Source organism: Chryseobacterium sp., from assembly GCF_041914225.1.
GTDB lineage: Bacteria > Bacteroidota > Bacteroidia > Flavobacteriales > Weeksellaceae > Chryseobacterium.
Genome location: NZ_JAYSDT010000026.1, coordinates 1 through 57015 on the forward strand (window position 1 = coordinate 1; position 57015 = coordinate 57015).

The 57015-nt window shown below is 37.4% G+C and carries 49 protein-coding genes and 1 pseudogene; 21 read left to right on the forward strand and 29 right to left on the reverse strand.

Going from position 1 to position 57015, the window contains the following annotated elements:
- The 7 genes and pseudogenes from ACE3RB_RS12630 to ileS form a co-directional block, all read right to left on the reverse strand.
- Window positions 1-225, reverse strand: a pseudogene (locus ACE3RB_RS12630) (tryptophan--tRNA ligase); the annotation flags it as partial.
- 258 nt (window positions 226-483) lie between these two features.
- Window positions 484-1128 (reverse strand): vancomycin high temperature exclusion protein, encoded by a 645-nt coding sequence (locus tag ACE3RB_RS12635; protein WP_374464534.1) that lies wholly within the window; start codon window positions 1126-1128, stop codon window positions 484-486.
- 16 nt (window positions 1129-1144) lie between these two features.
- Complete coding sequence (locus ACE3RB_RS12640; protein ID WP_002983777.1) at window positions 1145-1783, reverse strand: lipoprotein signal peptidase; 639 nt, start codon at window positions 1781-1783, stop codon at window positions 1145-1147.
- Entirely contained in the window at window positions 1783-1977 is a 195-nt protein-coding gene (locus ACE3RB_RS12645; RefSeq protein WP_002983775.1) for a DUF2683 family protein, read from the reverse strand. The genes ACE3RB_RS12640 and ACE3RB_RS12645 overlap by 1 nt, the downstream gene beginning before the upstream one ends.
- Window positions 1978-1993: 16 nt before the next feature.
- Window positions 1994-2239, reverse strand: a complete 246-nt coding sequence (locus ACE3RB_RS12650) for a DUF6576 domain-containing protein (protein ID WP_374464535.1) — start codon at window positions 2237-2239, stop codon at window positions 1994-1996.
- Between the two features lie 78 nt (window positions 2240-2317).
- Window positions 2318-2698 carry a TraR/DksA C4-type zinc finger protein gene (locus tag ACE3RB_RS12655; RefSeq protein ID WP_002983772.1) on the reverse strand — a complete coding sequence of 127 codons (381 nt, stop codon included), beginning with the start codon at window positions 2696-2698 and terminating at the stop codon, window positions 2318-2320.
- Window positions 2699-2756: 58 nt separating this feature from the next.
- On the reverse strand, window positions 2757-6152 hold the full coding sequence (gene ileS, locus ACE3RB_RS12660; protein WP_374464536.1) for an isoleucine--tRNA ligase: 3396 nt from the start codon (window positions 6150-6152) through the stop codon (window positions 2757-2759).
- Between the two features lie 384 nt (window positions 6153-6536).
- On the opposite strand from ileS, the gene ACE3RB_RS12665 reads away from it, so the two are divergent.
- The 3 genes from ACE3RB_RS12665 (at window position 6537) to ACE3RB_RS12675 (ending at window position 10292) form a co-directional block, all read left to right on the forward strand.
- Window positions 6537-8225 carry a M23 family metallopeptidase gene (locus ACE3RB_RS12665; protein WP_374464537.1) on the forward strand — a complete coding sequence of 563 codons (1689 nt, stop codon included), beginning with the start codon at window positions 6537-6539 and terminating at the stop codon, window positions 8223-8225.
- 92 nt (window positions 8226-8317) lie between these two features.
- Window positions 8318-9610, forward strand: coding sequence for a phenylacetate--CoA ligase family protein (locus ACE3RB_RS12670; protein WP_374464538.1), 1293 nt, complete (start codon window positions 8318-8320; stop codon window positions 9608-9610).
- 73 nt (window positions 9611-9683) lie between these two features.
- Window positions 9684-10292 carry a hypothetical protein gene (locus ACE3RB_RS12675; RefSeq protein WP_374464539.1) on the forward strand — a complete coding sequence of 203 codons (609 nt, stop codon included), beginning with the start codon at window positions 9684-9686 and terminating at the stop codon, window positions 10290-10292.
- 32 nt (window positions 10293-10324) lie between these two features.
- Here ACE3RB_RS12675 and ACE3RB_RS12680 read toward each other — a convergent pair whose 3' ends face one another.
- Complete coding sequence (locus ACE3RB_RS12680) at window positions 10325-11581, reverse strand: NAD(P)/FAD-dependent oxidoreductase (protein WP_374464540.1); 1257 nt, start codon at window positions 11579-11581, stop codon at window positions 10325-10327.
- Window positions 11582-11679: 98 nt separating this feature from the next.
- Here ACE3RB_RS12680 and hutH point away from each other — a divergent pair, with 98 nt between their 5' ends.
- The 9 genes from hutH (at window position 11680) to ACE3RB_RS12725 (ending at window position 21496) form a co-directional block, all read left to right on the forward strand.
- Window positions 11680-13200, forward strand: a complete 1521-nt coding sequence (gene hutH / locus ACE3RB_RS12685; RefSeq protein ID WP_374464541.1) for a histidine ammonia-lyase — start codon at window positions 11680-11682, stop codon at window positions 13198-13200.
- A gap of 83 nt (window positions 13201-13283) precedes the next feature.
- Window positions 13284-14015: a 3-oxoacyl-ACP reductase FabG gene (fabG, locus tag ACE3RB_RS12690; RefSeq protein WP_374464542.1), complete on the forward strand. Its 732-nt coding sequence runs from the start codon at window positions 13284-13286 to the stop codon at window positions 14013-14015.
- 1 nt (window position 14016) lies between these two features.
- On the forward strand, window positions 14017-15237 hold the full coding sequence (locus tag ACE3RB_RS12695) for a beta-ketoacyl synthase (protein ID WP_002983755.1): 1221 nt from the start codon (window positions 14017-14019) through the stop codon (window positions 15235-15237).
- A 4-nt stretch (window positions 15238-15241) separates the two neighbouring features.
- Window positions 15242-15496, forward strand: a complete 255-nt coding sequence (locus ACE3RB_RS12700; RefSeq protein ID WP_034692469.1) for an acyl carrier protein — start codon at window positions 15242-15244, stop codon at window positions 15494-15496.
- A 114-nt stretch (window positions 15497-15610) separates the two neighbouring features.
- Window positions 15611-16495 (forward strand): lipid A biosynthesis acyltransferase, encoded by an 885-nt coding sequence (locus ACE3RB_RS12705; protein ID WP_002983749.1) that lies wholly within the window; start codon window positions 15611-15613, stop codon window positions 16493-16495.
- Window positions 16496-16668: 173 nt separating this feature from the next.
- Window positions 16669-18195, forward strand: a complete 1527-nt coding sequence (locus ACE3RB_RS12710; RefSeq protein WP_374464543.1) for a phytoene desaturase family protein — start codon at window positions 16669-16671, stop codon at window positions 18193-18195.
- A 2-nt stretch (window positions 18196-18197) separates the two neighbouring features.
- Complete coding sequence (locus ACE3RB_RS12715) at window positions 18198-19886, forward strand: C45 family autoproteolytic acyltransferase/hydolase (RefSeq protein ID WP_374464544.1); 1689 nt, start codon at window positions 18198-18200, stop codon at window positions 19884-19886.
- 109 nt (window positions 19887-19995) lie between these two features.
- The gene (locus ACE3RB_RS12720; protein ID WP_374464545.1) at window positions 19996-20235 is read left to right on the forward strand and encodes a hypothetical protein; all 240 of its coding nucleotides are present in this window, start codon (window positions 19996-19998) and stop codon (window positions 20233-20235) included.
- A gap of 103 nt (window positions 20236-20338) precedes the next feature.
- The gene (locus ACE3RB_RS12725; RefSeq protein ID WP_374464572.1) at window positions 20339-21496 is read left to right on the forward strand and encodes a DUF3887 domain-containing protein; all 1158 of its coding nucleotides are present in this window, start codon (window positions 20339-20341) and stop codon (window positions 21494-21496) included.
- A 50-nt stretch (window positions 21497-21546) separates the two neighbouring features.
- On the opposite strand, the gene ACE3RB_RS12730 is transcribed toward ACE3RB_RS12725, so the two are convergent.
- The 21 genes from ACE3RB_RS12730 to ACE3RB_RS12830 all read right to left on the reverse strand — a co-directional run bounded on the left by ACE3RB_RS12730 (window position 21547) and on the right by ACE3RB_RS12830 (window position 41175).
- Complete coding sequence (locus tag ACE3RB_RS12730) at window positions 21547-22719, reverse strand: DUF2062 domain-containing protein (RefSeq protein ID WP_374464546.1); 1173 nt, start codon at window positions 22717-22719, stop codon at window positions 21547-21549.
- Window positions 22720-22723: 4 nt separating this feature from the next.
- Window positions 22724-23200: a hypothetical protein gene (locus ACE3RB_RS12735; RefSeq protein ID WP_374464547.1), complete on the reverse strand. Its 477-nt coding sequence runs from the start codon at window positions 23198-23200 to the stop codon at window positions 22724-22726.
- A complete protein-coding gene (locus tag ACE3RB_RS12740; protein ID WP_374464548.1) occupies window positions 23197-23577 on the reverse strand; it encodes a 3-hydroxyacyl-ACP dehydratase in 381 nt (126 codons plus the stop codon). The genes ACE3RB_RS12735 and ACE3RB_RS12740 overlap by 4 nt, the downstream gene beginning before the upstream one ends.
- Window positions 23578-23658: 81 nt before the next feature.
- Entirely contained in the window at window positions 23659-24294 is a 636-nt protein-coding gene (locus ACE3RB_RS12745) for a hypothetical protein (RefSeq protein WP_374464549.1), read from the reverse strand.
- Window positions 24260-24886 carry an outer membrane lipoprotein carrier protein LolA gene (locus ACE3RB_RS12750; RefSeq protein ID WP_374464550.1) on the reverse strand — a complete coding sequence of 209 codons (627 nt, stop codon included), beginning with the start codon at window positions 24884-24886 and terminating at the stop codon, window positions 24260-24262. Before ACE3RB_RS12750 ends, ACE3RB_RS12745 begins: the two co-directional genes overlap by 35 nt.
- Complete coding sequence (locus ACE3RB_RS12755; protein ID WP_374464551.1) at window positions 24879-25634, reverse strand: polysaccharide deacetylase family protein; 756 nt, start codon at window positions 25632-25634, stop codon at window positions 24879-24881. Before ACE3RB_RS12755 ends, ACE3RB_RS12750 begins: the two co-directional genes overlap by 8 nt.
- Window positions 25635-25796: 162 nt before the next feature.
- Entirely contained in the window at window positions 25797-26858 is a 1062-nt protein-coding gene (locus tag ACE3RB_RS12760; protein ID WP_374464552.1) for a beta-ketoacyl synthase N-terminal-like domain-containing protein, read from the reverse strand.
- Entirely contained in the window at window positions 26855-28054 is a 1200-nt protein-coding gene (locus ACE3RB_RS12765) for a beta-ketoacyl synthase (protein ID WP_374464553.1), read from the reverse strand. Before ACE3RB_RS12765 ends, ACE3RB_RS12760 begins: the two co-directional genes overlap by 4 nt.
- Before the next feature lie 84 nt (window positions 28055-28138).
- The gene (locus ACE3RB_RS12770) at window positions 28139-28396 is read right to left on the reverse strand and encodes a phosphopantetheine-binding protein (protein ID WP_002983724.1); all 258 of its coding nucleotides are present in this window, start codon (window positions 28394-28396) and stop codon (window positions 28139-28141) included.
- Between the two features lie 72 nt (window positions 28397-28468).
- Window positions 28469-29008, reverse strand: a complete 540-nt coding sequence (locus ACE3RB_RS12775; protein WP_374464573.1) for a 3-oxoacyl-ACP synthase — start codon at window positions 29006-29008, stop codon at window positions 28469-28471.
- Window positions 29009-29018: 10 nt separating this feature from the next.
- Window positions 29019-30194, reverse strand: coding sequence for a beta-ketoacyl synthase N-terminal-like domain-containing protein (locus ACE3RB_RS12780; RefSeq protein WP_374464554.1), 1176 nt, complete (start codon window positions 30192-30194; stop codon window positions 29019-29021).
- Complete coding sequence (locus tag ACE3RB_RS12785) at window positions 30191-30619, reverse strand: acyl-CoA thioesterase (RefSeq protein WP_374464555.1); 429 nt, start codon at window positions 30617-30619, stop codon at window positions 30191-30193. The genes ACE3RB_RS12780 and ACE3RB_RS12785 overlap by 4 nt, the downstream gene beginning before the upstream one ends.
- Window positions 30609-31877, reverse strand: a complete 1269-nt coding sequence (locus ACE3RB_RS12790; RefSeq protein WP_374464556.1) for an ABC transporter permease — start codon at window positions 31875-31877, stop codon at window positions 30609-30611. Before ACE3RB_RS12790 ends, ACE3RB_RS12785 begins: the two co-directional genes overlap by 11 nt.
- The gene (locus tag ACE3RB_RS12795; RefSeq protein ID WP_228445866.1) at window positions 31864-32610 is read right to left on the reverse strand and encodes an ABC transporter ATP-binding protein; all 747 of its coding nucleotides are present in this window, start codon (window positions 32608-32610) and stop codon (window positions 31864-31866) included. Before ACE3RB_RS12795 ends, ACE3RB_RS12790 begins: the two co-directional genes overlap by 14 nt.
- A 13-nt stretch (window positions 32611-32623) precedes the next feature.
- Window positions 32624-33619, reverse strand: a complete 996-nt coding sequence (locus ACE3RB_RS12800) for a BtrH N-terminal domain-containing protein (protein ID WP_374464557.1) — start codon at window positions 33617-33619, stop codon at window positions 32624-32626.
- 45 nt (window positions 33620-33664) lie between these two features.
- Complete coding sequence (locus tag ACE3RB_RS12805; RefSeq protein ID WP_374464558.1) at window positions 33665-34069, reverse strand: hypothetical protein; 405 nt, start codon at window positions 34067-34069, stop codon at window positions 33665-33667.
- Between the two features lie 473 nt (window positions 34070-34542).
- Window positions 34543-34986, reverse strand: a complete 444-nt coding sequence (locus ACE3RB_RS12810; protein ID WP_002983710.1) for a hypothetical protein — start codon at window positions 34984-34986, stop codon at window positions 34543-34545.
- Window positions 34987-34992: 6 nt separating this feature from the next.
- Window positions 34993-35424, reverse strand: coding sequence for a hypothetical protein (locus ACE3RB_RS12815; protein ID WP_374464559.1), 432 nt, complete (start codon window positions 35422-35424; stop codon window positions 34993-34995).
- The gene (locus tag ACE3RB_RS12820) at window positions 35424-36563 is read right to left on the reverse strand and encodes a beta-ketoacyl-ACP synthase III (RefSeq protein WP_374464560.1); all 1140 of its coding nucleotides are present in this window, start codon (window positions 36561-36563) and stop codon (window positions 35424-35426) included. The genes ACE3RB_RS12815 and ACE3RB_RS12820 overlap by 1 nt, the downstream gene beginning before the upstream one ends.
- A 1-nt stretch (window position 36564) precedes the next feature.
- Window positions 36565-37479: a dialkylrecorsinol condensing enzyme DarA gene (locus tag ACE3RB_RS12825; protein WP_374464561.1), complete on the reverse strand. Its 915-nt coding sequence runs from the start codon at window positions 37477-37479 to the stop codon at window positions 36565-36567.
- Between the two features lie 42 nt (window positions 37480-37521).
- A complete protein-coding gene (locus tag ACE3RB_RS12830; RefSeq protein WP_374464562.1) occupies window positions 37522-41175 on the reverse strand; it encodes an MMPL family transporter in 3654 nt (1217 codons plus the stop codon).
- Between the two features lie 191 nt (window positions 41176-41366).
- On the opposite strand from ACE3RB_RS12830, the gene ACE3RB_RS12835 reads away from it, so the two are divergent.
- The 9 genes from ACE3RB_RS12835 to ACE3RB_RS12875 all read left to right on the forward strand — a co-directional run bounded on the left by ACE3RB_RS12835 (window position 41367) and on the right by ACE3RB_RS12875 (window position 56876).
- Complete coding sequence (locus tag ACE3RB_RS12835; protein WP_374464563.1) at window positions 41367-42374, forward strand: hypothetical protein; 1008 nt, start codon at window positions 41367-41369, stop codon at window positions 42372-42374.
- 1 nt (window position 42375) lies between these two features.
- Window positions 42376-43515, forward strand: a complete 1140-nt coding sequence (locus tag ACE3RB_RS12840) for an EpsG family protein (RefSeq protein WP_374464564.1) — start codon at window positions 42376-42378, stop codon at window positions 43513-43515.
- 211 nt (window positions 43516-43726) lie between these two features.
- The gene (locus ACE3RB_RS12845) at window positions 43727-47146 is read left to right on the forward strand and encodes a T9SS type A sorting domain-containing protein (protein ID WP_374464565.1); all 3420 of its coding nucleotides are present in this window, start codon (window positions 43727-43729) and stop codon (window positions 47144-47146) included.
- A 274-nt stretch (window positions 47147-47420) separates the two neighbouring features.
- Window positions 47421-49982, forward strand: a complete 2562-nt coding sequence (gene topA, locus ACE3RB_RS12850; protein WP_374464566.1) for a type I DNA topoisomerase — start codon at window positions 47421-47423, stop codon at window positions 49980-49982.
- Between the two features lie 143 nt (window positions 49983-50125).
- On the forward strand, window positions 50126-51196 hold the full coding sequence (locus tag ACE3RB_RS12855; protein ID WP_374464567.1) for a formimidoylglutamase: 1071 nt from the start codon (window positions 50126-50128) through the stop codon (window positions 51194-51196).
- Window positions 51197-51199: 3 nt separating this feature from the next.
- Window positions 51200-52201: a glycosyltransferase family 2 protein gene (locus ACE3RB_RS12860; RefSeq protein ID WP_374464568.1), complete on the forward strand. Its 1002-nt coding sequence runs from the start codon at window positions 51200-51202 to the stop codon at window positions 52199-52201.
- Window positions 52202-52313: 112 nt separating this feature from the next.
- Window positions 52314-53432, forward strand: a complete 1119-nt coding sequence (locus tag ACE3RB_RS12865) for a glycosyltransferase family 4 protein (protein ID WP_374464569.1) — start codon at window positions 52314-52316, stop codon at window positions 53430-53432.
- A 34-nt stretch (window positions 53433-53466) separates the two neighbouring features.
- Window positions 53467-54345 carry a polysaccharide biosynthesis/export family protein gene (locus ACE3RB_RS12870; RefSeq protein WP_374464570.1) on the forward strand — a complete coding sequence of 293 codons (879 nt, stop codon included), beginning with the start codon at window positions 53467-53469 and terminating at the stop codon, window positions 54343-54345.
- Window positions 54346-54347: 2 nt separating this feature from the next.
- On the forward strand, window positions 54348-56876 hold the full coding sequence (locus tag ACE3RB_RS12875) for a polysaccharide biosynthesis tyrosine autokinase (protein WP_374464571.1): 2529 nt from the start codon (window positions 54348-54350) through the stop codon (window positions 56874-56876).
- The last annotated feature ends 139 nt before the right edge of the window (window positions 56877-57015 follow it).

Consider the following 57015-nt stretch of genomic DNA (forward strand, 5'->3'; position numbering starts at 1 on the left):
TTCAGTATCCAGCCCACAAGCAAGCCAAGCCGCAGCAATCTCGTAGGTATTTTGTCTTAAAGTCTGCGCATCCTTAATCTGTGTAAGCGTGTGAAGATTCGCAATAAATAAAAATGATTCATTTCCTTCCTGCTTGGATAGTTCGATCGCAGGAATAATAGCCCCTAATAAATTTCCAAGATGGGGTGTTCCGGTGGCTTGAATGCCGGTAAGAATTCTTGACATTTGTTTACAATTTATATTTAAAAATTAATGAATAGCAAATTTACGAGGTTTGAGGTGAATAACGAAAGATAAAAGATAAAAGATAAAAGATAAAAGATAAAAGATGTTGTTATTAAAATTCAATAGGGGTGGGCTTCAGCCCAGCCAGCTTAAAATTCAACCTCCATCCATTGGCTTTAGCCAAAACCTCTACATAAATAACCTTTATATTTTACGCATCATCCGTGAAAATCTGTGAAATCTATGGGTTCATAAATATCAAGGAATCACAATCTTCTCCCCTCCGAATTTCGGTTCTACTCCGAAAAGAAGATCCCAATAGGCCTTAGCTTTGGCCGCATACTCTCTCATATTGGTCTTTAACCCTGCATATTTATTTACATCAGCTGCATTGTACCCAAAGGCTTCCATCCCATTTTTTCGGGCCAGAAAAACGGCTCTTTCATTATGGAACTTCTGAGAAATGATGATAAGTTTGGTTTGGCTGAAAATATCCTTGGCTCTTACCACGGAATCCAGTGTCCTGAATCCCGCATGGTCCAAAATAATTTTATCCTTTGGAACTCCTTCCTGCATCAATGCAAGCTGCATATCTTCAGGTTCATTATAATCCTTGGTACTGTTATCACCACTGACAATAATGTATTGTATTTTTCCGCTTTTGTATAAATCACCTGCAGCTTTTATTCTGTTGTAGAAATAAGCATTCGGCTGTCCGTTGTTCAGGAGTTTTCCGGTTCCCAGCAATAAACCTGTTTTTGCTTCAGGCAGATCAGCAATATTATAAGAAACGAAGGATTCGCTTTCTTTTTTAATGCTGTAATTTGCCCAGGCAATAAAAATAATTCCTGCAACCAGAAGAAGCAGGAAAATTTTAAAAATATTTTTGATTATTTTTTTCATCCGAAAATATGTCATTTTAAAACTCCAGACCGTTCGGGAAAGCTTTTTTTCTGAATATCAATAAGAATGCTGCTCCCACAGTAATCGCAGAATCGGCAACATTGAAAATATACTTGAAGAACTCAATGTGTTTTCCGCCTATCAAAGGCCAGCTTTCAGGAACATACCAGTCTACCAGCGGGAAGTGCAGCATATCTACCACGCATCCTTTCATAAATGAAGAATACCCATGCCCAAAAGGAACAAGCTTAGAAACTCCACCGTAATCAAGCCATCTGTCAACACTTGCATCATAGATACTTCCGCTGTCGAAGATCATTCCGTAGAACATTCCGTCAATAAGGTTTCCGATAGCCCCCGCAAAAATGATGGCCATTGGAATCAAAAGATAGTTGGATGCTCCTTCCTTTAACCATTTTTTAAACATATACAGCATTCCTCCGATCAGGAAAATTCTTAGGATAACAAGAAAATATTTTCCGATAATACCTCCGAAATGAAACCCGTAAGCCATTCCCGGATTCTCAACAAAAGTAAGCTTGAAACCCGGAAAAACAGAAACACTGTCGCCTAGTCCAAAATGGGTTTTAATATAAATTTTTGAAGCCTGGTCAATTAACAACACTAAAAATGTTATCGCTAAAATCTTTTTCATTACTGTCCTTTAGGTTTTGAAGGCTTTGCTGCCGGCTTTACATTTTTGTTGTCGCTTGCTTTCTTGACCACTTTCTGTCCGTTGAACGAGCTTTTAACGTGAGCTTTTTCAAATTTAATGCCCATTTCCTTCAGAACACTTTTCAGTGCACTCAGCTCCATAGAATTTTTGGGATGTACTATGATAGATTCCATTTCTTTTATTTAATTGTTACATTTTAGACAGCTCATCGAGTCTCTTTCTGTCTTTTTCAGAGAGATCATTCACTCCGTTTTTGCCCATTTTGCTCAGCAGTCTGTCGATTTCTTTCTCCCTTTCACGTTTATCAGCATTGAATTTATCATCAATAGTATAGTTTTTCTGCGGATCAGGAAAAAATCTGTTTTTGATCCATGTCCTGTTGAAAAATAACAACACTGCTGCGATGATAACGCCCAAAATTAATAATTCGCTCATGGGTATACATTAAAAATTAGGTTTATAAAGTATCCGTGAATACGATATAAACCCAATATTATTTTACAAACCTTTCGGCTATTTCTGCATATTTTTCGCTTCGATGCTCAGCGTAGCGTGAGGAACAGCCAGAAGTCTTTCCTTAGGAATCAGTTTTCCTGTCACTCTGCAAACACCGTACGTTTTGTTTTCGATTCTGATCAAAGCATTTTTAAGGTCACGCACGAATTTTTCCTGTCTTCCTGCCAAAATAGAATTCTGCTCTTTGCTTAACGTTTCTGCTCCTTCTTCAAAAGCCTTGAAAGTAGGAGACGTATCATCTGTCCCGTTATTCTGGTCGTTGATGAAACTTTCTCTGATAAGCTGAAGATCTTTTTCTGCTTTTTCTATTTTTTCTTTAATGATCGCTTTAAATTCCTGTAAATCAGCATCGCTGTATCTAACTCTTTCGTCTGACATATTCTTTCTCTTTTTTAATAAAATTATGAAATGGAATTTGAAATACAATAACTACATGTTAATTTTTTTCAATATTTATCTTAAAATTAACCTCATCTATTTCGATTTCGTTAAAATTTGAAAGTGAAGATACAATTTCTATTTTATTTGACAAGACTTCAGAAGAAATATATTCCTCATTTTTCCTAATATCATTCAAGAAAGGAGAGCTTTCTTCCAATGCAATTGAAATTTTGTCTGTCAGTTCAAAGTCTTTGTCTTTTCGCAGGTTTTGAATTCTGTTGATGAACTCTCTTGCGATCCCTTCAGATTTTAACTCATCGGTTAACGTCAAATCTAATGCCACAGTTGTTTTTCCGTCAGAAGTTACTGTCCATCCCGGAATATCTTTTGTAGAAATTTCTACATCATCAAGGGTAATTTCATATCCCTGAACGTCTGTTTTTCCTTCTTTTTCAAGACCGGCAATCTGTTCTGCGGTAAGATTAGCAATCTCTGCGCCTACCACCTTCATGTCTTTTCCTAATTTAGGACCAAGCGCTTTGAAGTTAGGCTTTATCTGCTTTACAATTAAGTGGGATGCCTCTTCAGCATTGATTAACTGTAATTCTTTTACGTTCACTTCCTGCTTGATCAGATCTGCAACAGCAAGAATCTGTTCTTCTGTTTTAGAATCCAATACAGGAACCAATACTTTCTGTAACGGCTGACGAACTTTTACATTCTCTTTCTTTCTCAGAGAGAAGACCATGCTCGTAATGTTCTGAGCCAAATGCGTTTTTTCAACCAGATCCTGATCGATTAAGCTTTCATCAGCAACCGGAAAATCTGTAAGGTGTACAGATTCACAGTTTTCTTTTCCTGTTACTTTATTTAGGTCCTGATACAATTGATCCATAAAGAACGGAGCAATAGGAGCGGAAAGCTTAGCTACTGTTTCAAGACAGGTGTATAAAGTCTGGTAAGCAGAGATCTTGTCATCAGAATATTCTCCTTTCCAGAAACGTCTTCTGCACAGTCTTACGTACCAGTTACTCAGGTTGTCATTCACAAAAGTGCTAATTGCTCTTGCTACTCTTGTCGGTTCATAGTCTTCATAGAATGCTTTTACTTCCTTGATGAGAAGGTTCAGCTCAGAAAGGATCCATCTGTCGATTTCAGGACGGTTTTCCACTTCTTTTTCCGAATAGTTGAAGCCATCCACATTTGCATACAAAGCAAAGAATGAATATGTATTGTAAAGGGTTCCGAAGAACTTTCTTCTTACTTCGTCGATTCCTTCAATATCAAACTTCAGGTTTTCCCAAGGGTTGGCATTGGAGATCATGTACCAACGGGTAGCATCCGGCCCATAAACAGCAAGTGTTTCGAACGGATCTACAGCATTTCCTAAACGTTTTGACATCTTTTGTCCGTTCTTATCCAGAACAAGACCGTTACTCATTACATTTTTGTAAGCAACTGAATCAAACACTGCAGTTCCGATCGCGTGAAGCGTATAAAACCATCCACGGGTCTGGTCAACACCTTCCGCAATGAAATCAGCCGGGAATGCTTTGTTATTGTCGATTAATGCTTTGTTTTCAAAAGGATAATGCAATTGAGCATAAGGCATAGATCCTGAATCAAACCAAACGTCAATCAGGTCGCTCTCACGCTTCATTGCTTTTCCTGTATCAGAAACCAATACCACTTTGTCTACTACGTTTTTGTGAAGATCCACAAGCTCATAGTTAGATTCTGCCATATTTCCGATGATGAATCCTTTGAACGGGTTTTCAGTCATCAGTCCTGCTGCAATTGATTTCTCGATTTCGTTATAAAGTTCTTCTACAGAACCTATGATTTTTTCTTCTTTCAGGTCATCTGTTCTCCAGATCGGTAACGGGATCCCCCAATATCTTGAACGGGATAAGTTCCAGTCGTTTACATTTTCCAGCCAGTTGGCAAAACGTCCTTCTCCGGTAGCTTTTGGCTTCCAGTTGATTTCTTTGTTCAGATTAACCAGTCTGTCTTTTACAGCGGTCATTTTCACAAACCATGAATCCAGCGGATAGTACAACACCGGCTTATCTGTTCTCCAGCAGTGTGGATAAGAGTGAACATATTTCTCTACTTTGAAGGCCTTGTTCTCCGTTTTCAACAGGATCGCAAGTTCCACATCCCAAGATTTCTCAGGAGCTGTTCCTTCATCGTAATATTCGTTTTTGATATATTTTCCGGAAAACACCTCTGGAACGTTTTCTCCTTTGATGAATCTCCCCTGTAAATCTACCAATGGTACAAGGTTGTCATTTTCATCTTTTACCAACATTGGAGGAATCTCAGGCTGAGCCATTTTAGCAACTCTCGCATCATCCGCACCGAAAGTGGGTGCTGTGTGTACGATACCGGTACCGTCCTCTGTTGTTACGAAATCTCCTAAGATTACTCTGAATGCATTCTCAGGGTTGTCATTAGGTGTAAACCAAGGAACTAACTGCTCATATCTCGTGTCAACAAGTTTTTCCCCTGTAAATTCTTTTAATATTCTGAAAGGAATTACTTTAGTTTCCGGAGTATAGTTGGCAAAATCCTCATCTGTACCTTCTGCATATTTTTTACCGAAAACTTTAGGTAAAAGAACGCTTGATAAAACTACAGTTACAGGTTCAAATGTATACTGATTGAAGGTTTTAACCAAAACATATTCAATATCTCTTCCTACGGTAAGCGCTGTATTGGACGGAAGCGTCCACGGAGTTGTCGTCCATGCAAGGATATGAACATCCCCGTCAACATCATTGAATAATGCTGAAGAATCTTTCTTTACTTTAAACTGAGCCACAACCGTTGTGTCCGAAACATCACGATATGTCCCAGGCTGGTTAAGCTCGTGAGAAGAAAGTCCTGTTCCCGCTTTTGGAGAGTAAGGCTGGATCGTGTAACCTTTGTACAATAAGTTTTTATCATACAATTGCTTCAAAAGCCACCAAACCGTTTCCATATATTTTGACTTGTACGTGATGTACGGATCATCAAGGTCTACCCAATATCCGATTTTTTCCGTAAGGTTATTCCAGACATCGGTATAACGCATTACGGCTTCACGACAAGCTTTGTTATAGTCTTCAATAGAGATTTTTTTGCCAATATCTTCTTTCGTGATTCCTAATTCTTTTTCTACACCCAGTTCCACAGGAAGACCATGCGTATCCCAGCCTGCTTTACGGAAAACCTGCTTCCCGTTTTGCGTCTGGTAACGGCAGAAAATATCTTTCAATGCTCTTGCCATTACGTGGTGAATTCCGGGCATACCGTTTGCTGAAGGCGGACCTTCATAAAAAACAAACTCAGGATTTCCCTGACGAATCTCAACACTCTTATTGAAGGTTTTATTTTGTTTCCAAAATTCCGCTACATTCTCTGCTACGTCAATAAGGTTGAGGTTTTTGTATTCTTTAAATTGGCTCATTGTAAATATCTCAATATCGTTGATTAATTAAGTCTGCAAATTTACTAAAATTTGTCGGTTTATAATATATGTTTTATTTTGATATCATCTATTAAAAAGTTCAATTTCAGAAATATAATGAAGAAAGTGGAGGAAAGTGAATGACGAATGGTCAATAAGTGAATTTTTCTGGCTGTTTTTCATGTGAAATTTTATGCAATTTATTAAATAGAAGTGGGCTTTAGCCGAAACTGAAAAACGGTTTTCCGAATCTAAAGCATAAACATCTGCGAAAATCCGTGTAATTTGGGGTTAAAAATAAACCATCTCAAACTTTGAGTAAAAATACAGATATGATTACTGAAAATTCGTATATTTAAATAGACCTATAAACCTAAATGCTGTATGAAAATCTTCTCCAAACTGATGGTTGCTATCTGTTTTATCCATACAATCATCATAAATGCCCAGAATAATTATCCTCAAAACTATTTCCGTAACCCACTGAATATTCCCATGCAGCTGGCAGCTAATTTTGGTGCTATCAGGACAAATCACTTTCATATGGGGCTGGATTTAAGAACGAACAGTCAGGAAAATTTACCGGTTCTAGCTGCGGCAGAAGGCTATGTAAGCAGGATAAAGGTAGAAAGATATGGTTTCGGTAATGCAATATACATTACTCATCCCAACGGTTATACCACAGTATATGCTCACCTGAATAAATACTTTGGCAAGCTCGATGAATTTGTAAAGGAGAAGCAGTACAAAGACGAAAAGTGGGAACAGGATATTACTTTTCAGCCCGGACAGTTTCCAGTGGAAAAAGGACAACAGATTGCATTGAGTGGAAATACAGGAGGTTCGGCGGGTCCGCACCTGCATTTCGAAATAAGGGATACCAAAACAGAAGAATGTCTTAATCCTTTATTGTTTGGATTTAATATTCCGGATTCTGTAGCTCCCATTATCAGTGGATTGTATTGGTATGACCGCAGATTCAGTACATATGAGCCTGGAGCGAACGGAATTGCAGTGAAAAAAGTAGGAAGTATTTACACTGCAGATGTTGTAAAAGCCAGTTCACCGAAGATAAGTTTCGGAATTAAAGCTGTAGATAAAGCCAATCAGGGATTTAATCTTGGGATTTATAATGCAGAACTATTGATGGATGGTAAACTGATGTACAGTTTTAAAATTGATAAAGTACATTATGATGATACCCGATATATCAACGGTTGTATCGATTATACGAAATTCATCAGAGACAAAGTGGGAATTCAGCATTTGTCTGCTTTGCCGGGGATGAAACTGCAAAATTATAGTGTGCCTGATCTTTCAGGAATTATCAATCTTCAGGATGAAGATGTTCACAATATCGAAATTGTTGTAAAGGATGTAAAAGGTAATATCAGCAGGCTAACCACTAAAGTTCAGTTGAGTAATGCGGGAATCGGAATTGCATCTTCAGGTAAAACTGTTTTACCTGATGAAGGAAAAATGCTTACAACCGAAAATGCAGAAATCAGTTTCAGTAAAAATGCAGTCTATGATGCTGTAAATTTCAATGCCTATGAAACAACGTCCGCTAATCCGGATGAGGCTTCAAACAGTATTGTTTTACATAATCCATACGTTCCGGTTCATGGTGAATATACTTTGAAAATAAAACCCAATAGAAAATTATCCAATACAGAAAAAGACAAAGCTGTTATTATTCTTGATTACGGGAGTGATAAAGATTTCGTAAAAGCAAAATGGAATGCTGACCGGGCAGAAGGGCAGTTCAACAGATTGGGTACGGCGCAGTTGGTGATTGATAATGCCCAGCCATCCGTTTCACCAGGTTGGAATGAAGGTGCTTTGATCAGCAGCAGCTCTTTGAGACTAAAAGGAAAAACAAAAGTGGGAGATATTGTTACATTCCGGGCCGAGCTGGACGGAAAGTGGCTAAGGTTTGCCCGTGTAAAAGATGATTTTGTGTATATCTTTGATGAAAAATGTTCAAAAGGATCAGGCTCTCATACTCTAAAAGTAACCACAATCAATACCGCAGGAAATAACAACACCCAAACTTTTACATTCCGGAGATAAAAGCTATGGTAGAAATCATGAATACATTTTACGTGAATACATCTTACAATCATGTAATTTTAAATAAATTTGCTTTTTAAAAATTAAAATCATTGGAATTTCATCCGTCAATTGAGAAAGCAGGGATTCAGGAAATCAAAAAATTTCAGGAAGAAAAACTTCATGAACTTTTGGTCTACCTGGAAAGCCATTCGCCTTTTTATCAGAAGCTCTTTAAAGAAAATAATATTAATACTGCTGACATTCTTACGCTGGAAGATCTTCAGAAGATTCCTACCACCACAAAGAATGATCTTCAGCAGCACAATCATGATTTTTTCTGCATAACACCTGATAAAATTGTTGATTACAGTACCACTTCCGGAACATTGGGAGATCCTGTAACATTCGGATTGTCCGACGGTGATCTTGAAAGACTAGCCTATAATGAAGCAATTTCTTTTGCCTGTGCAGGAATTCAGAAAGGAGATGTTGTGCAGATGATTACAACCATTGACAAACGTTTTATGGCAGGACTTGCTTATTTTTTAGGCTTAAGAAAAATGGGGGCAAGTGTGGTGAGAATGGGACCGGGAATTCCTGAACTGCAATGGGATTCTATTTTCAGATACAAACCAAAATACCTGATTACAGTGCCTTCTTTTCTGCTGAAAATGATTGACTATGCCGAAAAACACGGGTTGGATTATAAAAATTCAAGTGTGTATGGAGCTGTGTGTATTGGAGAAAGCATCAAAAATCAGGACTTTACAGATAATATTCTTTCCCAGAAGATTAAAGAAAAGTGGGATATAAAGCTTTTTTCCACCTATGCTTCTACCGAGATGAGCACCGCCTTTACAGAATGTGAATTTCAGATCGGAGGACATCACCATCCTGAACTGATCATCACAGAAATTCTGGATGATGAAGGCAATCCCGTAAAAGAAGGAGAAAGTGGTGAGCTTACCATTACAACTTTAGGGGTGGAAGCCATTCCTTTATTGAGATTTAAAACAGGCGATATCGTAAAAGCTCACTATGAGCCGTGCCAATGTGGAAGGAATACGATGAGGTTAGGACCTGTTATAGGCAGAAAACAGCAGATGATCAAATATAAAGGAACAACACTTTATCCGCCGGCAATGAATGATATCCTGAATGATTTCAACAATATTTTATGCTATCAGATTGTTATTCAGGCCAACGAAATAGGACTTGATGAAATTATCATCAAATTAAGCACAGAAGAAGAGCATGAGACTTTTGTAAATGAAGTCAGGGATCACTTCCGGGCCAAATTAAGAGTAAGCCCAAAAATTGAAATCATTGATTTTGATATATTATCTAAAACAATTTTTAATCCAAACAGCAGGAAACCAATCACATTTATTGATTTAAGATAAATTTAAAATAAAGAGTCAATAGAAACTTTCTTTTATAATATCTTTGGGCTCTTAAAATAAAAGCTAATACCCTATGAAAAAATTATTATTGCTGGTCTTTTTAGTTATAATGACTACAGCTTTCGGACAGGAGAAAATGAAAATAGTTGCCGGAAGTCTGGGTGTTTTGAAAGATCAGACCGAAGTAAATGTTGAGGTGAAATTTGAAAATGTACTATTTATGAAAGAAAATATTACAGAAGCTCAATACCTCGAAAACAGAAAAAAACAAGTTATTGAAAATCCCAAAAGAGGCGAAGAAGCCTGGAAAAAATGGATTGAAGAATGGGAAAAATATAAAAAGGAATATTATGTGGATTATTTCGCAAAAGGATTGAATAAAACTTACAAAAATATTTCATTTAAAAAAGACGCAGCCGCAAAATATACCCTGTTGGTGGAGACAAATTGGATTTTTCCTGGCTGGCATGCCGGAATTACAGCAATGACTGCCGAAATAACCGGGAAAATAAAACTGGTGGAAACCGATAATCCTTCTACTGTTTTAGCAGAAATAGAGCTTAAAAAGTTTGATAAATTTGTGCAAAATGAAGAATTTGTAATGGAGTATGGAAGAATAGCAGCAGCTTATGAATCTGTCGGAAGATATTTGGGAAGAGAAATCAAAAAATCTTTAAAATAACAAAAAACGGTCTGAAAAATTCAGACCGTTTTTTATGCTTGATTTTGCTGTTCCTGTTTTTCTAGTTTGATCAGATTCGCAAGATTTTTAATCACCGTATCATGTTTCTTCACGAAAGGATTGTCTTTATTCCAGACATAGCCTGCTAAAACTGCACATATCTTTTTCTTTACATCAGGGTTTTCCGGCTGATGGAAAAATAGCTCCTGGAGATTTCCGGTATACCACTCTTTTACATAGGTAGTGAAAACATCCACTCCATATAAAATATAATCTGTGTATTCCTTCTGCCAGTCAATTTTTTCTCCGTTTAGCTGCCTTAAAGCCAGTTTAGCGGCCAGCATTCCTGATTCTGTGGCAAAAGCCATTCCTGAAGAGAATACTGGATCAAGGAATTCTGAAGCATTTCCCGTTAAAGCAAATCCGTCTCCGAATAAACTTTTAACCGAACAAGAATAGTCTTTCAGGTGTTTGGGTTCAAAAAGGAAATCCACATTCCCGAAACGTTTTACATAATAGTCAGAAAGTGAGATTGCCTTTTTTAAAGCTTCAGTGGTATCTCCGTTTTCAGATAATTTGTCGATATATTCAGTAGGGCCTACAATTCCTAAACTTGTGTTTCCGTTGGAAAAAGGAATGACCCAAAGCCATACCTCTGTTTCGATGATGTCAAAAGAAATTAAAGTTCCTTCCTCTCCAGGTTCCCTGTTAATATCATGTACATGAGAGAAAATAGCAGAGTGGGGAGATAGTTTTGAAGGCTTTTCAAGGCCAAGAAGACGAGGTAATACTCTTCCGTAACCGCTGGAATCGATAACAAACTTTGCGTGGACCTCTTTCGTTTCTCCATCTTTACTTCTTACTGTAGTCACAGAATCTGTTCCGTCAAACTTAATATCAATAACTTCAGTTTCGAATTCAAGATCAATTCCTTTATTAATGACTTCCTGAGCAAGTGTATTGTCAAAATCAGCTCTGGGAACCTGCCAGGTCCAGTCCCAGCCTTCCCCAAATTTATTGCTGAAATCAAAAATACAGATTTCGTCGCCGCGAAGAAAACGCGCACCAAGCTTTTTTTCAAAGCCCATTTTATCTAATGCAGGGAAAAGTCCGGCCTCATCAAAGTGGTCCATTACCCTCGGAATTAAGCTTTCTCCCACTACCAGTCTGGGAAATTTTGTTTTTTCGACTACTTTCACGTTGACGTTATTCTTCTTTAAGTACGAAGAAGACACGCATCCGGAAGGTCCGGCTCCGATTACAAGAACGTCAACAAATTCTTTGCTCATCTTTGATTTTTTATTTTAATAATAACTTTTATCTTTGCCGCAAAATTAGTGACAAATAATTAATATTTTACAAAATTATCAACTATTACTTTTAATTGATGAAAATAAATAACTTTTTAGAACTGAAAGACTTTCAAAAAATTATCATTGAGAATGAAAAAATAGAACTGGATGAATCGCTTTTATCAAGAGTGGATAAAAGTTTTCAGTTTTTAAAAGAGTTTTCAAAAAATAAAGTAATATATGGTGTGAACACTGGCTTTGGCCCGATGGCTCAATTCAAAATCAGTGACGAAGATACACACCAGCTTCAGTATAACCTGATCAGAAGCCATTCTTCAGGTATCGGAAATCCTTTACCTGCTGAAGAAGTAAAAGCATGTATGCTAGCGAGACTGAATACCTTATCACTGGGAAATTCAGGAGTACACCAGTCTGTAATTTACCTTCTTCAGGAGCTGATCAACAGAGATATTATTCCTCTGATATTTGAACACGGAGGAGTAGGAGCAAGCGGGGACCTTGTTCAGCTGGCTCACCTGGCCTTGGTACTGATTGGAGAAGGAGAAGTATTTTATAAAGGAGAAAGAAAATCAACCAAAGAGGTTTTTAAAACAGAAGGCTTAGAGCCGATAAAAGTAGAGATCCGTGAAGGTCTTGCTTTGATGAACGGAACTTCCGTAATGTCCGGAATCGGTATTGTAAATGCTTATAAAGCGAATCAGCTTACAGATATTTCTCTTAGACTTTCTTGTGCAATCAATGAGATTGTACAGGCTTATGATGATCACCTGTCAGAAGCGCTGAATGGAACAAAAAGACATTACGGCCAGCAGAAAGTGGCAGAAAAAATGCGTGCCCATCTGGCGGATAGTAAGCTGATCAGAAAAAGAGAAGATCATCTGTATACCCATTTTGAAGAACAGGAAAAAGTATTTAAAGAAAAAGTTCAGGAATATTATTCTTTAAGATGTGTTCCTCAGATCTTAGGTCCGGTATTGGACACGCTGGAATATACAGAAAAAGTTCTTGAAAATGAGATCAATTCAGCGAATGATAACCCGATTATCAATGTTGAAGATCAGCATGTTTACCATGGAGGAAACTTCCATGGAGATTACATCTCTCTGGAAATGGATAAGCTTAAAATTGTAGTTACCAAACTTACCATGCTTGCAGAAAGACAGTTAAACTACCTTCTGAATGCCAAAATCAACGAAATTTTACCTCCTTTTGTCAATTTAGGTAAATTAGGTTTCAATTTCGGGATGCAGGGAGTGCAGTTTACAGCAACTTCCACTACGGCAGAAAGCCAGATGCTGTCAAATTCTATGTACGTTCACAGTATTCCGAACAATAATGATAATCAGGATATCGTTAGTATGGGTACAAATGCTGCCGTAATCTGCAGAAAAGTCATTGAGAATGCTTTTGAAGTATTGGCCATTGAAGCCATTACAATCATTCAGGCTGTTGAATATCTTGGGTTCCAGGATAAAGTTTCATCATCTACAAAAGAACTGTATGATGATATCAGAAAAATTATTCCTGCTTTCTCAGACGATATGGTAATGTATCCGTATCTGGAGGAAGTAAAGAAATATCTGAAAGGAATGTAACTATTAGCTGTTATGGATTGTCTTTAAAATAGATATCCGGCATCAATTTTTAAAAAAACTAAAAACGATATAAACACTAACGCATGAAATGTGCAATTGTAACAGGAGGCTCCAGAGGAATCGGGAGGGCAATCTGTATAAAACTGGCTGAAGAGAAAAACTATCACATCCTTATCAACTACGCTTCAAACGAAACCGCAGCCAAAGAAACTTTGACTAAAGTGGAAGAACTTGGAGCTACGGGAGAAATCCTTAAATTTGATGTAGGAAATACCGAAGAAACAAAGGCTGTTTTAACAGCATGGCAGGAAAGAAATCCTGATGCAGTAGTAGAAGTGATCGTCAATAATGCGGGAATCACGAGAGACGGCCTCTTTATGTGGATGCAGAAAGAAGATTGGAATAATGTGATCAACACCAGTCTGGACGGATTCTTCAATGTGACCAATTTCTTTATCCAAAAGCTGCTTCGCAACAAATACGGAAGAATCATCAATATGGTTTCTGTATCCGGAGTGAAAGGAACAGCAGGCCAGACGAATTACTCTGCAGCAAAAGGGGCTTTGGTGGGTGCTACAAAAGCTCTTGCACAGGAAGTTGCCAAAAGAAATGTTACCGTAAATGCGGTAGCTCCGGGCTTTATCAGAACAGATATGACTCAGGAGTTCAATGAAGAAGAACTGAAAGCAATGATCCCTGCCAACAGATTCGGAGAAGCAGAAGAAGTGGCGGATCTTGTCGCATTTTTAGCATCTAAAAAATCATCCTACATTACAGGAGAAGTGATTAATATTAACGGAGGAATTTATTCATAACATGGAAAATAGGGTTGTAATTACCGGGATGGGAATTTATTCCTGCATCGGGACGTCTTTAGAAGAGGTCAGGGAATCCCTATATCAAGGAAAATCCGGTATTGTTTTAGACCAGCAGAGAAAAGAATTTGGTTTCAGATCAGGTCTTACTGGAGTGGTTCCAAAACCGGATCTTAAGAATCTTCTGAACAGACGTCAGCGTGTCAGCATGGGAGAAGAAAGTGAATATGCTTATCTGGCTACCATTGATGCCTTGAAGCAGGCGAATCTGGACGAAGAATTCCTGGATGCCCATGAAGTGGGAATTTTATACGGTAATGACAGTGTTTCCCAGGCAGTTGTAGAATCTATCGATATTGCAAGGGAAAAGAAAGATACTACATTGATGGGATCGGGAGCGATCTTTAAATCAATGAACTCAACGGTCACGATGAACCTTTCCACGATCTTTAAGCTGAAAGGGATCAATCTTACCATCAGTGCAGCATGTGCAAGCGGTTCACACTCATTGGGGCTGGCGTACATGATGATCAAAAATGGTTTTCAGGACATGATCATCTGTGGAGGAGCCCAGGAAACCAACAAGTATTCCATGGCAAGCTTTGACGGGCTGGGCGTATTCTCCGTCAGAGAAGATGAGCCTGCAAAAGCTTCCAGACCTTTCGATTCAGGAAGAGATGGGTTGATTCCAAGTGGAGGTGCAGCCACGCTGATTGTGGAAAGTTTAGAATCTGCCCAAAGAAGAGGAGTACCCATTATTGCTGAAATTATCGGCTATGGATTTTCTTCAAACGGAGGCCATATCTCAACACCAAATGTGGACGGCCCCGCGCTGGCTATGGACAGAGCATTAAAACAATCAGGATTAAACGCTTCAGATATCGATTATATCAATGCCCATGCAACTTCTACTCCCATTGGTGATGCCAACGAGGCAAAGGCAATTTATGAAATCTTCGGCAGTGAAGTTCCGGTAAGTTCTACCAAATCTATGACCGGACATGAATGCTGGATGGCGGGCGCAAGTGAAGTTATCTACTCAATTCTGATGATGCAGAACGATTTTGTTGCTCCGAATATTAATCTGGAAAACCCTGATAATGAGGCTAAAAAGATAAATTTAGTCACAAAAACAAAAAATCAAAAAATTGATGTATTTTTGTCGAATTCTTTTGGGTTTGGGGGAACCAATTCTGCACTAATAGTTAAAAAATTTGATTAAAAACATGGAAAGGGAAAAAATTGTTGCTATCGTTAATGATTTTCTGGTAAACGAATTTGAGGTAGACGGAGACGAAATCAGTAATGATGCCAACCTTAAAAATACACTGGGCCTGGATAGCCTGGATTATATCGACATGGTAGTCGTGATCGAATCCAATTTCGGGGTGAAATTAGGAGAAGCAGATTTCAAGAAAATGGTAACATTTGACGATTTCTATACAACGATTGAACATAAGATTGCTGAAAAAAACGCTTAGTTATTGAGTAAATCTTTATTCTATAAAATGTGCCAATGTAATAATATCACAGTGCTTCAGTAATGAACACAGCAAGGTATATTACATTGGTTCTCTGTTATATTAAACTGGATTATGAACAAGTGGAAAGGTAAATCTAAAGGAACAGTGCTCGGATACAGGATATTCGTCTGGTGTATTAGAAATATCGGAATCAGAAGTTCATACGGAGTGCTTTATTTTGTGGCCGCTTATTATTCACTGTTTCAGAAAAAAAGCAACCAATATATTCTTTATTACTTCCGGAAAAGACTGAATTACGGGTACTGGAAATCCAAAGCTTCCATCTTTAAAAGCTATTTTACCTTCGGAAAAGTTCTGATTGATAAAACAGCTATTTCTGCCGGACTCAGAGAAAAGTACACCTATGAATTTGACGGTATTGAAAATCTCAGAAGCCTTTTAGCCGCTAAAAAAGGAGGGGTACTGATCAGCGCCCATATCGGTAATTTTGAAATTGCAGAACATTTCTTTGCGGATATCGACTTCGACTGCCAGATCAATCTGGTGACCACAGATCAGGAAGTGACGGTGATTAAAGAATATCTGGAAAGTGTTGCTGTAAAAAAGAGTAACATTAAGTTCATTTATGTTAAAGACGATATGTCGCATATCTTTGAGATCAATAAGGCTTTATCAGAAAATGAACTGATCTGCTTCACCGGAGACCGGTATTTTGAAGGATCCAAATACCTGGAAGCAGAACTGTTGGGGAAAAGCGCAAAATTTCCGGCCGGACCGTTTTTGATTGCCTCAAGATTAGGAGTGCCTGTTGTCTATGTTTATGTGATGAAAGAGAATAATCTTCACTACCATCTTTACGCCAGAGTGGCTCAGAATATCAAAAACCGTGATTCGCAGGGGCTTTTACAATCTTATGTTCAGAATCTTGAAATGATGGTGAAAAAATATCCCCTTCAATGGTTCAATTATTTTGATTTTTGGGATGATGTTGATTAATTTTTCTATTTTTATCCCGTAAAAACTAACGAAAAACTAAAACCATTAAGATGTACCGAGAATTAAGATGATTAAAATAATATTTCCGGATAAATTTTCTTTGCTTACCGCACAAAATAAGCTTTAAATGTCTTAAATTCCCTGTTTCTTAATCATTAAAAGCACATTCTCTTTTGAAGAAAGAATATGACATACTTGTAATCGGCAGCGGATTGGGAGGTCTTGTTTCGGCTCTTATTTTGGCGAAGGAAGGTATGAAAGTATGCGTTCTTGAGAAAAATAACCAATACGGTGGAAATCTGCAGACCTTTTCAAGAGATAAGCTTATTTTTGACACAGGAGTCCATTATCTCGGAGGCTTATCCAAAGGGCAGAATCTGAATCAGTTCTTTTCCTACCTGGAAATTATGGATCATCTTGAGCTTCAGCTGATGGATGAAGACGGGTATGACAGGATCAGTTTCGGTGATGATGAAACAGAATATCCGCACGCACAGGGCTATCAGAATTTTGTGGAGCAGCTTTCCAGATACTTTCCCGAAGAAAAAGAAAACCTTGAGAACTACTGCGAAGAGATTCAATATGTCTGCAGCCAGTTTCCGAGATACCATGTGGTAGGGAAAGACCATTACAACGAAGAAATCCTGCACCTCAATACCAAAAGATTCATTGAATCTGTTACCCATAACAAAAAACTTCAGTCGGTTCTGCTGGGTTCCAATTTTTTATATGCCGGAGACTCCGAAAATGTACCTTTTTATGTACATGCCTTAACGGTAAACTCTTATATCCAAAGTGCTTACAAATGTGTAAAAGGAGGCAGCCAGATTTCTAAGCTTCTGATCAGAAAACTTCGGGAATATGGGGCAGAAGTACACAAACATTCTGAGGTTTCTGAATTTGTCTTTAATGAAAATAATGCATTGACGTCCGTAAAAACAAAGACAGGAAAAGAATATGCCGCAAAACAATTTATTTCCAATATTGAGATCCGTTCCACCATTAAACTGATCGGCGAAGAAAGATTAAAGAAATCCTTTCTGAACAGAGTTTTAAGCTGGAAACCGGTTTCGTCCTGCTTTAGTGTTTACCTGGTTTTAAAGCCTCAGAGCCTCCCGAATTTTAACTATAACAGATATCACTATTCATCAGAAGACCTGGTCTGGAATGCATCCCAATACCAAAAAAAATCATGGCCGGAAACCTATATGCTCTCATCCACGCCTTCAAAGCATCATCCTGAGTTTGCAGAAAGCCTCACCGCTATTTCCTATATGAATTTTGAGGAGGTGAAAGAATGGGAAAATACTTTCAATACCGTAGCAGATGAGCATGAAAGAGGCGAAGCTTATGAAAAATTTAAGCTTGAAAAGACTGAGAAAATGCTGGATGCACTGGAAAAGAAAATTCCTAACATAAGACATGCCATCAAAGCAATATACACTTCTTCTCCGTTATCTTACAGGGACTATATAGGAAACTTTGAAGGAAATATGTACGGATACATGAAAAGTTCTGAGAATCCTCTTAAAACAATGGTTTCCCCCCGTACCAAGATTGATAATCTGTTTCTTACAGGACAGTCTGTTAATATGCACGGGATTTTAGGAGTAACCATCGGAGCTTTTAATACCTGTGCGGAGATTCTTGGAAAAGAAACAATAGATAAGAGGCTGACACAAATGATTAATAAAAACTAAAAGTGAAAAAAACTAATACCATATATTCATTCTGTAAAAGGATTCTTCTTTATCTTACCCTTTGTTTTTCACTTACATCCTGCGGAATTTCAAAGTCTGTTCATCATATTCCTGACGTAAAGCAATACTCATTAGAGGTTCCGGAAGTAAACAGAGTCAACGACAGCACTTTCAGTTACAATCAGAATTATCTTACCAAAAATAAGCAGCAGCTCTGGGAGCTTTACATCAAAGGAAATCCTTTGCAACTTGGCTATAATAATGGTGCACTGACGCAGAGCCTGATGCAGAAGCAGGAAGAAATCTTTTTCTCAAAAGTGGAAGGATTCGTTCCATCAAAATTTAAACAAAGAATCTTAAGAGGCTTTTTAAAATGGTACAACAGAAAAATGTACCTCAATGTAAGAGAAGACTATCAGGCCGAATTATACGGCTTGTCACAATACTCATCTGATAGGTATGATTTTATTGCCCCCAAATACTTAAGAAACCTTTACCTGCACGGAGCTCACGATATCGGGCATGCGATGCAGGATCTGGCCATGGTAGGCTGTACGTCTCTTGCCGTATGGAATGAAAATACGGAAGATGGAGACCTTCTGATCGGAAGAAATTTCGATTTTTATGTAGGAGATGATTTTGCAAAAAATAAACTGGTAGAATTTGTTCAGCCGGAAGAAGGAATTCCTTATATGTCGGTAAGCTGGCCGGGAATGATCGGTGTAGTTTCCGGGATGAATAAAGAAGGCATCACCGTAACGATTAATGCAGGAAAATCAAAAATTCCTTTGACGGCAAAGACTCCTATCTCCCTTGTTACAAGAGAAATTCTTCAGTATGCTAAAAATATAGATGAAGCGATTGATATTGCTGAAAAAAGGAAAGTTTTCGTTTCAGAATCTATTCTTGTTGGAAGTGCTGCGGACAAAAATGCCGTAATTATTGAGGTCTCACCTAAAAATTTCGGAGTATATAAAGTGAAGAATTCCAGCAGGGTTCTCTGCACCAATCATTTTCAGTCTGAAGCCTATAAAGATGACAAAAGAAATCAGAAACATATTGAAGAAAGCCATTCAAAGTACAGGTATGAAAAACTGCAGGAGCTTTTGCAGGAAGAGAAAAAGATCACTCCGGAAAAAATGGCTTCCATTTTAAGGAACAGATCGGGTTTAAAAGATAAATCGATTGGTTATGGTAATGAAAAAGCACTTAACCAGCTTCTGGCACATCATGCTGTTATCTTTTCGCCTCAGAAAAGACTGGTCTGGGTTTCTTCCAATCCCTATCAGCTGGGGGAATTTGTCTGCTATGACCTGAATGAAATTTTTTCAGGAAATCCATTACCGCAAAGTCTCCGGGCTAAAACTGAACTCAATATTAAAAGAGATCCCTTCGCCGATTCTGAAGAATTCCAAAACTATGAGCTGTCTAAAATGTATGGAAAAGAAATCAATGAAGCTGCTGATGATAAAAACACACTGCTGACAGATGATATTATTCCTTCTTATCAGGCCATGAATCCTGACTTTTGGCAGGTTTATTATCAATCCGGAAAATATTACTTTAGCAAAAAAGAATATTCACAGGCAAAAATTGCATTTGAAAAAGCGTTGACGAAAGAAATTACAACGGTTCCGGACAGGAAAAATGTAGAAAAATACCTGAAGAAAACTTTAAACAAACTGAAATGATCCCCAAATACATAAAACTGCTGTTCTGCATTCCTTTTGTTATTCCGTGTATTTGTGTACCGTTTACAGCTCAATATCTGCCATCATTCCAATTCACGGGTATGGAAATATGAAAGACAACTACGGAAGTAAAATATTTCTGGTGTTTCCGGTGTTGATGAACCTGGCTGTCCTTGTTTTTATCTGGTTGATTATCAGAAGGCCAGATAAGATAAAGTTTACTTTTGAAATCAATGAAAATGAAAGAGAAAAAACATATCATATCACACAGCTGGCTCTGGTAATTATTGCGATATTTGTTACCATAATGATGACGCCGCTATCATTTTCTGATGTGGTTTATAAATAAATGATTATGAAAAAACTTTTAACCCTTTTTTTTACCGTATGGTTTCTGTTATCATTTTTCTCAGGACAGAAAAGAGATCGGAAATACTTTTATTAAAGCTTTACTGGGGGATAAAAATATAGAAAAAGCACATTCTTATTTTGATCCTTCGGTAGCAGGCCAGATCCCTGTGGAACAGCTCAAAGCCATTCCGAAGCAGCTTCAGGGCCAGATTGGAGGACTGAAAAATATCCTTGAAGTGAATAACGAAGGAAATATTTATTATTACTACACCGAATTTGAAAAGACAAAACTGGATGTCCAGCTTACCTTTGGAGAGAACAATAAACTGCTGGGCTTCTTCCTGGTTCCTCATAAAACATTTGAAAGACGAGATGAGAAAACAGAACTCAAGATAAAGAGTGATGCTGTTGAACTTAGGGGAACACTTCTGGTTCCCCCTTCCAATAATAAAAAGAGACTGGTGATTTTTGTGCATGGTTCGGGAGCCCATGACAGAGACGAAACTATTGGAGAAAACAAACCTTTTAAAGATATCGCAGAATATCTTTTCAACCACGGAATTGCTTCTTACCGGTATGATAAAAGGATCTATTCCTACCCTGAAACATTCAACGAGAAATCTACGGTAGAAGATGAAACCATTAATGATGCGGTAAATACTGCTCTTTATTTCAAAAATAATCCTGAGTATAAAGGATATGAGATTATTATCCTTGGTCACAGCCAGGGAGCGTATATGATGCCAAAAATTGCAGAAAAGGCTCAGGTTTCGAAATATGTTTTTATGGCCGGGAATGCAAGACCCTTGCAGGATATCTTAGTTGAGCAATACGAATACCTTCACTCTCTGGACAAGGCGAATGTTCCGGCAGAAGCTGTTCAGGAAATAAAAAAGCAGGTTGCGTTTTTAAACTCATCCCAGTTTAATTTAAATTCACCTAAATCAGAACTTCCTTTAGGTCAGTCTGCAGCGTATTGGAAGTATTTGAAGGATTACAATCAGCTTAATGAAGTGAAAAAGATCAAGGCTCCAATGCTTTTTGTACAGGGAGGAAGAGATTATCAGGTAACTGAGAAAGATTTCAATCTTTGGAAACAAACCCTGAAAAATAATAAGGCAGCAGTTTTTAAATTTTATCCTGAATTAAGCCATCTGTTTATTGCAGGCTCCGGAAAACCCTCACCAAAAGATTATGAAACAAAAGGAAAGGTAGATGAGCAGTTTTTGAAAGACCTGACAGATTTTATCCTGAAATAAATAAAATAAGATCATTGATCTCATGAGCCTGGAATTTTGTTTCAGGCTTTTTAATTGCTTTCCGGACTTACTTTATTCAAAAATAAAAAAGAGGCTATTCCTGCAATTGCAGAAAAAGTAGTGCTTAAAATAAAACTGCCGATAACGTATTGCAGCAGATTGTTTTTGATGAGTTCGAAATTTAAATCCTGACTTAAAATATCACTGTCTCCACTCACAAATGGAGCTCCCAGAAACAGAGAGGCAGCAATGATAAAAGGAATAAAAGGAGGAAGGCTCACATTGGAGGCTACAAATGCAAGGACTTTATTAAGTTTAAAAAGTACAGATAAACTAATCACTAAAAGGGTCTGGAATCCCCAGAATGGAGAAAGCCCTATAAATACTCCCAGTGCAATGGAAAATGCTTTTGTACGGTTGCTTCCGTCACTTTCTAAGACATCTTCCTGAATGAATCTTTTAAAGCTTTTTTTTTTGAAGTTATTCACGAAATTTCTCGGAATAATGTAAAATAAAGTAATCGTCACCAGAATTGTATTCAGAATACTGATCCTTGTAAAATCCTTGAAAGGCCTGAAATGGGAAACCCTTTCTGCGGGATCATACAACACCTTAATCGGAACATTTTTAACAGGAATATGCCTCCATGCAGTTCTTACAATGATCTCAATCTCAAATTCAAACTTTGGGGTAAAATATTTCTTAGGAATTTTATGTAAAGGATAAAGCCTGTAACCGGACTGCGTGTCTTCCAGCTTTATACCGGTTTCAAACCAGAACCAGAAATTGGAAAAACGGTTTCCGAAACTGCTTTTCTTAGGAATACCATCCTGAGACATATTTCTGTTTCCGATCAGAAGAACGTCTTCTTTTTTCTGAAGCAGGGCTTCTACAAATACAGGAATATCATCCGGATAATGCTGTCCGTCGGAATCAATAGTGATAGCGTAATCAAACCCTAGTTTCTTTGCAGCTCTGAAGCCTGTTTTAAGCCCGTTTCCTTTTCCTTTGTTCTCCGGTAAAGAGATTACCGTGATCTGCGGATATTGAGCAAGAATGTGTGGCGTAGAATCCGTGGAGCCATCATTGACCACAATAATACTTTCGGTGTAGTTAAGAACACCGTCAATTACCCTCTTCAGGGTTTTCTCATTATTGTAGGTAGGTATTAAAACGCATATTTTCTTTTCAGAAATTGCATTTTGTACTTCAGCAAGGGACATTTTTTTATTTTAAAGTGGCTCTTTCAGCCTCTGTAATGGTTTTAGACTGCATTGCAAACCTTTTGATATAGCTTTTTAATGCTGTGTTCTGTTTGCTGTAATTGTTCAACAGGAATGCCTTATCATCTTTCATACTTCCACGGTATCCCACAATTTTAGGAATGTTTTCCTGAACACTCAGCCTGATCAGGCGCAGCTCTGCATTATTTGGATTATTTTTAATCACATTTTCAAGGTTTGCAGCACCTGTTTTTACCAAAGCCTTTCTGTTATTTTTGACAATTTTTGCCTCCATGATCTTAGCAGCAGCCTTGTATCCAACAGTTGCAGGATCGGATCCGGACTGCTTTTCTGCAATATCAATAAAGTTTTGTGTATTGGTATTGGATTCATTGGCTTTGGCATAGCTGTTTCTCAGCGTTTCAAGATCTGACTGAAAGAAAAAAATAAATGCCGTTATAAATGACAGGATTAGTTTCATGACGTTATTTTTTTATAGCTTACAGACAGTTTCAATGCAATAGTCTCGCCAAAGGAAGTAGTGTTTTTTACTTTAACATCCTCATTGTCTTCATTAATATCAAGCTGAAGCTGTAAATCCGGCGTTTCAAAAGGATTGATAATTGCCATGAATTTTACATTCGATGCTGTTTTTAAGAATAATTTTGAACCGGTAAATTCCTCCGTAAGTTCTTTGATGATCTGCATCATACAAACACCGGGAGTTACGGGATTTCCAGGGAAATGACCTTTGAAAATATCATGGTCTTTATTAAGATGAATATGAGCAGTAAACTTTCCGTCCTCTGCCTTTTCGTATGATGTTAAAGTATAAAAGTCTGTAAGAATGGTTTGCATGATCTTATTGTTAAGATTAAATATATCATCAGTTTCTTTCCGGAAAGCTACATTGATTTAAAGCAGTATTCCTGTAGAAAATTATTCCGTTTCGGTTATTTGAAATAGTTTTATATTGATTTTAAAGTCTTTGTGCTGCAGCTGTAAGCTATCCGCGAAGATAGGTTTTTTTGCATCAAAAGTAAAATTGATTTTTTCGTTGTTATTTTTCGTATAAACAATCTGTTTTAGCAAATTATTTTCTTTGTTGAAGAATAAATAGTAGGTTTTATTATCAATTTTAGAGAGATAAATCTTAGCATTTTCATTCTCAAAGCTTTCGCTTACCGGATATTGTCTTTTCAGCAGCTGCCGGAAATCATTTTTCAGAAAATTGATGACAATTTTTTTATCCAGATCAGGAAGTACATAGTTCAGCTTGAAATCATTGTCTGAAACTTCAAAATCAATCAGCTTATTCCCAAAATCTGACGTTAAAGCAACACGATGCGTCGTTTCATTCAGTTTTTTGATAATCAGAATACCGCTCACATGGTTTTTATAAATATCCATCTGGCATTTGTACACGTAATCTTCACCGGAAGAGAAATATAAGTTTTCCACCATCTTTTCAGAAGATGAAACAGGTTTTGCTTCTGTTAACGTATAGGTTTTACAGGAAACAGCCAGGATCAGAATCAGGCTATAAAGAAAACTCTGACGCAGGAATGGAAGCATTGATCTTGGTATTTTTGAAGACAATATTCGTGGTATCTCCGGAAGCTTCAGTCATATTCACCTGTGAAACTGTAGACTGGCTTTTAGGGAAATACAGCTCGATCTGTTTGATGTATTTCAGCAATTGGGATGTTTTAGGAACAAACTTCGCCACATTGTAATTCCCATTTTTAAAATAGGTTACGGTAAACTCAGGATCATTGAACATCGTCCCGTTGGAACTTCCCACTATCAGCTTATTGATTTTTTCAAATGTTTTGCTCTTCGCATCTACAGACGATTTTTTCCCCTGATCATTGATGTAGATCTTATTGCTTTTAAAAACAATACTGTACTGATAAGGTTTTGTATACTTCCAGCTCAGCATATTGGGTGTCTGCAGCGACATTCGGCCGTAGGTCACAATACTTTTATCCAGAAAATCCATCTTTTTGGTCTGGGTAAAATCACTCTGCAACGTTTTAATCTCTTTGGTGTCTGAAGAAACCTTCGACACAAATGCTTTAGCTTCAGCTCCTGACATTGCCGTATTCTGGGCAGAAAAGAATCCTGAAACCAGTAAGAATGTTCCGAAAGCAATATTTTTAATCATTTCTATTTGAATTTAAAACTGTATCAACAGTAAAAGTTGAATATTTTTTGTCCTCCAAAAATACTAATAAATTGGCCAGCACGCGAAAGGTCTTTTCCGAAGTGTCATGAAGGAGGATAATACTGCCTTTTTTCAGGCCTTTGGTTACTCTGTTGTAAATTTTCTTTTCATCGTCAATGATGGTGTCAAGAGAGCGTACATTCCATCCGATGCTTACTTTATGGGTTCTCCTGATTGCTTTCGCAATATTGGGATTGGTCACTCCGAATGGTGGCCTGTAAAGATCAGTGCTGATATTGCCTGCATTTTTCATGACTTCATCACATTTTTCAATTTCCTCAATCATTTTTGAAGTTGATAAAAATCCTGTAGTATTGGAATGTGACAGGGTATGATTTCCAATGGTATGGCCTTCTGCAATGATTCTCTGAAACGTCTCAGGATATTTTTCAATCTGTTTTCCGATACAGAAGAAGGTAGCTTTTACCTGATGTTCTTTAAGCAGGTCTAAAAACTTAGGAGTAAACTCAGTAGGGCCGTCATCAAAAGTAAGGGCAACTTCCTTGATTCTGGTACGTTTATGGGTGATGCTGTTGACAAAATATCCCAGCTCAATATCAAAAGAACCCCAGACTACTACTGCAGAGAAAGCGAAAAAACAAAACAGATATACCCAAAAACTCCCATGGAATGCATAAATAAAAACGTTACAGAAAAGATAGAACAGGATGAATGGATAGTGTTTCATTGCTGATTGCTTTTTATATGTTGATTAATTGGAAATCTCTACTGTACTTTTGTCACTCCGTAGGAGTCCGGATCAATAGAATTAATTTAACTTATTTTGTTTAGATTCTACGCTTCATCGCTCTGAATGACAAATAGACCGTATAATTTTCAATTTCAACAATTAAGCTTTTTCCAATAATACCAGACTGTGGTCATTACCTGCCAGATGATTATAAAGAAGAACATTCTTTACGTTTTCTTTTTTCTTTGCGTTGATCATCATCACTTCCGGAATCTGCTGTTCTTTAAGGATATGACAGGCCATAAAGATTGAAAAACCACTTGCTGTATTGAATTCTCCACTCAGATGTTTGTAATACAGCTGTACGGAATCCGGAAAGATATCCATCGCTTTTGTATAGTAAGTATCTGAATCTGCATCCCCGCTGAACCCTAAAATTACAGTATCAATATCTCCGGTTGAAAGATTATTCTGAGCTAAGAAATGCTGGATAAAATCCTGTACTTCATGTAGCTCTACTTTATTGCTTATATGGATATTCTTAAGTTGGGCATAAGAATTTTCAGTTTTATCCTTACCTATAACAAAAAAGCTGGCACCTTCACCCCAGATCACTCCGTTGGTAGTGGAATGCAGATAATCAGCGGGGAGATCTACTTCTTTTTTTATGGTATTATTTAAACAGTAAAGCTCCATAGTTCTGGCAGTCTGCTCATCTGTAGAGCCTACAAGAACATTTTCTGCTTCTCCGTCATTAATCTGAAGCTTGGCATCCAGTAATGAAAACTCCAGCGAAGAAGAAGTATTCACATAGGTGAAGTTGTAAGCATGACACTGTAAGCCCAGAGCAATCTGTCCTGCTACCGTGTTATGGGTAGACTGGATGAAAAAAGTAGGGGTAAGAAACTCTTCATGATTGTCAATCACGTTTTTCAGGAACTTTTCGGAATCCTGGGAACATCCCATTCCGGTTCCTACAATGATAGCATCCGGCTGTTCAATTCCGGCTTCTTTCAGTGCATAATGTGAGGCTACAGAACTCATTTTTACGGTTTTGGACATTCTTCTGATCATGGCAGGCGAAATAAACTCCTTGTAATTGGGTTCTATAGCCTTAAGGATGTTTGAAGAATTTTCAGGATGAAGGTTCTGAAGGATATTTTCGTTTAAAGTGTCCTGAACGGAGATACAGGATGCACTGTTGATGTATACTGTACTCATGATTTTGAAAAAATTAGTGTTGAACAGTTTCCTCCGAATCCAAATGAATTGGAAAGTACATGATTGATGTTCTTTTCTTTCAGTTTGGTTACCGGAGTAAGATCAAACTCTTCCATTTTCGTTTTAAAATTCAGGTTAGGGAAGATAACGTTGTTCTGCAGGGCTAAAATTGAAAATACAGCTTCAATTCCTGCGGCAGCAGCTAAGGTATGCCCCGTAAATGCTTTTGTAGAGCTGAATTCAGGAACCTGGTTTTCTCCAAAGATTCTGATCATAGCAATGCCTTCTGATAAATCATTATTAGGAGTTGCTGTTCCGTGAACGTTGATATAGTCTATATTTTCTTTATCCAGTCCTGAGATTTTCAAAGCCTGCTGCATGGCTAAAAATGCACCCTGCCCATTTTCTGAAGACGCTGTCTGATGGTGGGCATCATTGGCATTTCCATATCCTGAAAGATAAGCCAGGACTTTTTTATTTTCTTTTCTGACCACTTCTTCGGACTCAAGCACTAAGAAAGCTGCCGCTTCTCCAAGGTTCAGTCCCTTTCTGTTGTTGTCAAAAGGAGTATTGTAGGAATCTGTAAGAATCATCAGGGTATTGAAACCATTCAACGTAAACTTTGAAAGAGAATCTGTTCCGCCGACAATCACACGGTCCAACACGCCGTTTTTAATCAGTTTTGCGCCCATCATAATAGCATTGGCTGCTGATGAACAGGCTGTACTGATGGTAGAAACCATACCTTTTAATCCTAAGTAACCGGCAATGGCCAAGGAGGAATTTCCGGCATCGTGTGCGTCAATATATTTTTGCTTTTCGGGGAAGTCTTCGTAAGAGTAGAAGTATTTTTCAGTGATATCCATCCCGCCTACACTGGTAGATGAAATCAAGCCGGTTCTGTAACCATTGATATCTGGAATTCCTGCACTTTCTACAGCTTCTTTAGCAGCAATCATTCCCAGTAAAGAAGTTCTTGTGACATTGTTATCTTCATCAAGATGAAGTTTCTGCACAAGTTCTTCATTGGATAATTTTATTTCACCTGTTTTAATCAGTCCGGCGTGGCGCGTTTCAAACATTTCGATATCTGAAATCCCATGTTTTCCGGATTGTAATGAAATAAAATTTTCCTCCACATTGTTTCCGATGGAGGAAATGATGCCCATTCCCGTTATGGCAATTTTTTGACTCATGGTATTAAATCATATAACAATGCAACAATCTGACAATTTACCAATAATTGCTACATTGATATCCTGTCAGATTGTTACATTCATTTATTTTGTTCTGTTGTTCTCGATGAATGCAGCCATCGTATCGATAGATTGGAAAATTTCCTTCCCTTTTTTAGGATCAGCTAATTTTATTCCGTAATCTTTATCAAGAAGAACGATCAGTTCCAAAGCATCAATAGAATCCAGTCCTAATCCTCCTCCGAATAATGGATCAGCATCTTTGATTTCTTCCACAGATACGTCTTCAAGGTTAAGAACTTCGATAATTTTGTGCTTCAATTCCGTTTTTAAGTTTTCCATAATTAAGTTGATTTAGCAGTGTATCAGTATCATTAAGACCATTATATCATTACACTGTTATATTGTTATATTTTATAAGGTTAGCAAATATACAAAAGCTTTGTAATTTTCCTGATACAATTCTATCCAGCCACACAATACTTTGTCAGCCTTTCCGGATCTGAGAATCTGTTCGGAATAATCGTTTAAAAAATTTTCATCAAACTCGTCCAAAACGAAAAAAGCATTTTCCGTCTGCATTTTGTGCTTAATACTGATTTCCCCGACACAGATGTTAGGTAAAGTATATACAAAAACTGCAGGACTTGGATAGTAATTGTCAGAATCGTTGATGCTTTCCTGGTATTTGGAATCGGTGTCCAGACTGGAAGATCTGTTGGCAAAAACAATAGCTGTTGTGCTGTGGTCTTCATCCTTCAGGATCATTTCAGCAGAAAGAAAAGCCAGTTTACTCAGATGATCCATTTTATGAAATTTCGGATAACTGAGGTCCAAATTTTTATAGGCTTCCTTAGCAAATTCCTGGAAGGCTTCGCTTTGGCTTTCAAAAATAATATTTCCGTCAACGGTTATTTTTGAATGTTCTATGGTACAGGTGCTTATTTTCTTCATCATATTCAATTTAACATTTTTCCAGCACAACAGCTGCGTTACAGCCACCGAACCCTGAAGCCGTCTTCAGGATGTATTTTACTTCTGCAGCCTGGTTTTCTCTGATAATATTCAAAGGTTTGGTTATTCCCGTTTCCTCAAAGTTTTTTGATGGAAGCAAGGTGCTGTGAAGGGCACTTTCCATAGAAATAATGCTTTCAAGGAGACCTGATGCACCCAGACAATGTCCGTAATAGCCTTTCATACTGTTGAGAGGAATGTTTTGAAGTTCCATCCTGCTGAAGGCAATGGCTTCCATTTCATCATTATATAAAGTAGCCGTTCCGTGAGCTGAAATAAAATCAATCTGTTCAGCAGAAACATTCGCTTCTGTCATTGCATTTCTGATACTGGCATACAAACCGTCACCCGTTCTTGAAGGTCCGGAGATGTGGTTGGCATCATTGACCGCAGAATCTCCAAGAATTTTAAACCTGGGTTTTTCGTTTCGTGAGATTGCTTCATCACTCTGTTTCTCGCAAAGACATGAAGTGATATACACAGCTGCGGCTGCTTCACCGATATTGATTCCATCCCTGTTTTTATCGTAAGGCTTACATGGTCCGGAACCAATGGCCTGAAACGAATTGAATCCTGAAGTGATAAATTCAGAAAGCTCATCTCCTGCAATCACGAAAGCATCTTTATACTTTCCTGCCTGAATCATATTTTTAGCTACTGCAATGGCCATTACTCCTGAAACACAGGCATTGGAAACCACAACAGGTTTCGTTTTGAATCCAAAGAAATCGGCTATTTTCTGTGCCAGTTTTGATAAGTAAACGCTTTTCGGCAATTTAGACTGATTTTTTAGAAGGCTGATATTTCCTTTTGTTGTGGAAAGGATAAAAGCCGTGTCTTCTGATAAGGTATGTTTTTTAACAAGAGGCTGCAGGCTTAAAAGAAGCATTTTTTCCAGTCTTGTAAAATTATGATGTTTATTCTGAGCATCGCCGAAGATTCTGCTGAACTCTTCATTAAGTTGATCAGAATCTATCATGGAAGTATAAAAAGCATCCTGACTGCCTGTGATTTTATGTAAAGCAACGCCTGATTTTCCTTCCAGAAGTGCCTTCCAGTTAGATTCTGTATTGAAGCCTAAAGGAGTTACACAATTGTAGTCTGTGATATAAATTTCTTTCCTCATGATAGTCCCATTTTATCTTTCCAGTTTTGAAAAAATTCCGGATTATACAGACATAAGTTTCCGTTGCTGTCAAGAAATACCTGGATGGTTTCACCGCTGCATACCAATTGATCTTCCTGATTGAAAATCTCATACCTGTAGATCAGCTTGGCGGAAACAGAATTGATAAAAGTGGTCACAATTCTGAATGTTTCCCCATATTTTAAAGGAAGAAAATGCTCGCAGGTACTTTTTACAATCGGTGTTACATATCCTGCATTCTGAATATCAAGATAGGTAAGTCCATGCTGACGGCCGAAAGCTTCCCTTCCGTCTTCAAAATACACGATATAATGTCCATGCCAGACTATTCCCAGCGGATCTGTCTCATTGAACCGCACTCTTACTTCTTCAGTACAGGTTAATATATTTTCTTTAGACTGCATTTTGTTTCTTTTCGTAAAAAATGGAAACAGCTACTGTGGCAAGGTAAAATAAGAACAGTAAGACCAGTTCTTTGGCAATTCCACCGATGCCGCTGTTTCTTAAAATAATATCATAGTAAGCATTCAGTCCCCAGTTCATTGGAGAGAATTTCGCTATGGTCTGCATGAATTCCGGCATTAAAAACACGGGAACCCAGATTCCTCCTACGGCGGCAAGAACCACTACGGAAGTTGCTCCGAAAGGGGCAGATTGTTCCTGTGTGTCGGCAATCGTTCCCAACAGCACACCGAATCCGATGGCTGCCAGTCCGGCAAACAAAGTCACAATGATAAGCTGAAACATTTTTCCGGATACATCAAAGGCCGGAAGCTCCATGTAAGGAAAAAGATAAATTCCTACCGCCACCATCAGTAAAAACTGAATGATACAGATAATAAGATAAGTAAATGTTTTTCCTAAAATATGCACAAAATATGGAGTAGGGCTTATTCTTGCTCTTACGCTTGTCCCCTGGCTTTTTTCTTTTACCAGATTGATGGATAAAGGAACTACAATAAAGAATATCGCAAAAAGAGTCCATGCAGGAACGTTGTGCTGAACGGAATTCGGCATAACATCCATTTCTCCTTTTTTCGAAGTGATTTCTTTAAAGCTGATCAGGTTTTTATTTTCGTCAAGATTTTCCGTAGTTCCCAGCTGATCCTGAAATGCTTTATAAATCTTTTTATTTTCAATCTCAAAAACCATTTTGTTGACGGAATTCATCACTGAGTTTTTGAATCCTGCATTCGTTGCCGGGTCAAAGTACAAATGAATTTCTTTGGCCTTCGGAGCCGCAGTTTTTACTTTTGCAGAATCTCCTTCCAGTCCGAATGAGCTTACAATGGTCTGAACCTTAGAATCAATATTGGAATTTAAATCTTTCGTTAAATTGTCAGGAATGATGATCGCCATCTGATAGTCTCCGGAAAAAACAGCATCCTGTGCAGATTTTTCATTGAAGTTGGTCAGCAGCTGGAATGTTTTACTGTTTTCCAGTTCTGCTTTAATATTCTTTGAAACCTCAGACTTGTCATTATCAATAAAAATGATCGGGATCTTTGATCCTTCAAGGTTTTTAAAGGTAGAATCCTGAATAAGGGTAATGGTTACAATCAAAAGCAGCGGCATCACAAAAATGATGACGATACCTCCGATATCTCTTTTCAGCAGAAGGATTTCTTTGATAAAGCTTCTCCACAGTTTATACAACAACATCTCTTAATTCTTTTCCGGTTAATGAAATGAAAACATCTTCAAGGTTTTCAGCGCTTGCGACTCTGTTCACCAGCTCTTCAGGTGTTCCTACAGCATGGATTTTTCCATGATCAATGATGGCAATCTTAGTACAGAATTCTTCCGCTTCTGAAAGGTGGTGAGAAGTATAGATGATACACGTTCCCTGTTTATTTAAATCTAAAAGATAATCAATAATTGCTTTTTTAGACTGAACATCAACCCCTACAGTCGGTTCATCCAGAAAGAGAACTTTGGGATTGTGAAGTGTACCGGCGATGAGGTTGCAGCGGCGTTTCATTCCTCCTGAGAATTGCCCTACCTGCTTGTTGGCAAATTTTGAAAGTCCCATAATTTCCAGTGACTCATCAATCGCTTTTTTGAGCTGATTATGCTTTAAACCATAAAGGCTTCCGAAAAACATAAGGTTTTCTTTTGCGGTAAGCGTAGGATATAAGGCATATTCCTGTGGAACAATTCCTATGATCTGTCTGATTTTGAAACCATCCTTCTGAGGAGACAGTCCGTTAATGGTAAACTGACCTGATGTAGGCTTTATCAGTCCGGAAAGCATAGAAATTAATGTTGTTTTCCCGGCACCGTTAGGCCCCAGAATTCCATAGATTTCATTTTTGCTGATATTCAATGTGATATCATTTACAGAAAAATCTTCAGAATTCTTGTATTTCTTATATAAATTTTTGATTTCAATCATATTTTCCGCCATATCAGATCGCTTTTCTCAGTTTTTTATAGAAAGCTTCTTCCAGGTCTGCAATATGCAGCATTGTTTTTGAAAGTTCATTGTAGATATTGCTTTTCGAGTTTCTGTTTTTATAAACACGGGCAATATCCACAGCAAAATCTCTCCAAAGGTCACCAATAGCAGTTATTTCTTTGGATAACTCTTTTAACTTATCATTTTTAAGAATAACAGCAGCTTCCTGAAGGAATGCCCCATAGATAAATCTGAATCCACCGCCTCCGGTTCCGATTTCTTCCTGCATTCTGATCAGTTGTCCCAGATAATGGTTAGTTACTTTTGTCCCTTTCTTTTCTGCCCATTTCGGGATGCTTTTCGCTACCCATCTCATGGCTTTTACCCCGATAAGCGGTACCGGAGCCAGCATATTTTTACAGGTGTCTTTGATTCCCTTTTTAATGGCTTCTTCAAGATTCACATTTTCAGGGATATAAACAGGGTAGTACATGTGCCCTTTTGGAGGAAGTGCTCCTTTTGCATATCTTACTTTTTCCAGTTCTGCTTCGGAAAGGGATGTCGTATAATCCATTACCGGATCGCTGATCAGGAATTTTCCGTCTTCTTTTCCATAAACCACCAGGTTGTGAGCATTGAAGTGGAATTTATATTCTTCAGGAAAGTATGTAAGATTGAAAACACCCACCTGAAGCCCTGTAGGTATATTTTGTTCCAGATTTCTTTCGAGTGCTTTCTGGGCATCCTTAGGGTTTGAGAATTTTTCTCTTTTAATTTTAATTCCTAATCTTTTGGCTGCTTTACTGAAAATGGCACCCGGCATCGGGCGGTAGCTGAAGCCCGGAGCAAAATTTACCTTTAAAAAAGGAAGGTAGACAAAAAACAGTCCGGAACCGATCCCGAAGATCATGGGTTCACTCAGTTTAAGTCCTTTGTTGAGCAGTAGATTAGAAGCAACACCGTTTTCGCAATGCGCAGTCTGATGGTGTTCAAAGTTTAATTTCATTTGCTGATCGTATCTTTTTCATAGGTGAAATGAAGCCTTGCTTCATTATTTCCCGTCGAAGTTTTTTAATTCATCCACTGAAATTCCGAATGCATCGGCATATTTTTTCAGTGCAGTTTCGCTTAGTGTTTTGAATACTTTTGGTTTAAAATGTCTTTTGACCCTCCATTGCCACATTCCTACATATGAAGCAAGAACACCAATATCCATTTTATTCAGTTCCATAAAATAAACGATGGGGCTTACCGTATTATTGGCAACATTTTTCCTTGCTTCCTCAATTCTTTCATGAATAAGTTCCATCGATTCATCCAGAGCAGCTTTCTTGGCATTCCAGCCTGTACTGTTTGCTGTCGTGTAATTGTCATTTTCATCCGTCACATACAGGACTTCAGTCATGTTGGCAGATTTCAGATTACTTTCGTCTTGAGGCAGGTCTTGTTTTTTCATCTAAATAATGTTATTTTTTTAGATTCCAGATGAGAAATGGTTCACCTGTTTTTGATTCTTTTAATCAGGTGGCTAAAATAGTGAAAATACATTATATGTAAATCATATTAAATCTGAAGGGGTTATTACCTCTGATCAGAGTATGTATTAAAATCTTTTAGCAATAAGTGTTCCACGGATTTATAAAATGTTTCACGTGAAATAATTCAATTTCCGATGATGTTTAATAAGTGTTATTTGTTTGATTATCAGTGGGTTGATTGAATTTTTGTTAAAATTGAAATAAATAATAATGAATGTTTTTATTGTAAGGTTTTGTATTTACTTCAATGAAAGTTATTGATTTTTAGAAACTAATGCCACAAATGAATTACACAAATATTCACAAATCAAAAAGTGAAGTTTAAACATAAACCATTCTAAAAAAAGCTGTACGTTTTGTACAGCTTTATAGTATAATATTGGAATAAAATTTACGACTTTACTTCCTGAATAAATAGGTTGATTTCTGCTCTGATCAATAATTCATCATGATTGAAGGTTTCACAGAATATGTGGCAGATATTCTCAAACTGCGATATAAGTGATGCCCTGGAGATAATTTTGTCATTCACCTTTGGAAGAGCAAAAACCTCAATCTTTTTGATATTGGTAATGAACCCGATCACTTTGGTATCTGCTTCAGGATTTTCAAAGAAACTTTGTCCAAGGATCGATGAGCAGGTTTGGGCCAGGTTTTCAATTAATCCGGCTTCCACAAATTCATTATTGTGAACAAATATATTATCTTCTTTGATTTCAAAGGAAGTCACTACTTTTTCTTTGGTCAGCTCCAGGATATAATCTGCCATAAGCATCGGTTCGCGATGCGGTAAAAAGTTGTGTATATTGATGATATTTTCTTCCTTTATTTCCATTACAGTTTATTTTACAGCGGTTTTCATTTGAGATTTTGCAATCACTTCACCGTTCAGTTTGGTCACAATATCTACAAGGGTTACTCCCATTACTTCATTGAGGATCGTTACTTCGGACTTCAGCTGATCACCTGTTTTAGGTAGTTTTTCGGCTTCAAAAGACTTAATGGCTCCTATATATCCGGTAGGAGCGTCTTTTCCAAGAAGGTAATATTTATATCCTGTATGTAAAGCAACGCTCTGTGCCTGATGTTCAATAAGTCCTGATGCCTGAAATAATCCATCCTGGATAAAAAGGTTATCTTCTTTGATTTCAAAACCTGACAGGAGATGATTTTCAGAATACTCCGTCAATTCATGTACCATCACAAAAGGAAACCTTTGCGGAATAAGACTTTCTACAAAATCTTTGTTAGATGTGGGGAGTCTGTTTTCCATTAGCAAACTGTTAATAAGGCACAAGAATAAGCGAATCTTCCGCTTTCAGGAACACAAAGAAGTACTTTTTCTTCTTTTTTCAGTTTCCCGGAGTTCATCAGTTCTTCAAGAGCGATAAAGATAGATCCTGCTCCGATGTTTCCTACTTCTGAGAGATTATAGAACCATTTTTCTGCAGGGAAATCCATTCCTTTTTTAGCAAATTCTTCTTTCAGGCCGTCTTTGAAATATCCTGATGAAATATGAGCCAGTACGTGGTCAATTTTTTCCGGATCCAAATTATGTTTGTCAAAAGAAGATCTTAAACTTTCAGCTCCTTTTACAAGAATATATTTATCCAGAATTTTAGTGTCCTGTTTGATGGCAAAAATGGATTGCTTCAGCCATTCATCAGATGGGTAATCTGCCCATGATTTCAGGCTTCCGTCTTCCAGTTTATCACATCCGGCATACATGCATGCCTCAATTTCATGTGCATATGAATAGAAATCAATGAATTCTATCTTTAAGGAAGTGCTGTTTTCTCTTGGCTTATTTTCCAGCAGGAAAGCTCCCGCTCCATCGGAAAGCATCCATCTCAGGAATTCTCTTTTGAAAGCAATGATAGGTCTTTCTTCGAGCAGTTTTAAATTTTCAGCCTCGTGGTTGAATTTATCAGCAGTCATCCATGCAGACATTCTTTCGGAACCAGCACATACGGCATTTTCCTGTACACCTGCTTTTACAGAAAGGAATCCATAATTCAGAGCATTCATTCCCGAGTTGCAAAGACCTGTTGAAGTATTAATTTCAATAGATTTTCCGATGTTAAGTTCACCATGAACCATAGAAGCGTGTGATGGCTGGATCTGGTCTGGTGAAGTGGTTCCTACCGATAATAACTTCATGTCTTCCTTCTTGAAATTTTCATCAAAAAGGCCTTCGATTGCTTTTGCTGTAAGCTGCGCATTAGAGTGGGTAGGATTTCCTTCCTTATCTAAAGCGTAGTATCTTGTTGTGATTTTATTATTTCTTAGGATAAGTGATTTTGCTTTGGATGGCGCATCATTGATAAGCCCAAGATAAGTCTCCATTTCATCATTCGCTACCGGCTCATTGGGTAAGTATTTTGATGCTTTTGTTATAAATACGTCGTACATTCTATTTTAAATTAATTCCTTGTAAATATCTTTTTTGTTTTTGTCTTTTAAACCAAAATATAGGGGTTGTAAGAAGGTGTAATACCAAAACGACAGGTGAGATAATCCATATCGCTGCCATCAAATATACCTTAAAGAATTTTATCAGCAATGGACGTTTCTCTTTTTTCTTGATAATCAGATTAGACCATACTGTGAAAATTTTGTTTCCTACCTTCTCTACACGCACCAGGAACGCCCGGATTTCAATGGCTCCGTTTTTAACAAGATCCGGCTGCAGATTATTCAGATCATTGTTATTGAAGTGTCTTTCAATAATCTCGCCATACTTTACCGAACCTGCAATTTCTTCATCAGAAACACCGGCTGCCGGAAGCATTCCCGATTTTTCTTTCTGGCCTGTGGTAAGCCATCTGAGAATGGTCAGCACGCTGGTATAATTGTCATGTCTGTCTACCAGTGCTATATTTCCGACAAGTTTTGCCTGCAGATCTCTTAAGTATACTTTTAATTTTTCCTGCGAAAGCATCCACATATTTCTGGTTCCGGAAATGGTAACGACAGGAGTGTCTTTAAGGATACGGCCTGCGTACTCACTTTTTAAGAATGAAATAATAGGAATGGATGGCGTGAGATACCATACCTGATACCCAAACAGGGTAAGATCATACTTTTTATTGAGAATTTCTTCTGAAGGTGGAAGGATCTCTTTTGGAATCTGCAGATAGGATTCGGGAAAAGTGTTGAAAAAAACATCACTTGGCCAGGGAAACGGAAAGTCTTCCTTCAGCTTAATATTATAATAGGTAACATCATATTTTTCCTTTTGAGCTTCAAAAGGCCTGGCAATGTTTTTCACAATATCTTCCAGTTGACCGGTTTGTGAATAATATATGACAAGTATATTTTTTTTCATTAGTTTTCTTTAGGGTTTACAAAAATATGTTTTTCATATTTATTAGGTAGATTTAAATACTTTTATGGATTCGGAACTGAATTTCAGTGTATAATTTTCACTTCCAGACCAGGTGTTTTTGGTATTTACAAAAATGATGGTTTCAGGAAGTTCCGGAAGGTCCTTCATTGTAAAATGTTCATCTGATATAAGAAGGATGTCAATTTTCTTATTAATCTCAGAAAGGTCTTTGATATAATGTATTTTTCTTCTTTTTACCAGATAGCTGTGCGCGGCGGTTTCCCTCTTTTCATCATTCCGGATCATAGAAAAAATTCTTCTGCCTGCCTGATACAATGTTAATAAAGCATCTTTTTGCCCAAAATCATCAGCCATATGAAGGATGCCGGCGTCATTGGAAATATGCTTGTTAAGTTCAAAATATACCGATTTGTTGGTATTGAAGTCCTCTTTCACCTCTTTTACCACTTCACTGTCTTTGTACAGGTAGCTCAGGAATAATTTTTTCTTAAAATAATTTTCATCCTCAATTTCTTTCCGAAGTTTTGCAAACTCTTCTCTAAAGTAAGCATTGATCTTTTTGGTTCTCTCAGAATAGTTTTTACCAAAACTCATATCATCTTTGCTGATTCTGCTGCCTACTTTTACCGTGATGCTGCCATCATAGATAATAAAGTCTCCTTTTGGCAGTACTTCAGAGTTTCCGTGAATGTAGATGGGAAGAATATCCAGGCCGAACTGTTCTGCAAGATAAAATGCTCCTTTATGAAATCTTTTGATGTCATTGGTATAGGAACGTTTTGCTTCGGGGAAAACCACTAATGAATATCCTTGTTCAACTTTTTCCTTCAGCTTTTCCATTCCATTTTCAATTCCCTGTGAAACGGGGTAAAATCCAAGAGCTCTTACCAGCTTTCCAAAAATAGGAGACTGGTATACCCAGTCATTTACCAGATAAATGATTTTATGAGTTGTCATTGCAATGGCCAGTGTATCCAGGAAGGATGTATGGTTGGCAATGATCACGGCCGGTTTACTGAAATTTTCTGACGGATTTTTAATGACCTTCTTCTTTACAAAAGGATTAGAATAAAGAACAGAAGTTAAAAATCTGGCTAAAATAATTTTGATAATATTCAGGGTCTTTCCTTTGGAATTTTTAACAAAGAAGCTTCCGAAAGCGGAAAACAGCAATCCACCAATTCCGTAATACAGGAATGAGAATACAGACCATATGAATAATCTGAAAGTAATCGGCGAAAGTCCTTTTTTGGCTCGGTTGGTAATCAGCAGTCTGAACCAGAACGGATATAGGGTAGAGGTAATAATAATAACTGAGAACATTCCGATTAAAGCAACCAAAGCCAGGGAATGCAGGGCCGGATGTTTGGCGAAAATCAGGGAACCAATGGAAAGGATGGTTGTGAAAACGGCAAGAATGATGGAAATTCTGTATGTTGGCAGTTCATTTTTTCCTGTAGTGTGTTCTTTCTGCATGGCCTGTGTAAGGAAAATACTGAAGTCATCACCAACTCCAAAAACCAGTGTGCACACTACAGTGCTGAAAATATTCAGTTCCAGTCCCAGAAAATAAAGTATTCCGGCTGTTACAACTCCCGTTAAAACAATCGGGAACATGGTAAGCACTGTTAATTCAAAATTTCTGAAAAAAACAATAATGGTTAAAATGATCGCAAGAAGAGAATAATTGATCAACGTATTGAAGTCTCTTTTCAGCAGTCCAAGGAAATTTTCATTCATCTGCTGGCGGTCAATAGCAATAGCATCATGCTTCTTTTCAATATCTTTGATAAAGGCATCTCTTTTATTTTCGTCTACTTTTACAACATTGGAAACGGTATAAAAACCATTTTCGCTGCTCATGAATTCTGAAATCTGAAGCGCTTTCACTTTTTGGTAATCCTTCAGGTTTAATACAGAATAATCTTTATGCAAAACTTCATTGAAATTGTCGAATGCAGAACTGTTGAAACCCAATTTATTTCCGTTACTGATCAGTTCAGAAATGGTTCGGCTTTTCTTTTCCTCATTCCAGAAACGATTCCATTCATCAATCTTTTTCTGCTGGTCTTTTTCTGAAAGGACAACACTTCCGATCGAATTATAGCTTAAAATCTTGCCTTCTTTCTTCTCTTTTTCAAGGAAGCTGCTCAGCTCAGAGTTTCTGCTTAATACATCTTCTTCAGAATTTCCGTAAGAAATCGTATAAATAGATTTTGAAGTGATGTCGGAGAGCTTCTGCAGCTTTGCTTCACTGATTTTTAATTCTTTCGGAATGTAATTCAGATCACCAATGTCTTCATTAAACCCCACATGTCTGAATCCAAACAGGCAGGCCAGAATAATAACAGAGCACCCAATGATCAAAGGCTTGTTTTTCTCGTACGGATAAGAGCCGATCTTGTCAATAAAGTTGGTATTCGGATGTTCTCCCTTTTCTTTTGGTTTATAAAGCTGGGGAACGATAATCAATGCTGTAACTGAAGAAAGAATAACGGTAATGGCTGCAAAAAGTCCCAAGTCCTTCAATGCTTCAGAACGTACAAAAACCAGGCATAAGAATGAAACGGCTGTTGTTGCACTGCTTAATATGATCGGTTGGGTAATCTCTTTATAAAGTTCTTCAATATTATTGTTATGCTTGTAATGGGTAAGAATATGCAGGGCATAATCTATCGTGATCCCGATCAGAATGGCTCCCACGCTTAATGAGATGGCTGAGATTTTGTCCTTAATGAAATAAAGAACCAATAAGGCTAGCAATACAGAAAATACGGTGGGCAGAAATACAATAATGGGAGTAAAGAAATTCCTGAAATAATAGATCAGAAGAATCAAAAGGACGGTCATAGAAATGACAACTGTATTCTGGATGTCTTTTTTGATCTGTTTTGCATTGGCCACTGCAATTACAGGAGAACCGAAATAGCTGATTTCTGTTTTTCCCTTGAACTGCTTATTGATGCCGTCTTTAATAGAATTGAGCTGATCTACAAATGCTTCATTGGCTTTTGTGTCATTGCTTTTGTTTTTAGGATCAATGAAAAGCAGGAGATTTTTGCTGTCTTTGGTTACAATATAGCTGTCTTCAAGTTTAAAATCTTTGCTGATGTTTAAAGAATTCAGTTTTTTTATTCCTAAAAAAGTAAGTCCCAAAGGATCTTTTTTAATAAACTCTTTAGTGACAAGACTTGTGGGAGAAACCAGTGAGATGTAATTATTCTCTATCTGTTTGGCAATGCTGTCTTTTTGTAGTTTCTGATTAATCTCCTTATAGTCATTTTCATTAAGGAAGAGCGGAAGGTTCTGATTGACAAAATCAAAGGTCTCTGAAATCTCATTATCATTCACTTTGCCCTGAACAGAACCGATGTATTTCTGTAAAGGCTCAATTTTTTTCAGAAAAGTATCTGCCGTTTCAGAAAGCTGGAAGCTGTCTTCGCCGGACTGGTTTTCAATAATAACAATAATTTTATCTGAAAAATTGAGTTGCTTGAGAACTTTTGCTGTAAGATCCGATTTTTCATTTTTAGGAATAATCTGATTGATGTCTTCCTCAAAATTGATCTTTGACGCAAAGAAAATGCATAAAACGGCAATTCCTATGGCTGTCAGTACAGATAGAATTTTATTTTTGGAAATCAGATAATATAAAAATATAAAAAAGCGATGCATTGCATTTAAATCAAGTCTGCAAATTTAATTTTTTAAGCATTAGTTCAAAATATTTAGCAATAAGTTTTGACTGAAAATCAATAAAATATTCTAGGAAGATTCAAAAAATATTCTACTTTTGCAAAAGTTCCCTTTTGAAAAATGTATTTTAAACCACAATTATTATTAAAAAATAAGAATCTGTTTTAGATATGTTGAAAAGAAATGATGAAAAAATAAACGGATTTCTGTTTGTAATAGTACTTCCGCTTCTGTTGTTTGCAATGTCTTATTATGGATTTGAATCCTCTTATACAAGACTGAAAACATCAGAAAAAACGCCTGACTTTTTATTTTCCTCGGTATATGCTTACAGAGTGATTCCCAATTATCTGAGTGTCCGGATGACGGATTTTATGTACTATCTCATCAACGGCCCTCTTTCTTTCTTCAAAGATTTTCTGTCAAAGAATGGAACGCCCTTTTATCATGGCCTCTTCCTGATGAACAGTGTTTTCTTTATTTTATGTTCCTTGATTTTGAATGCTGTTTTTCAGTTGAAATCAACAGGGCTTCTTCTGAACCTTAATGCAAGAAGAATCATCCATCTTCTATCTGTTTTTTTTATTGTAATAACACAGTATGCACCCACAAACTGTGATACTATAGCGCTTTTCTGTTATCTTGCGGGCGTTTATCTGACCCTGAAATATTCAGATACCGGAAAAAATATTTTCTTTTTTATTCTTATCGGCTTAATTGCAATCTCTACCCTAGTAAGAGAAACTGCCTGTCTGAATATTGCTTTTTTTGCCGCTGTTTTTTTTCATGTTGATGAGCTGAAAAAAGGAAACTATCAGATTATCTGGAAAATAATACCATTGGTCGTTGCTTTTCTGATTCCTTATCTGGGATTGAGGGCTGTACTTGTGCAGGAGGAGACCACATTTGTGGAAGGTTTTTATATCAACAGAAACTTTTCCAGCCCTTTCAACCTTGCGGGATTGGTGTTTGCATTAATTGTGATTTATTTTATATATAAGCTTTGTACAGCACCGGAGAACAGGAGTGTTTTCGGGAAGTATTTTTTCTTCTCCATTCCTTACCTTCTTATGATTACTTTAGTAGGGCTGTATTGGGAGGTGAGGCTGTTTCTGCCTTTAATTCTGACCGGGATAATCACAGCATATCATCAGTTTAAAAAAACATCAGAGATTTAGCATGAGTTTATTACATCCATATTATTTAGTTGCAATCCTCTATATGCTGTTCTTCAGTGTTCAGGAAGTGTATGGAAAGAAGGTTGATAAAAAATGGTTCTGGTTCCTTGCTGTTTATTTTATCATTATTGTTGGTCTTAGAAAAGATGTGGGCCCGGATTACGGAAGTTATAAAGGGATTTATATTTACTCTGATACCAAAAGCTATTACAGTATCTTTATGAAGATGCTCCATATGGAAGGAACGGAAACCCTGGATGTGGAATGGCTGTATACCTTGATTAATAAAATTCTTCTGAATATCTTTGATGCCCCTTTCTATATGCTTACGTTGGTCATTGCTATTTTTGCGATGATCTTTAAAGTAGAGTATACGGAAGATAATACTTTTTATCCTTTTACCTTTACCCTTTTTATGTTTATTCCCAATTTCTTTATTGGAGAAAGCGGGCAGATCAGACAGAATTTAGGTACTTTCATTGTTTACTTTGCGATACGATATATTAAAGAAAGGAAACTCTGGCATTACTTATTTTTTATATTCATAGGATCAGGTATACACAGTGTATGTTATTTATTCCTCCCCATGTACTGGCTGGCACGTGTTCCGATCAATAAGACGGTGATGCTGATTATGATTGTTGGCTCTGTCTTTTTATCTCCATTTGAGATATACAGAAGTTTTGGTAGTTTCTTAGATGGAATGGCTTCTGACAGTACCCTGGTAGAAGGGTTTAACGGATATATGGATCAGACGGTAGAGCGATTGAACGGAGGTATCGGAATTCCTGAGGTGATGATGGCTATTCTTACTTTCTTCCTTTTCGCTTTTGATACCAAGATGAAAGAGCTGTATCCTTATTACGAATATCATAGAAACTATGCTGTAGCTGGAATCTGCCTTTACTTTATCTTCAGAAATAACCCTATATTCTCGTCAAGACTTGTGGGAGCTTTCATCGGATTCGCATATGTTATTATTCCAAATGCAATGTATGTGGTTTCAGGAAAAGTAAGAAATATGATCTATGCATTTATTATTTCGCTGGTCGTCTTCAATTTTGTCGTCTTTGCTATCTTTAACAATATCAAGGCAGGACGATTTTCAATAGAGCGTTATCAGAACTATGTTCTTCCATAGAATTTGAAATTAAAATATAATTAATTAAAAGACAGTCATTAGGCTGTCTTTTTTTGTGAAAGGCTTGTTCATGTTTGTACTGTTTACTAGCTTTGTTTTTGAATTATTAATAATATGATTTAAATATGTTGTTTTTATTTACAAAATAAATCTCTTTTTATTGAAATAGGCTTAAAAATTGCACTTGGGTAATAACACTAAATTATAAGGTATGAAAAGGTTAGCTGAAAAATTAGCGGCAGTCTTCTGTCTGATATCATTGGGAATCTGTTCTAAAGGGAATGTCAGGGAAAGCCTTTCCTCAAATGGGCATATTAAAGCAGGATGGACGGCTAAAAATACGGACTCACTCGCCAGACCGTTACCCGGATTGACGAGATTATTCCTTCCGGATTGGAAAAAAGCTCCTAACAATTACATTTTTGATCCCGGTCAGAACAGTGAGGGATTGCTGGTTCCGGTAAAAAAAGCGTATGCAATGTGGGAGGGTGGCGGATACCTTAACGGAAGCGGTATTCCGGCTGGTGTTGTAACAGCGGATGTTTTATGGGAAGATGTTCATGGGCTTATAAAATCAGGAGTAAACTATATGCTGGAAATAACGGGAACCGGACAGGACGCCAAAATAAAAGTCCCGATCAATAAAACGAAAAAAGGAAATGCCGTCATTGCTTTCAAAGTAAATGGAGAAATTTATTGGAGCTGGCATATCTGGGTGACTGATGATCCTACAAACGGATCCACTTACAGAAGTTTCAGTAATATTAAGAGAATGAAATCAGACGGAACCACTGAAGTTATCCCTGATTCCGACTGGAAATGGATGGATAGAAACCTTGGAGCAATTACAAGCTCTATTACTGCATCAGACTGGAACAGAAGCATTGGACTTCTTTATCAGTGGGGAAGAAAAGATCCTATTCCTCCTTTAGTTACAAGAGGAAATGATTTTTATGAAGCTTCAGGATCTATAGGTAGAATAAGGCATAGAGGAGCAAAGAATATGACCAATGCTGTAAGTATTGATGACCTCAGGAAATTCGTCCTGCTTTCTGCAGCGGAAGTAACCAATAATATAAGGCTTTCTGTAAAAAATCCTTTGAGCCTTATTTATGTGAACAAAGATGACAATTCCGGACAGGCGTACTACAACAATAATCTCAACCTTCCTGTCAATTGGTTTGGGAAATCCACAACCTTGCCCACGAACAGGCTTTCAGAGCTCAATCTCTGGTCTGATAATGCACAGGGGAAAATAGAAGCTATTTACAATACCGATGACAAAGCAAAACCTTATAGAGATAAATCTCCTTATGATCCGTGTCCCAACGGATGGCGGGTCCCTTCTATGCTGGTTGCCAACCTGGCTTCTTCATCCTATGTGGACGATATCAGAATAGACTTTTCACCTTTCGGAGTAAGGACCAATATGGCGAAAAATGTTTTTGAGACCAATAAATACCATATTGTAAAGCCTACCAATGCAGGAGTTCCTGCCTTCATGACAGGATTTAAAATTTATCCTAACATAGGTTTTGATCTTTCAGCTATCGGAGGATACAATATGGGGATCTTCCCGGGAAACGGACAGCTTATCAGAGGTGCCCACCAGGGACAGTATACTGATCAGCATCACACTGCACTTTGGACGGCTACCATGGCCCGGCAGTTTGATACCTCTCCGGCTGTTACTGTCAGAGGACTTTCTATGATTCCGGATAAAACACAGCCCGATATCCCGGATGCAAACTATCCTAATATTAAAGGACGCTATTATTATTTTCCTATGTCCATAATGTATACTTCAGATGCGAATGGCTGCAGATGTATAAAAGATCCTCTTTATACGATCAATGACTATGATTTTCCAACGGAATATCTGCCTGCTGCTACAGAATATAAAGAAGGATTCAATAATCCGAATACGTACCAGATTGTAAAAAGCGGAACTGTTACCGTTGTCGAGATTCCGGTCAGCAAGGCATTCTCTGTACAAAGTCAGTTACTGAATAACGCTGAAATATTAAATCCTTCCAGTTTTAATAATTTAAAAGGAAACGTCCTTTGGACTACCAATCCAGGCCTTGTTAATAAAATTACAGTGGTGAATCCTTCACCTTCATCGCTGCAGGATATTGCCAATTCTAAAATAGCTGTGGAAATTGCCCCCAATGAAAGTGGAAATGCGGTTGTAACACTCCATAACGGCAGCATATCATCACCTGTATATTGGAGCTGGCATATTTGGGTGACGGATTCTCCTGTGGGATCTTACACCTATACTACCGAGGCCCCGGCAGCAGTTACAAACTATGTGAATTATGCAGATAAAGCTGATGTGGTTTTCCAGACGACTTTTATGGATCGGAATCTCGGAGCTGCAGATGCTTTTCCTGCGGTTGCCAATCCGCAGGCTCCTACCGCTGATGAACTTTTAAAAATCCGCGCCTCTACCGGTTTGCACTATCAATGGGGAAGAAAAGACCCTATTCCTGTGTTTCAGTATGCAGATAACAGAAGCTTCTACAATGTGTTTTTAGGAGCGGCTGCAGACAATGGAACTGTTACCTACAGTACGCTTAATCCGACTGACTATAATAATCTTTCAGGAAGTTATATTGTCCCTTACAATACCTATGCCGCAGCATCAAATGTACAGGCAGCCGATAAGCCAGCCGATAAAATCTCCAAAATATTATCCTATTCTGTGAAAAACCCTTTGGTATACATGATCCCCAGTACTTTTGCGCCTTATAACAGCACCACACCTAATTATACCAGCGGAACAGACTGGCTTGCAACAGAGCCTAACTTAGCGCCGGACAGATGGGGCAGAGGAGGTAAAAAATCATCTTTCGATCCTTGTCCTGAAGGCTGGAGAATTCCTGACCTTACCAATGTAGCCTTGGTTTCCGCAGCAGATTTCGGGCAGACTCCCTGGTATAAAAAAGATAAAAATGTAGCAACGTCATACAGTATTACCACTGATTACCTGGGGACAAGGGTGAGAAACGCTGCCAACGCTACAGTAGGATATATCTTTAATAACCCTGCATATCCTTTAGGAAATTATCCCGATTCCGGATCAAGAGGATTCAGAAGTGTGACGGCAAATCAGTCAGCACAGGGAACATTTAATGTGCTCAACTATCAGTATCCGGCCGTCTGGACGGCCGCCTTAAATTCTAATTATCTGGGAAGATCAGTCAATGTTTTATTTGATGCGGCTCCTACAACCAATAGACTAATAGTTTTTCATGACAATAATGACCCCTATTTCGGAACGGGATGCCGATGTGTAAAAATAGAATATGATGCCAATGGCAATGAAGAAGGCCCGGCCTCAAGAACCACCGTAATACCGAACGGCCCTACATTAAGTACTGCAAATGCCGCACTTAAAACTACCGATAACAAGATATCACTCTATCCCAGCCCTGTATCCAATATTCTTTATATAAAAGCTACAGAAAATAAAGAGTACGATTTTCAAATTTTTAATGCCCTGGGACAGCTTGTAAAATCAGGGCAGTTTATTAATAACCAGACAGATCTTTCATCTTTAAATGCAGGAGTATATCTGATAAGAATCAATAATTCAGAAGCAACTGTTAAAATTATAAAACGATAAAGTTTTAAATAAACAGAAAAAGCGGGACAATGCCTTTTGTTCCGCTTTTTACCACACGGACATATTTCTTACATCTATTACGGCTGGTGAAAAATTCTATATCATGATTTGCAGAGATTTGTATAATAGTCTAAAACCTACACTACAAAAGACTTGTTTCTTCAGAAAACAGGTATTAAAAGAAGGTGTAAAGCATTCGGATTAGTAAATTAAACCTGTTTAACAAAAAGTATATAATAAAAAAGCTTTACTTTTGCAAAAATTTTTAGTTAGAATGTCGAAAAATTTAGTAATCGTAGAGTCCCCGGCAAAAGCAAAAACTATTCAGAAATATTTAGGAAAGGATTTTGAAGTGAAATCCAGTTTCGGGCATATCCGGGATCTCCCTAAAAAAGGAATGGGGATAGACCTTGCTACCTTTAGTCCTGATTACGAAGTTTCAGCAGACAAAAAGAAATTGGTAACAGAGTTAAAAGCTGCAGTAAAGAAAGCCGATATGGTTTGGCTGGCTTCCGATGAGGACCGCGAGGGAGAAGCTATTGCCTGGCACTTGGCAGATGAGCTGAAGCTGAAGCCTGAAAACAGAAAAAGAATTGTTTTCCACGAGATTACTAAAAACGCCATTCTAAAAGCAATTGACAATCCGAGAGATATTGATCAGAATCTTGTAAATGCACAGCAGGCAAGACGTGTGCTGGACAGAATTGTAGGTTTTGAAATGTCACCCGTTTTATGGAAAAAAGTAAAACCGGGGCTGTCTGCAGGTAGAGTACAATCTGTAGCCGTAAGATTAATCGTTGAGAGAGAAAAGGAGATCCGCGAGTTCATTCCGAAAGCAAGCTTTAAACTTGACGGTATCTTTTTGAATAAAACAGAGCAGGAAATTGCTGCCAAGCTGAAGAAAGATTTTGAAAAAGAAGAAGAGGCAGAAAAATTCCTGGAGCAAGCAAAAACCACAGAATTTAAAGTTCTGAATGTTGAAACCAAACCAGGTACACGTTCGGCTTCAGCACCTTTTACAACCTCTACATTACAGCAGGAGGCTTCTTCAAGACTTGGGTATAACGTTACCAATACCATGCGTCTGGCACAGAGACTGTATGAAGAAGGGTTTATTACCTATATGAGAACAGACTCTGTAAACCTTTCTCAGGAAGCCATTGAAGGCGCTAAAAAACAAATTGTCTCAGAATACGGGGCAGAATATTCCTCTCCGAGAAACTATACAACAAAATCTGCTTCAGCACAGGAAGCGCACGAAGCCATCCGTCCTACAGATTTTGGTGTGAAAAGCATAGGAGATGCTCAGCTGAATAAGTTGTATCAGTTAATATACAGAAGAACACTTGCTTCTCAGATGGCTAACGCCAAGATCGAAAAGACAGTAATTGAAATTGGAAATACCTCTTTGCCACATCATTTTGAGGCACAGGGAGAAGTGATCATATTTGACGGTTTCCTGAAAGCGTACGGAATCGTGAAAACTGAAGATGATGATGAAGAAAACAACGACAAGTTGCTGCCGAAAGTAAGCGTAGGGGAAGTTTTAAGCTACAAAACCATTACTGCTACTGAAAAGTTCACAAGACCGAGTGCAAGATATACCGAGGCCGGATTAGTTAGAAAACTTGAAGAATTAGGGATTGGTAGACCGTCTACCTATGCGCCTACTATTCAGACTATCCAGAACAGGGAGTATGTGGATAAAAGGGAAATCGAGCCACAGACCCGTGAAGTGATCAAAATGTCTTTGGTAAAAGACAAGATCAAAAAAGTAGTTCTTGAGGAAAAATTCGGAGGCGATAAAAATAAATTTGTTCCTACAGATATAGGTGAAGTTGTTAATGACTTCCTTACAGATAACTTCAGGGAAATCCTTGATTACGGTTTCACGGCAAGAGTTGAAGAAAGCTTTGACGAAATTGCAAGCGGTGATCAGAAGTGGAAAGAAATGATGACGAACTTCTACTCAAAATTCCACCCGAGAATTGAAGATGTAGAAGAAAATGCAGACCGTGCAACAGGAGACAGGCTATTGGGAGTAGATCCTAAGACCGGTAAAAATGTACATGCAAGAATCGGAAGATTCGGGGCGATGATCCAGATAGGAGAAACGGATGATGAGGAAAAGCCGATCTTCGCATCGTTAATGGCAGGTCAGAATATCGCAACCATTACTTTTGAAGAAGCTCTGGAACTGTTTAAATTACCTTTTGATTTAAATGCAGTTGATGGACAGCCGGTTTCTGTGGGAGTAGGTAGATTTGGACCTTATGTAAAATGGGGAGAAACGTATATCAGTATTCCTAAAGGTGAAGATCCGCTTTCTGTAGATCAGAAGCGTGCCGAGGAAATTATCAGTGAAAAGAAAATTGCTGATGCTCCTATTGCTACATATAAAGATGAACCTGTAACAAAAGGATCCGGAAGATTCGGACCATTTATCAAGTACAGGGATATTTTTGTGAATGTTCCGAAGAAATACAATTTTGAAAATCTTTCTCAAAGCGATATCAATGAGCTGATTGATGCTAAATTGGAAAAAGAAGCCAACCGATACATCCAGCAGTGGGAAAAAGAAAAAATTTCCATTGAAAACGGAAGATGGGGTCCTTTCATCAAGTTTGGAAAAGCCATGTTCAAAATTCCGAAAAAAGCAGACGATACAAAATATGAAGCTGAGGAGCTGAAAGAACTTTCTTTAGATGAGGTGAAAAAGTGGATTACAGATCAAGATCCGAAAGCCTTTGCCGAAAAGAAAAAACCAGCCGCCAAAAAAGCAGCGACTACAAAGAAAACAACAGCTGCAAAAAAACCTGCAGCCAAAAAAAAGTAAATGTAAAATAATGATACAAAGCCGTTAACATCTGTTGACGGCTTTTTTTATGAACAAAAGCATCCATGTCTTACTCAGTTTCTATGTTTTTTGTATGTTTGTTTCATCAAGCAATTAATCAATTATTACATTCAAATTAAAATATGGATTTCGAAGACTTTATCATTTCACCAAGAAATTTCAAAACAGAAAGCTGGCAGATAGGAAGTCGGATTACTAAAGATATCAGAGAAGACAGTATTGTTCTTCTGTTTGTGTCAGATTACAGAGGTGCCGGAGGTGATGCTGAGGTTCAGGATTTTACGGCTGTGAGAAAAGAATTTTATAAGCTTTCACAGATGGATTTCGAAATTCCTGTGGTGGATCTTGGAGATCTGGTATCCGGGAAATCAGTTCAGGATACCCATTATATCTTACAGGAAGTTCTGTCGGCATGTCATTATAAAAGAGCCATTCCGGTAATTATTGGGGGTTCCAATGATTTTGCCTTTTCACTATTTTCAGCATTGAATTTTCACAAGAAAAGTCTCAATTATACCCAGATCAGCAATATCATTTCCCTTCAGCAGGGAGAAGCGATCAATGAACACACTTTTTTAAGCAAAATTTTCGGGGCTAAAAATTTCTCCATTAAAAATTATCATCACTTAGGTTATCAGAAACATCTGAACGAAATGGATTCCGTAAGGCTGATCAAAGAAGTAGAATTCGATATCATCAGACTGGCTGAAATGATGAATTCCACAGAAAAGACAGAGCCTTTCTTCAGAAAAGCAGACCTGGTGACTGTAAACTGTGATGCTATTGAAAGTTTTAGCGAACCTTTTTCAATGAATCCGCAGGTAAATGGATTGAACAGAAGGGAAATCTGTGCCTACATGAAAGAAATAGGATTGAGTGAAAACCTGAAGTCCGTAGGGATTTTTAATTATAATATTTATTCGGAAAACCAGCTGAACCACCAGCTTTTAGCACAAATGTTGTGGTATCTGATCGAAGGGATCAATATCCAGCATTCCCATCCGAAAGAAAGGAACTATGAGCTGTTTTATGTGCTGATAGATGACAGGCAATATGCATTCAAGCGTGATACTTTCAGTAATTTGTGGTATTTTGGTGATGATGAAAATATAGAAAACTGCATTCCGTGTTCCAGAAAAGATTTTGATGAAGCTAAAAAAGGCTGGCTGAATGCAAGACTGACGAAAATTTAATGTATGACAAATGTTCCCTCAAGAGTATCCATTATTGTTCCCGTTTACAATGTCGAAAATTATTTGACAAAATGCCTTGACTCTCTCGTGAAGCAGAGTCTTCCGAATATTGAAATTCTTGTAGTGAACGACGGAAGTAAAGATAACTCTGGAAAAATTATTGAAGGATATGCGCAAAAGTATCCGGAGAAAATAAAAGCTTATACCAAAGAAAACGGTGGCTTAAGTGATGCCCGTAATTTCGGGATCGACAGGGCAACCGGCAATTACATAGGTTTTGTAGACAGTGATGATTATGTTACTGAAACCATGTTTGAGGAAATGCTTCTTTTAGCAGAAAAGCACAATGCTAAAATGGTGATTTCAAATATCCAGAAAGTGGATGAGAACGGCAAGGTTGTCCAAAAACTCACTCAGCTTCCCAATATGCCTGAAAAGATAGCTCTTGAAGATAACTTTTCAGTATTTTCGGATATCAGTTATTTTGCATGCAATAAGCTGTTCAAAAAAGAACTTTTTAAACAGAAAAGATTTAAAAAAGGAGTTCATTTTGAAGACATCCAGCTTATTCCGCAGCTTTTACTGGAATGTGAAACCATAGCGCAAACCCAGAATTTCCATTATCAGTACCTTGAACGTACCGATTCCATTACAAAAACCCATACGGAAAAAGGGCTTGATATGCTTAAAGCAGTCTCTGACGTAGAAAAGGTATTCAGAGAATCCGCATATTCCCATAAAAAAGAAGAGTTGAAAAATTTTCAGATTTTTGAAGGGGTTTATTCGTTTCTGGCCTATCTGGCGTTTGTGAAAGAAGAAGGGATATTTTATAGTATGTCTGATCAATTGGCCCTTTTTATGAAGGAAAGACAAATAAAAATTCAAGATATATTGAAGTATAGTCGTTTTGGTAAGAATTATCTTTTATCTTTGCCGTTGAAGAAAAAGATTTTTTATCTGTTATTTTTTGCCGGACAGAAAAGATTGATAAGAAAATTAATTTAGTAAACACAAATGTAAGTACTGTTATTTCGCCCAGTAGAAATGATAATGAAGACCTTGTAAGTCCTGCATTATAAGTTTTATTGAAGAAATGCAAGTGCTGAATAAGAAAAGAATGAAAAACTTTGAATTGTTCTTAAGCGGATCGGGAATACCTATTTTCTACGTAAAAATAGGGCTGGGTTTCGTTTTCTCCTTTTTAATTACATTTTTCTCTATTCCTACCATTGTCAAGATCTCAAGAAGAAAAAACCTGATGGATGAGCCTGGAATAAGAAGTTCGCATCTTAGAGAGATTCCCAATCTGGGAGGAATCGCCATTTTTTACTCCATAGGAATCTGTGCATCCATTTTTGCTTATGAGTTATTTGATCTCTATAAATTTCTATTTGCCTCATTAATTATTCTGCTTTATGTCGGAGTAATGGATGATATTGTGGTTATGAGGGCTTACAAAAAGCTCGTAGCACAGATTGTTGTATCTTCATTGATCGTTATCGGATCAGATATCAGAATCAGAAGTCTATTCGGAATATTGGGGGTATATGAGCTGGAATATTTTATAAGTGTGATCTTCAGTATCATAACATTTATTATTCTGATCAATGCTTTCAACCTGATTGACGGGATAGATGGCCTGGCAGGCGGATATTCTGTCATCTGCAGTGCTTTATTTGGAATAAGCTATTACCGTTTGGGAGAATATAATTATCCGCTGGTAGTGCTGTCTGTTGTTATTATCGGGACTGTACTGGCATTTTTATACTATAATTTGTCAAATTACTGGACCCGTAAAATATTCATGGGTGACACCGGATCCATGCTGCTTGGCTTTTTGCTGGCTTTTACCTCTATTTGTTTTATAGACATTTTCATCGATAAAAATCTGGTGGATGTACCGAGATATCACCTTCAGTCTGCTCCGGTGGTTGCAGTTGCCATTCTCATCCTTCCGATTGTAGATACATTAAATGTGATTATGGTCAGGCTTTATAACAAAAAATCCCCGTTTGATGCTGATAAAAACCATATTCACCATAAGCTGCTGAAGCTGAATCTTACGCATAGAAGGTCTACTTTTTATATTATTCTTTACTATCTGATGATTGTTGCAGTAGCTTATTATCTGAGACACATTAATGTCAATCTTTTATTATTGGTAGTGCTTTCACTGGGCTTTTTGGGCGCTTATCTGCCGGATTTGCTATATCGACTAAGAAATAACAAAAATTAACAATTAAATATTACTTTTGTAAATAATATTATATATGATGAAAAACTTTAAATATTTATTTTTAATATTCCCTCTTTTAGTTACCTCATGTATTACAACAAAGGATGTAAGATACCTGCAGCCGAGTGAGAGTCTTGTAATTAACGAAGAAGGTCTTGTTCCCTACAATATTCCTGTGTACAGGATTACCAAAAACGATATTCTTAACCTTAATATTGTGACCACTCCGAAAGGAGATGCAGCACAATTTTATTCCTCTTACAATACTTCAGGTGGTATTGGAGGTGGAGGTGGAACCAGCCCTGCAATAACAGGAGGTGGTACAGCAGGAGTAAGCGGCAATGGCGGAGGAAGCAGAGGCGGAAATATAAACTTTTATTTCAATGGTCTGAAAGTTGACGCCAATGGTGAAATCAATGTTTTTGGAATCGGATATGTAAAAGCCGAAGGAAGAACATTAGATGATATTACTAAAGAAATTCAGGAAAAAGTAAATGAAAATTTCCAGGAAGGTAAATCTGAAGTACGTCTGAATACAGATGGTATTACGTTTTATATCCTTGGTGATGTGGAAACTACCGGTCTTTCAGGAGAAAAAGTAGTTCACAAAAATACACTTACCATTACCGAAGCTTTAGCTATTAATGGCGGGCTGAACAGAACGATAGATAAAAAAGAAATCGTTATTCACAGAAAACTTCCGGAAGGAATCAAAATTGCTAAAATAGACCTTACCCGTGAAGATCTTATGAATTCTCCTTTCTATTATGTACAGAACGGAGATGAAATCTATCTGAACACAAGAGCAAAAAGCTTGAATGGATTCGGAAAAGATCCTATTCAGACTTTAACTACGGGAGTTTCGGTAATTACTACAGCATTGTCTATTTATTTACTTCTTAAAAATCTTTAACCATGATTCCAGAAAGAGTAACCGCTGCAGAGAAGAACAGTTCTCAGAAAGAAAAGTATGGGTCGTTTGCATTATTTGATTTAGAACACTTTTTAAGAAGAATCCTTAAAAACTGGTACTGGTTTGTACTCATGTTTTTTATAGGCTATGCCGTTGCATGGATTTACAGTAAATATTATGCACAGAACATTTATGCATCCGATTTGTCTTTAAGTACTTCCAGTAAAGGTTCTGAGTTTTTACCAACACAGTCTAACCAATCCATCAACTTTATTTGGGGAGACACCGGAAATCAGGATGGTCTTTATCTGAAGAAAATGCTTTTATCCAGAACACATAACGAATTTCTGGTAAAAGAATTAGACCTTTTTGTAAACTATTCTACAAAAGGGCTTATAAAATCTACCTATCTGGATAAAAATGATTCACCTGTTTTTCTTCAGATTGATAAAAAACACCTTCAGCAGATTAATTACCCTATTACCCTGATACCAAAAGGCAATGGGGCATATCAGGTTGTCTTGCCGGAAGAAGGTGAATCTACCAATTTATATAACTATGAAGTTGAAGGCTTTCAGAGTATCAACTCTTATAGCAGGCCGGCTGATAAGATTATTAAAGTCAACGAGTGGTACAATGCTCCTAACCTGAGATTCAGGCTGCTTCAAAATCCTGTTCCTACTAAAATTCAGCTGGACAATATCATTGTAAGTTTGAACTCAGTAAATGAGAGTGTGAATGAGATTATTTCTACCACAGGAGTGGATTTTGATAAAGAAATCAGGTCTATCATGATTATTACTAAACAAGGGTATAACCTTAACAGTACAGTTAATTTCCTTAATAAGTCTGTTGCAGAACTGCAAAAAAAGAGATTGGCTGACAAAAATGTTGTTAATAAGAATACAGATCTCTTTTTAAAGGAAAACCTTGCTAATATTCGTAAAAAACTTGATTCAAGTGCGAATGTGCTGAATTATTTGAAAACTTCAGAAAAGCTTTATAATATTAAGGACAGGGATGAAAAATCTCTTGAAAAAATAAAAGAGCTGGAAGCTAAAAAAGCAGATATCATAAGCAAAATCAATTCCCTGAACAATATCAAGAGCACGCTGCAGTCTCAGAATTTTGATAAAATGATTGGAACCAATGCTGCCGGTTTTGAAGATGGAATATTCTCCGCAACGGTTTCAGAGCTTAAAGCTTTATATGCTAAAAAAGCAGAAATGGCCACCATTTACAAGCCTTCATCAGAGCCTATGAGAGAAATCAACAGACTGATTGATGAAGCAAGAATGGGATCATCCAATAGTTTAAGAGGCTATTATAACAGATATTACGACGAAATTAATAAAATTGACCGTGAGATTTCAGGAGCCAATTCAGATTTAGCTTCTTATCCTGAAAAAGAAAGAAGATACCTGGATGCAGAGAGAGGATATAATATGATTGAGGCCACATACAACAGCTTACTGGGCAGACAGAGTGATACCCAGATGAGAATGGCTACCAATCAATCCGATATTACAGTAATTGACCCGGCTAAAAACCTGGGACAGAGACCTATAGGGCCTAATGTAAAGCTGGCTAAGACAGCTATTATCTCAGGAATGCTGCTGCTTCCGTTACTGTTTATCTTTATTGGTGAAGTGTTTGATAATAAAATCAGAAATATTAAGGAGCTTCTGAGTGCTACAAAGATTCCTCTTCTTGGAGTGATCGGGAATAACAGCAATGAAAATATGCTTACCGTTCTGGAGCAGCCCAAATCATCTGTTTCGGAAGCCTTCAGGGGAATAAGAGCAAATATGAGATTCCTGATGGATAATGAAAATGAAAAAGGAAAAGTTATTTTGATTACATCATCCATTGGAGGTGAAGGAAAAACCTATATTTCTATCAATTTGGCGTCTGTTATAGGATTAAGCGATAAAAAAACAATCCTGTTGGGTATGGACCTGAGAAAACCAAAAATCTTTGGAGATTTTAAGATTGATAATAAATATGGTATCTCAAACTATCTGACCGGAGAAGTAGGAATAGATCAGATTATCAATAAAACGAAGATTCCTAATCTTGATGTTGCTACTTCAGGACCTATTCCTCCCAATCCATCTGAGCTTTTAATGAGCCAGAGAAATATCAGATTTATAGAAGAACTTAAAGAAAAATACGATTTCATTATTATAGACTCACCTCCGGTAGGATTAGTAGCAGATTCATATGAACTGATGAAGTATTCTGATGCAAACATCTATGTTGTGCGCCATGAATACACAGAAAAGTATATGCTGAAAATGATTACGGAAAAATATCACAATAATGAAATTGATAATTTGGGACTTGTTTATAACGACGACAATACGAAACAGGGGTATGGCTACGGATATGGTTATGGCTACGGCTACGGATATGGTTACGGCTACGGATATGGTTACGGCTATGGCTATTTTGATGAAGATAAAAATTATAAAGAGCCGTTATTAATAAGAATCAGAAATAGAGTACAGGTATTATTTAATAAAAAATAAAGCATTAAACCCTCATTTAATGGGGGTTTTTTCATATGTAAGGTATTTTCATTCTATGAAAAAAAGAATATTTTTGCCACTTTGCCGTTTACTTTATAACAAATTATGTTTTTTTGTTTATTTTTAACTAAACATTAAG

Bases quoted from the DNA above. Each gene is read 5' to 3' on its own strand.
- ACE3RB_RS12635 (WP_374464534.1), bottom strand. From the start codon at position 1,128: ATGAAAAAAATAATCAAAAATATTTTTAAAATTTTCCTGCTTCTTCTG.
- ACE3RB_RS12640 (WP_002983777.1), bottom strand. From the start codon at position 1,783: ATGAAAAAGATTTTAGCGATAACATTTTTAGTGTTGTTAATTGACCAG.
- ACE3RB_RS12645 (WP_002983775.1), bottom strand. From the start codon at position 1,977: ATGGAATCTATCATAGTACATCCCAAAAATTCTATGGAGCTGAGTGCA.
- ACE3RB_RS12650 (WP_374464535.1), bottom strand. From the start codon at position 2,239: ATGAGCGAATTATTAATTTTGGGCGTTATCATCGCAGCAGTGTTGTTA.
- ACE3RB_RS12655 (WP_002983772.1), bottom strand. From the start codon at position 2,698: ATGTCAGACGAAAGAGTTAGATACAGCGATGCTGATTTACAGGAATTT.
- ileS (WP_374464536.1), bottom strand. From the start codon at position 6,152: ATGAGCCAATTTAAAGAATACAAAAACCTCAACCTTATTGACGTAGCA.
- ACE3RB_RS12665 (WP_374464537.1), top strand. From the start codon at position 6,537: ATGAAAATCTTCTCCAAACTGATGGTTGCTATCTGTTTTATCCATACA.
- ACE3RB_RS12675 (WP_374464539.1), top strand. From the start codon at position 9,684: ATGAAAAAATTATTATTGCTGGTCTTTTTAGTTATAATGACTACAGCT.
- ACE3RB_RS12680 (WP_374464540.1), bottom strand. From the start codon at position 11,581: ATGAGCAAAGAATTTGTTGACGTTCTTGTAATCGGAGCCGGACCTTCC.
- hutH (WP_374464541.1), top strand. From the start codon at position 11,680: ATGAAAATAAATAACTTTTTAGAACTGAAAGACTTTCAAAAAATTATC.
- fabG (WP_374464542.1), top strand. From the start codon at position 13,284: ATGAAATGTGCAATTGTAACAGGAGGCTCCAGAGGAATCGGGAGGGCA.
- ACE3RB_RS12695 (WP_002983755.1), top strand. From the start codon at position 14,017: ATGGAAAATAGGGTTGTAATTACCGGGATGGGAATTTATTCCTGCATC.
- ACE3RB_RS12700 (WP_034692469.1), top strand. From the start codon at position 15,242: ATGGAAAGGGAAAAAATTGTTGCTATCGTTAATGATTTTCTGGTAAAC.
- ACE3RB_RS12705 (WP_002983749.1), top strand. From the start codon at position 15,611: ATGAACAAGTGGAAAGGTAAATCTAAAGGAACAGTGCTCGGATACAGG.
- ACE3RB_RS12720 (WP_374464545.1), top strand. From the start codon at position 19,996: ATGAAAGACAACTACGGAAGTAAAATATTTCTGGTGTTTCCGGTGTTG.
- ACE3RB_RS12730 (WP_374464546.1), bottom strand. From the start codon at position 22,719: ATGTCCCTTGCTGAAGTACAAAATGCAATTTCTGAAAAGAAAATATGC.
- ACE3RB_RS12735 (WP_374464547.1), bottom strand. From the start codon at position 23,200: ATGAAACTAATCCTGTCATTTATAACGGCATTTATTTTTTTCTTTCAG.
- ACE3RB_RS12740 (WP_374464548.1), bottom strand. From the start codon at position 23,577: ATGCAAACCATTCTTACAGACTTTTATACTTTAACATCATACGAAAAG.
- ACE3RB_RS12745 (WP_374464549.1), bottom strand. From the start codon at position 24,294: ATGCTTCCATTCCTGCGTCAGAGTTTTCTTTATAGCCTGATTCTGATC.
- ACE3RB_RS12750 (WP_374464550.1), bottom strand. From the start codon at position 24,886: ATGATTAAAAATATTGCTTTCGGAACATTCTTACTGGTTTCAGGATTC.
- ACE3RB_RS12755 (WP_374464551.1), bottom strand. From the start codon at position 25,634: ATGAAACACTATCCATTCATCCTGTTCTATCTTTTCTGTAACGTTTTT.
- ACE3RB_RS12760 (WP_374464552.1), bottom strand. From the start codon at position 26,858: ATGAGTACAGTATACATCAACAGTGCATCCTGTATCTCCGTTCAGGAC.
- ACE3RB_RS12765 (WP_374464553.1), bottom strand. From the start codon at position 28,054: ATGAGTCAAAAAATTGCCATAACGGGAATGGGCATCATTTCCTCCATC.
- ACE3RB_RS12770 (WP_002983724.1), bottom strand. From the start codon at position 28,396: ATGGAAAACTTAAAAACGGAATTGAAGCACAAAATTATCGAAGTTCTT.
- ACE3RB_RS12775 (WP_374464573.1), bottom strand. From the start codon at position 29,008: ATGAAGAAAATAAGCACCTGTACCATAGAACATTCAAAAATAACCGTT.
- ACE3RB_RS12780 (WP_374464554.1), bottom strand. From the start codon at position 30,194: ATGAGGAAAGAAATTTATATCACAGACTACAATTGTGTAACTCCTTTA.
- ACE3RB_RS12785 (WP_374464555.1), bottom strand. From the start codon at position 30,619: ATGCAGTCTAAAGAAAATATATTAACCTGTACTGAAGAAGTAAGAGTG.
- ACE3RB_RS12790 (WP_374464556.1), bottom strand. From the start codon at position 31,877: ATGTTGTTGTATAAACTGTGGAGAAGCTTTATCAAAGAAATCCTTCTG.
- ACE3RB_RS12795 (WP_228445866.1), bottom strand. From the start codon at position 32,610: ATGATTGAAATCAAAAATTTATATAAGAAATACAAGAATTCTGAAGAT.
- ACE3RB_RS12800 (WP_374464557.1), bottom strand. From the start codon at position 33,619: ATGAAATTAAACTTTGAACACCATCAGACTGCGCATTGCGAAAACGGT.
- ACE3RB_RS12805 (WP_374464558.1), bottom strand. From the start codon at position 34,069: ATGAAAAAACAAGACCTGCCTCAAGACGAAAGTAATCTGAAATCTGCC.
- ACE3RB_RS12810 (WP_002983710.1), bottom strand. From the start codon at position 34,986: ATGGAAATAAAGGAAGAAAATATCATCAATATACACAACTTTTTACCG.
- ACE3RB_RS12815 (WP_374464559.1), bottom strand. From the start codon at position 35,424: ATGGAAAACAGACTCCCCACATCTAACAAAGATTTTGTAGAAAGTCTT.
- ACE3RB_RS12820 (WP_374464560.1), bottom strand. From the start codon at position 36,563: ATGTACGACGTATTTATAACAAAAGCATCAAAATACTTACCCAATGAG.
- ACE3RB_RS12825 (WP_374464561.1), bottom strand. From the start codon at position 37,479: ATGAAAAAAAATATACTTGTCATATATTATTCACAAACCGGTCAACTG.
- ACE3RB_RS12830 (WP_374464562.1), bottom strand. From the start codon at position 41,175: ATGCATCGCTTTTTTATATTTTTATATTATCTGATTTCCAAAAATAAA.
- ACE3RB_RS12835 (WP_374464563.1), top strand. From the start codon at position 41,367: ATGTTGAAAAGAAATGATGAAAAAATAAACGGATTTCTGTTTGTAATA.
- ACE3RB_RS12840 (WP_374464564.1), top strand. From the start codon at position 42,376: ATGAGTTTATTACATCCATATTATTTAGTTGCAATCCTCTATATGCTG.
- ACE3RB_RS12845 (WP_374464565.1), top strand. From the start codon at position 43,727: ATGAAAAGGTTAGCTGAAAAATTAGCGGCAGTCTTCTGTCTGATATCA.
- topA (WP_374464566.1), top strand. From the start codon at position 47,421: ATGTCGAAAAATTTAGTAATCGTAGAGTCCCCGGCAAAAGCAAAAACT.
- ACE3RB_RS12855 (WP_374464567.1), top strand. From the start codon at position 50,126: ATGGATTTCGAAGACTTTATCATTTCACCAAGAAATTTCAAAACAGAA.
- ACE3RB_RS12860 (WP_374464568.1), top strand. From the start codon at position 51,200: ATGACAAATGTTCCCTCAAGAGTATCCATTATTGTTCCCGTTTACAAT.
- ACE3RB_RS12865 (WP_374464569.1), top strand. From the start codon at position 52,314: ATGAAAAACTTTGAATTGTTCTTAAGCGGATCGGGAATACCTATTTTC.
- ACE3RB_RS12870 (WP_374464570.1), top strand. From the start codon at position 53,467: ATGATGAAAAACTTTAAATATTTATTTTTAATATTCCCTCTTTTAGTT.
- ACE3RB_RS12875 (WP_374464571.1), top strand. From the start codon at position 54,348: ATGATTCCAGAAAGAGTAACCGCTGCAGAGAAGAACAGTTCTCAGAAA.